Below are 55,538 nucleotides of genomic sequence, written 5' to 3'. Positions count from 1 at the left end.
AAGCCAACGCGGTCAAGAAGTCTTTGGAAGAGATTCGTGACACCATCCCGGACGGCCTTTCGGCTACCGACGTCCAGCAATGGTGGAACGGTTTGACCCCGGCCGAGCAGTTCGATCTGCAGCGCGCGTGCCCTACGGAACTGATGGGGCTCGATGGCATCCCCAACAGCGTCAAGCAGCAAATCGATCGCCCCGAACTCGGCTACAGTTCTTCGGGCGCAGTGAATTACGCCAAACAGAATGCCAACAATTCGAGTCTCGACTGGGACCCGGAGGACAATTGCACGAACTTCGTTTCAGACACGCTCAAGTACGGCGGCGGCATGCCGACGAAAGACAGTGACACCTGGCCCGTCAACCACTGGGATCACGACGGGTGGAGTGACGGCGGCCTCGGCGGAGACAACGCCCTCCCACCGCAAGTTCCGGGTTACTCGCCGAGTTGGGGTGCGGCGCAGAACAATCACGATTTCTTTCTCAACCACGGCGGTTCAGTGGTGACCGATCCCAGCCAGGTTCGACCCGGGGACGTCGTCTATTGGCAGATGGCTGACTCTGGGGAAGTTCACCACGCCGCGGTGGTCACCGGCGTATTGCCGGACGGCGAAGTCCTCTACACCCAACACAGTGACCAGGCGCTGAACTACGCACTGAACGGCCGCCTGCCGGAGTTCGAGCACAGCTACGGCCAGCAGAACATTCAGATCGTTCAACCACGGGTGACGTGGTGAAGAGTCTGCGTTGGAGCGCGCTGCCCGCGATGCTGATCGCCGTCATCGTCCTGGCGCTGATAATGCGAATCGACATCGTGATGCGCCGTTCGACAGCTTGGCAAGGGGACGGCTGTGTCGCAGGACCCTACGACCCCAGCGAACGTACCTACTTGTGGGTGATCACCATCACGGCGGGGTTGGCCCTCGTCGTCGCGGCATTGATCGGGCTGACCGCCAAGACGGCCCGCCTTCGAGTTGCCATGGCGATCTTCGCGATCCCGGTCCTCCTGTTCTCGACCGGCTACCTGTTTTCGGTGTGGACGGGCAGTGAAACGACCAACCGTCCGGATGCCATCTCGCATTGCCACTTCGGATGACGGTGAGGACGATGTGACACGAACCGATCAGGCACAACGGCAACCACGTTCGGTGGCGTCAATCCTGCCGTCGGCGTGCCTGCTGACCGTGCCCATGCTCGGCTGGATGGCATCGGCCTTCTGGTGGCGTGAATGGGGATTCAACTCGGTGCTGTACGGGCTGAGCGCTTTCGGCGGCCTCTCGCTGGTGCTGTATCCGATCATCTATCTCTCCGGACTGTACTTCTACGGCAAGCGTCTACGGTCCTTGCTTGCCGGAATAGCCGAGGACAAAAGAGAGATTGCCCCGAATGTGGTCTGGCTTGTGCTGGCCGTGCCACTGAATTTTGCAGGCACCTTCTACGTCATCGGTGGCATCACACGGAGCCTGCGGTCCGATGCCAGGGTGGCGCCCGCCGTCGTGCGCCGCTGGTCAGCTGTCGGACTCGGTTGGGCGGCCCTCCAAGTGATCGCCCTCTTCCCCAACATGGCAATCAGCTTCATCGCAACACTGTTCGCCTATGCCTTGTGGGCGATCCACTGGTTCGATTCCGTGCGCCTCGACGAACTGCTGCGAGGGGCAGCACATGAGTGACGACGACCTGCACATCGAGCCTTCCGCGGTCGCCGCGAGTGGGCAGCGACTGTCCGAACTCGCCGGTGCCGCCAAGGCGAGAAACGCCACCTTTTTCACCTCACAGAACCCTGCGACACAAGGCAATCCGGGATTCGCTTCAGGCCCCGCTCTGACATCCTTCGCCGATGTGCTGCACAAGCAGATGGATACCTTCGTCGACGACCTCACCCACAATTCCGAGGAGATCATCGCGTCTGCACGCGCAGTGAAACAGGTGGATGGGGATACCGCCGACGGATTCAACCGCGAACTCGCGGCGTTGAACGGCCTGTCCCGGCAACCCAAACCGGGTCGCTAGAACCGCGCCCCCGACTCGGTGATGGCCTCGGATCCCGACGTGTCCGAGGCAACGTACTCGGACGCAGCCAAACGCAGCGCCATCGCCTCATCAGCCAACCCCGCGATGATGTGCCGAAACCCGTCGGTCCACGCTTGCCATGCCGACGCGCATGCCTCCGCACCCGAACCCCGCCAGCCGGACTCGAGCAGTTCCGCCATATGTCCGGCCAGAAGCTGCTGTCGGTCGATCAACGCATCACTGACGCGTTCTGCGAATTCGGCAACCTGTCCGAGCGCTTGCGCATCGACTCGCAACGGATCGCTCATGAAAAGCGCGCCCTGTTGGCCTCGATGATCGTCCGGTAGTCATCGTGCGCCGCGGCGGACACAGCGCGTAACCGAGCGACGCCATCGGCAAGGTTCTGAGCGCCCTTCTGCCATTCAGCGTGAGCCTCAGCGTGTTTCGCCGCCGCCTCTCCGCGCCAGCCGGTATGGAGTGCAGCGACCCTGCCCTCGAGTTCGGCAAGCTGTTGCGCAATCGCCTGGTCGAAAGCTTGAATTTCTTCTATCGCGCCGTTCAGTCGCGCGAGGTCGACCTTGATATGTCCGTCTGCCATCCCGCCCCTCCCATCCCCCGCTCGAACCTACCTCGACGTCCGGAGTCCACGACAGATGGCCGCCCCGGGCGTCTCGGCCTAGGTGCTCAGAACCGTCACCTATGTCCTGCGACATCACGCTCCAACTTGTCACCCTGTCGGCGTAATATTGCACATATGTTCGAATCGTCGCCGATCAATCCGCGCACCCCCGAGGCAGTGCTGCGGGACCGCATCGCCGAACTCGAATGCCAGAAGGCCGCAGCGGCAGCCGAGCAAGCCCGCCTGACCGTCGAATGGGAGAAGCTGCGCCGCACCGCGGAGGCCGCGGCCGGAGTGCCCCTGGCCAAACGCGGTCGCGGGCTGTCCGCCGAGGTGGGCTTGGCCCGCCATGATTCGCCGAAGAAGGGATCCCAGCATCTCGGCTTCGCCAAGGCCCTCGTCCACGAAATGCCGCACACACTGGCGCTTTTGGAAGCTGGGTTGCTCTCCGAATGGCGAGCCACATTGATAGTCCGGGAATCGGCGTGTCTGACGGTCGAGGACCGTCGACGACTGGACAAGGAACTCTGCGCCGACCCGAACGCCTTGGAAGGCTTCGGAGATGCCCGGATCGCCGCCGAAGCCAAGACGATCGCCTACCGGCTCGACCCGCAGGCCGTGGTCGACCACGCAGCCAAAGCGCCCGAGGAACGCTACGTCTCCGTCCGGCCCGCCCCGGATGCGATGGCGTATGTGACCGCGCTGGTACCGATGCCCCAAGGTGTCGCGGTGTTCGCCACCCTCGACAGAGCCGCGAAAACCTGCGCCGACGACCGCAGCCGCGGGCAGGTCATGGCCGATACGTTCGTCGAACGCCTCACCGGACGTCCCGCCGAAGTACCCGTGCCCGTCACTGTGAACGTGGTGCTCCCCGATGACGCGCTACTCGCCGGCAGCAGCGAACCGGCCTCCGTCGAAGGCTACGGGCCGATCCCTGCTCAGAGCGCCCGGGATCTGATCACTGACTCACTCGACAAGGACGGCGAGATTGCCCTGCGCCGCCTCTACGCAAACCCCGCCAGCGGCGCACTGGTCGCCATGGAATCGAAATCCCGCGCCTTCCCCAAAGGACTGGCCCAGTTCATCCGGTTCCGCGACACCACCTGCCGCACCCCGTACTGCAACGCACCGATCCGGCACATCGACCACGCCTGCCCAGACCGCGAGGGTGGACCCACAGCCGCCGTCAACGGCCAAGGCCTGTGCGAACAATGCAACTACGCCAAAGAACAAGCCGGCTGGGCGGTCCGCGTCGTACCCGGCGATTCCGGACGGCACACCACCGAATACACCACACCCACCGGGGCGGTCTACCGATCGACCGCGCCACCCATCGCCGGCGGCCTGCGGGTATTGACCCGCGACATCCACATCGTCATCCCGCGCAAGGCGGCGTGACTCACCTGCTCAGCACTGCCACGCATTCCACGTGATGGGTCAGCGGGAACGCGTCGAACACCCGGAGTTGCTCCACGGTATAGCCGTTGCGTAGGTACTCCCCCACGTCGCGGGCGAATGACGCTGCCTCACAACCGATATGGATCACCCGTGGCACTCCGGCGATCAAGTCGATGATCTCGCGCCCGGCACCGGTGCGCGGCGGGTCGAGCACCGCGACGTCGGCGCGGTCGCGACGACCCGTCAGCGCCCGGCGCACCGAATCCGTCACCACCGACACCCACGGCATATCGTCCAGCGCGGCACGCGCCGATCGCGCCGAGCCGCGGGAGGTGTCCACCGTCAGCACCTGACCGGTCTCGCCGACGCCCTCCGCCAACGCCGCTGCGAAAACCCCTGCGCCACCGTAAAGATCCCACGCGGTCATCCCGGGCTCCAACCTCGCGGCATCGCGGATCAGCGCACTGTAAACCTCTGGCGCATCCCGGTGCGCCTGCCAGAATGCCGTCACCGGCACCTGCCACTCCCGCCCGCCGATGCGCTGCAGCGCCTCGTACTGGCCTTCGACCACCTGGGTCAGTGCTTTCTTGCCCGGACCGGTCTGCACGATGTGGCGCACCCCGTCGTCGTCGACGGCGATGTGCAGTTGCGCGCCCGGCGGCCAACGTGATCCGTCGAGACCGTCGAGCATTCCCGGGCGAAGCTGGCCGCAATTCAGCCCGGGATACAGCTCGGTGCTGTGGTATCGGTGAAATCCGGCGTGTCCCGTCGCGGAGACATCGAGACGGACCCGGGTGCGCCAGCCGGTCGCACCGGCCTCGCCCACTTCTTCGGCATCCCCTGACCACTCGTAGCCACCGAGCCGGCCCAGCTGGTTGGCCACCACCTCACCCTTGAGCCGGCGGGCGGCCGGCGGCGCCGCGAAGGCCAGGTCGCAACATCCCGCGCCGTCCACCCCGGCGATCGCACACTGCGAATCCACGCGGTCCGGCGACGCTTCGAGCACCTCGACAACGTCTGCGTGCCAATAAGATCCGCGTTCGGCCCGAACCTGCACCCGCACCGTCTCGCCGGGCAGGGCGTACCGCACGAACACCACACGGCCGTCGTGGCGCGCCACGCAGCTGCCACCGTTTGCCGCGGGCCCGGTGGTCAGGGTCAACTCGCTCAATCCAGGAATCCTCTACGCGCATCGCCGGGCGCCGACTGCGGCTCCAGCTTTTTCAGCCGCTCAGACGAATTCAGCTGCCAGGGCACCGATGTCACCATCACATTCGGTTCGAACAAGAGCCGGCCCTTGAGCCGCAGCGCGCTCTGGTTGTGCAGCACCTGCTCCCACCAATGTCCCACCACGTATTCGGGGATGAACACCGTCACCACCGTGCGCGGCGACTCCTTGGTGACGCGCTTGACGTAATCCAGCACCGGCCTGGTGATTTCCCGGTAGGGCGAGGCGATGACCTTGAGCGGGACGCTGACATCGCTGTCCTCCCACTCATGCACCAGCTGCCGCGTCTCCGCGTCGTCGACGCTGACGGTGATGGCCTCCAGCACATCGGGCCGGGTGGCCCTGGCGTAGGCGAGCGCGCGACGGGTCGGCAGGTGCAGCTTCGACACCAGCACCACGGCGTGGTTGCGGCTGGGCAGGACGATATCGCCCTCGGATTCCTCCTGCGCCACCAGCTCACGAGCCACCGTCTCGTAGTGCTTGTGGATGAGCTTCATGATGACGAACAGGATGCCCATGGCCAGGATCGCAATCCAGGCCCCCGCAAGGAATTTCGTGAAGACGACGACCACCAGCACGGTGCCCGTACAGATCAGGCCGATGGTGTTGATCACCCTGGAACGCATCATCCGCCGGCGCACGGCCGAATCGGTCTCGATCCGCAGCAACCGGGTCCAGTGCCGCACCATGCCGATCTGGCTCAGGGTGAAGGACACGAACACGCCGACGATGTACAGCTGGATCAGCGCGGTCGTCTCGGCCCGGAACGCGATCACGAAGGCGATCGCCGCGAAGGCCAGGAACAGGATGCCGTTGGAGAACGCCAGCCGGTCACCGCGGGTGTGCAGCTGACGGGGCAGGAACCGGTCCTGGGCGAGGATCGAGCCCAGCACCGGAAATCCGTTGAACGCCGTATTCGCGGCCAGCACCAAGATCAGCGCCGTAACGAGGGCGATGATGAACAGGCCAGGCCCGAAGTTGTGGAAGACGGCGTCGGCGAGCTGCGCGATCAATGTCTTCTGGTGGTAGTTCTCCGGCGCGCCGATCAGCTGCTCGTTCGGCCGCTCGGCCATCTGCACGCCGGTTTCCTTGGCCAGCATGATCATTCCGATGAGCAGGGTCACCGAGATGAGCCCGAGCAGAAGCAGCGTCGTCGCCGCATTGCGCGACTTCGGCTTCTGGAAGGCGGGCACACCATTGCTGATCGCCTCGACTCCGGTCAGCGCCGCCGAACCCGACGAGAACGCCCGCGCCACCAGGAACACCAGCGCGAATCCGAGCACTTCGCCGTGTTCGGAACGCATCTGGAAGCCGGCGGATTCCGCCTGCAGATGATGGCCGAGCACGAAGATCTGGAAGAAGCCCCAGCCGAGCATGATGAACATGCCGACCATGAACGCGTACGTGGGAATGGCGAAGGCGGTACCGGATTCGCGGATACCGCGCAGGTTCAGCGAGGCCAGAATCAGGATGGCCGCAACGGCGAACAGCACCTTGTGCTGCGCGATGAACGGCACCGCCGAACCGATGTTGGACATCGCCGAAGACATCGACACCGCCACCGTCAGCACGTAATCCACCAGCAGCGCGCTGGCGACCGTGAGGCCGGCCGTCCCACCCAGGTTGGTCGTCACCACCTCGTAGTCGCCGCCGCCGGACGGATACGCGTGCACGTTCTGCCGATAACTCGCGATCACGATGAGCATCACGCCGGCGACGGCCAGCCCGATCCAGGGAGCCACCGAGTAGGCGGTCACGCCGGCCACCGACAGCACCAGGAACACTTCTTCCGGGGCATAGGCAACCGAGGACAACGCATCAGAGGCGAACACAGGGAGGGCGATCCGCTTCGGCAGCAGCGTGTGCGCGAGCTTGTCGCTGCGGAACGGCCTTCCCAGCACCAGCCGCCGCGCGGCGGTTGAAAGCTTGGACACGAGTGCCAACACTAAGCCCACCGGCGATTGGCTGTAGCGTTCCGGGTGCGCTGGTTGAATGAGGAACATATTCCTGGCAGACGGCCGAGAGGACCCAGGGTGCGGGTAGTGGTGATGGGATGCGGCCGGGTCGGCGCATCATTGGCGGACGGTTTGTCCCGGATCGGCCATGAGGTAGCTGTGATCGACCGTGACAGCACGGCGTTCAACCGACTCAGCCCCGAGTTCACCGGCGAACGCGTGCTCGGAATGGGTTTCGACCGCGATGTGTTGCTTCGGGCCGGGATCGAGGAGGCGGGTGCCTTCGCGGCGGTGTCCTCCGGCGACAACTCGAACATCATCTCCGCCCGCGTGGCCAGGGAGACATTCCGCGTGGAGCGCGTCGTCGCGCGCATCTACGACGCCAAGCGGGCCGCCGTGTACGAGCGGCTGGGCATCCCGACGGTGGCGACCGTGCCGTGGACCACCGACCGGTTGCTCAACGTGCTGACCCGGGAGACCGAAACCACCAAGTGGCGCGACCCTTCCGGCAACGTCGGCGTGGCCGAACTGCCGCTGCACGAGGAATGGGCCGGCCGTGCCATGACCGAGCTGGAAGCCGCCACCGGTGGCCGGGTGGCCTTCCTGCTGCGACTGGGCACCGGACTGCTGCCCGACGCCAAGACCGTCATCCAGGCCGGCGACCACGTCTTCATGGCCGCCATCTCCGGGCACATCGCCGAAGCCATGGCGATCTCCGCACTGCCGCCGAGCGAGGACGAGAACTGATGAAGGTTGCCATCGCCGGGGCCGGCGCCGTCGGCCGCTCGATCGCCCGTGAACTCGTCGACAGCCACGACGTCACCTTGTTGGAGCGCGACCCGCAACACATCGACGTCGACGCCATCCCTGCCGCGCAGTGGCGGCTCGGCGATGCGTGCGAACTGTCCCTGCTGGAGTCGGTGAAGCTCGAGGAGTTCGACGTCGTCATCGCCGCGACCGGCGACGACAAGGCCAACGTCGTGCTCAGCCTGCTGGCCAAGACCGAGTTCGCGGTGCCGCGCGTGGTGGCCAGGGTGAACGACCCGCGCAACGAGTGGCTCTTCGACGACAACTGGGGCGTCGACGTCGCGGTGTCCACCCCCCGCATGCTGGCCTCGCTCGTGGAAGAGGCCGTCGCCGTCGGCGATCTGGTGCGGTTGATGAGTTTCCGCACGGGACAGGCGAATCTGGTCGAGATCACGCTGCCCGACGACACCCCGTGGGGTGGCAAGGCCGTCAAGCGCCTCCAATTGCCGCGTGACGCCTCGCTGGTGACGATTCTGCGCGGGTCGCGGGTGATCGTGCCGGAGGGCGACGAACCGCTGGAGGGCGGCGATGAGCTGATCTTCGTGGCGATCGCCGAGGTCGAAGACGAATTGCGCGAGCTGCTGCTGCACCCCGCGAAGGCTTAGCTTTCCGCGACTTCGTTCTGCTCGGCGTGCTGTGCGTGCACCGCGCGCTGCGCGGACCGGATGGCGAAATAGGTGATGATCGCCGCGACGCCGGTCAGTGGCCAGCCCATCGCGATGCGGGCGACCCCCAGCAAGCCGACCTCGTCGGTGTCGTATAGATGGTTCTGCACGACGTAGCGGGACGCGAACACGGCCACCCAGGCCAGCGTCGCCCCGTCGAACACCAGGAGCGCCTTGCGCACACCGCGCCAGTCGCTGCCGTGCCCGTTGAGCCACCCCCACGCGTAGCCGACCACCGGCCGGCGAATCAGGATGGACAACGCGAAAATGCCTGCGTAGAACAGGTTTGCGTAGATGCCGTACAGGAAGAAGCCCTTGGACTCGCCCAGGTACCAGGCGATCAGCGCGCTGATCCCGACGCCCATGAAACCGGATACCGCGGGCTGCAAGGATTCCCGGCGGACCAGCCGCCAGATCAGCACGAGGGCCGCGACACCGAGTGCGGCGAAGATGGCGGGCATCAGCCCTGCCGTGGTCGAAACCGGGACGAAGACGAGAACCGGCAGCGACGAGTAGATCAGGCCGCTGATGCCGCCCATCTGGTCGAGAACCGCGCGCGCATTGTTTTTCTCAGTCCCCTGTTCGGGGTCAGTCACTTCTGAATCTCGTAGTGCGGGTTGTAAATCGCCTTGGATCCGTTCTCCAGCTTGCCGAGGCGACCGTGTACCCGCAGGGTCAGGCCGGACTCGATACCGGCGATCCGGCGCTGCCCGAGCCAGACCAGCATCACCGAGTCGGTGCCGTCGAACAGTTCGGCACGGACGCCGCTGCCGCAGCCCTTGGCGTTGGTCTCGACACACCGCAGGGTGCCGACCATCGTGACCTCTTGACCGCGACGACAGTCGATTGCGCGTTGCGCACCGGTACTGGCCGCGTCGCCGCTGAGCTCCTCGACGTCGAGCTGCTCCGGGTCCTCTGTGAGCCGCCGAGTGAGCCGGCGCAGATACCCTTCGGCCGTAGCCATGGCCTCTCCCTTGCCGTAAATCCAACGCGGATTTACTTTCCTGACTTTCGCCACGGTAGACCTCTTGAGTCCGAATCGCCACGTGGTGTCGGGCGCGCCGCGCCGATGGGTGCACCATCGAGACATGGCAGTGAATTTGCGTGGCGTGACGACAGTCCTGCTGGCCGGCACCGGATCCGATGATGACTATGTGTACCGGGCTTTTTCGGCCCCATTGCACCAGGTTGGAGCCGTTGTGGTGACCCCGGCGCCGCAACCGCGCAAGCTCATCGCCGGATATCTGGCGGCATTGGACGAGGCGGCCCGAGGTGACGAACGCAACACCATCGCCGTCGGCGGCGTGTCGATCGGCGCCGCCGTCGCCACCGCCTGGGCGCTGGCTCATCCCGCGCACACCGTCGCCGTGCTGGCGGCCCTGCCTGCGTGGACGGGGCAGCCGGACAACGCGCCGGCGGCCCTCTCGGCCCGGCACACCGCGCAGGTGCTGCGCAACGACGGCTTGGCCGCGACGGTGGCCACCATGCGGGCCTCCACCCCGCCCTGGCTGGGCGAGGAACTCACCCGGTCGTGGTTGGCGCAGTGGCCCGACCTGCCCGACGCCATGGACGCGGCGGCCGGGCACGTGTCGCCGACGAGTGAGCAGCTGGCCACCCTGACCGTCCCGATGGGTGTCGCGGCCGCAACCGACGATCCGATCCACCCGGTGGACGTGGCGCTGGAATGGGTGGCCGCGGCGCCGCATGCGGCACTGCGCACGGTCACCCTCGACGAGATGGGCGCCGACCCGGCCGTGCTGGGCGCGGCCTGCGTCGGGGCCCTACTGGACCTCTAGCCGCCGGTGATCGTGCTGCGTAGCTGCTGCATCGCCGACATCGCGGTACGGCGCGCATCCGGAGTCGGCGGCGCCGGCGGCGCGGCCGCCTGCGCCTGCTCCTGCGCGGCACGCAGTTGTTCGGCCATCGGATCCGGCAGCTGCACCGTCAGCGGGGTCCGAACCGGCAGTGGTGTATCGCCACGCCGAACCACGGTGTCCGCCAAGGCTTCCCGCGCCTCGGCGGCAAGTCCGTCGATGCTTTCGGGCGCGCCGTTCACCACGCAGCGGATCATCCAGCGGTAGCCGTCGATCCCGATGAAGCGCACCACGCCCGGGGTCTGGCCCTCCGGCGCAACGGCGCTCACGCCGACGACCTCGCGGCCCCAGCGGCCGTCCTCGATCCGGACCTTCGCGCCGTCCTTGCGCAGCGAATCGGCCAGCTCGCCGGCCACCTCACGCCACAGCCCGGCGGACTTGGGGGCCGCGTAGGCCGCGATGGTGAACCGGCCGCTGGGCGTCACCACCCACACCGAACTTGGCACGCCCTGCTCGGTCAACTCGACCTGCACCTGCCCGGCCTCGGGCATCGGGATCAGCACCGAGCCGAGATCCAGGCGCGCCACCGCGGCCGCCTCCGGATCGTCGAAGTCCTCGATGTCGAAGGGGCCGTCGAAATCCTCGTCCGACTCGTTGTCGATTTCCACGTCTTTAGCCATCACAAACTCGCATGTCCGCCGGAGGAACCGTGACCGCCATCGCCACGGGAGGTGTCAGCCAGTCCGGCCTCGTCGAACGACGAGACCTCGACCAGCTCGGGAAGTTCGACCCGCTGCACCAGCAGCTGGGCGATGCGGTCGCCACGCCGGATCGCAATCGGCTGCTCAGGGTCGAGATTGATCAGCGCCACCTTGATCTCGCCACGGTACCCGGCGTCCACGGTGCCGGGACTGTTCACGATCGAAAGCCCCACGCGCGTAGCCAAACCCGAACGGGGATGGATCAATCCGACCATCCCGTGCGGAATGGCCACGGCGATGCCGGTCGGCACGAGGGAGCGGTGTCCGGGCGCGAGATCCACATCCACGGCGCTGAACAGGTCCACGCCTGCATCGCCGTCGTGGGCCCGGCTGGGCAACGGTAGATCGCGGTCCAGACGCACGACCGCCAGAGAAGTGGGCACGACGCGAGAGATTACCCTTGGGCACGTGTCAGACACGCGCGCAACCACCCAATCGGTGCGTTATCGAGAGCGCCTCCGGGTGCCGTGGTGGTTCTGGCCGCCCGCCCTCGGGCTGGCCGCACTGATCGCGACCGAGGTGAACATGGGCGTGGCCGCACTTCCGGACTGGGTGCCGTTCGCGGTCCTGCTTCCGGTGGCCGCCGCCGCGATGATCTGGATGAGCCGCATGGAGGTCCGGGTCGTCGACGGAGCCACGGGCGGCGAACTGTGGGCCGGCCCGGCACACCTGCCGGTCAGCGTCATCTCCCGGTCGGCCGAGGTGCCGAAGTCGGCCAAGTCGGCGGCGCTGGGGCGCCAGCTCGACCCCGCCGCCTATGTCCTGCACCGGGCCTGGGTCGGCCCCATGGTGTTGGTCGTGCTCGACGATCCCGACGACCCGACCCCGTACTGGTTGGTGAGCTGCCGGCACCCGGATCGGGTGCTGGCAGCCCTTCGCTCGTAGATCAGGCCGCGCAATCGGTGCAGATCATCATGCCGTTCTTCTCGCTTGCCAGCCGACTCCTGTGGTGCACCAGAAAACAGCTGGAGCACGTGAACTCGTCGGCCTGCTTCGGAATGACACGCACCGAGAGCTCTTCCCCCGACAGGTCCGCGCCGGGTAGTTCGAACGATTCCGCGGACTCGGATTCATCGACGTCGACGACGGCCGATTGGGCCTCGTTACGTCGTGCTTTGAGCTCCTCCAGCGAATCCTCAGACACGTCATCGGTCTCTGATCGCCGCGGAGCGTCGTAGTCGGTAGCCATCTCATCCCCTCCGTTACCTTGCAGCAGAGCTTTGTACCAGCGTCGAACGCCTACACCAAATGATTCGTGCCCTGAATAGCCCCTGGAGGGGTGTGATTTATATCACAGCACGAATCTGCAGCTGGCGACGGGTGCCGGTTTCAGCCCTTAAGGTGCATGGGTGGTCGCACTCATCACCGACGGCACGGCGTTCGACAAGCACGGTCGCCCGTTCCGCAGACGGAACCATGTGCCCGTCCTGTGCCTGTTCCTCGCGCTGGCAATACTGACCGGCGTGGTGTGGGTGATCGCCCTGAACCGGCCCACCGACGTCCACGAGGCGGTCGTCTGCAACGCTCCCCCGGCGCCCACCGACCCGAATCAGCCCACCCTGGGCCAGCAGGTGTCGCGGGAAACCATGTCCGAGGTGGTGCCCGCCAAGCTCGCCGACACCAAGACCAAGGTGCTCAACGCCAGCGGCCAGGGCGGCCAGGCCGCGGAGGTGTCCGGCACCCTGCGCGACCTGGGCTTCGCCCAGCCGACCGCGTCCAACGACGCCGTCTACGCGGGAACCCGGCTGGAGTGCCAGGGCCAGATCCGGTTCGGCCCGTCCGGTCGGGCCGCCGCCGCCGCCGTCTGGCTGGTGGCGCCGTGCACCGAACTGTTCCAGGACCAGCGCCCCGACGACTCCGTCGACCTCGCCATCGGCACCGAGTTCAGCGAATTCAGCCACAACGACGACATCGATGCGATGCTCGCCAGCCTGCGCCCGGACGCCACGCAGCCGCCGGATCCGGCGCTCCTACGCACCATCCACAGCGCCGCCTGCTGACCCGCTAGCGGGCACCCAGCCCGCGCAGCGCGTCCCCGAGCGCGGTGGCCACGCCCGGTGCGGCCGCACAGAGCAGGTCCGGGTCCGGCAGGCCGACGACGGCACCGGCTTCGGTCGCGATGAGCACCCCGGCCGCCCAATCCCACACATGCACGTCGTCCTCGAAATAGGCATCGAGCTGCCCCGCCGCCACCATGCACAGATCCAGGGCGCACGAACCGATCCTGCGGACGTCCCGGATCGCGGGCAGCAACCCGGCCAGCACCTGCGCCTGGGTGGCCCTGCGCTGCGATTCGTACGAGAATCCGGTACCGACCAGGGCCAGCGACAGATCGTCGATGTCGTTGCACCGCAACACCGTTGACCGTCCGTCGCGCGTCACCGTCGCGCCGTGCCCCCGCGCCGCCGAATACAGCTCGCCCGTCGGCACGTTGGCCACCGCGCCCGCCACCGACCGGCCGTCGATCTGCACCCCGACCGAGACCGCGTAGTCGGCGATCCCGTAGACGAAGTTGACCGTGCCGTCGATGGGATCGATCACCCAGACCGGCCGGCCCGGCTCGACGTCGGCCGAACCGCCCTCCTCCTCGCCGAGCACCTCATCGCCCGGTCGCAGTACCGCGAGCCGGTCCCGGATCAGTCGTTCCGTCTCGGTGTCCACCACGGTCACCGGATCGGTCGGCGTGCTCTTGGAACGCACGGATGCGGCGGTGGAGGCCGCGCTGGCGAAGGCCTCCCCACGGCGGCGCCGCACGAAAGCGGCCGCCTCGGTGGCCAATTGCTCGGCCACGGCACGCAAAGTCAGCGGATCACAGTTGTCGGTTTCCACCCCACCATCGCAGCACAGCCGAAGTCCGGGCACTAATGTGTGTGACGCGTCGCATCCGCCGGACCTTGCATGAGGAGCGTTCTATGACCGCCACTGAAGCCAGCACCCAGCGCCGCGGATTCGGCGTCGACGTCGGCGGTAGCGGCATCAAGGGCGGGATCGTCGATCTGGACACCGGCGCGCTCATCGGCGACCGCTACAAGCTTCTGACGCCCCAGCCCTCGACCCCGGACGCCGTGGCCAAGACGGTGGCCGCCGTGGTCCGCGAATTCGGTTGGACCGGACCGCTCGGGGTCACCTATCCCGGCGTGGTGACCGACGGCATCGTGCGGACCGCCGCCAACGTCGACAAGGGCTGGATCGGCACCAACGCCGCCGAGATCATCGGCAACGAACTGGGCGGACAACCCGTCTCGGTGCTCAACGACGCCGACGCGGCCGGGCTCGCCGAGGAGCGGTTCGGCGCGGGCAAGGACAACACCGGCGTCATCGTGCTGCTGACCTTCGGCACCGGCATCGGCTCGGCCGTGATCCACAACGGCGTGCTGCTGCCCAACACGGAGTTCGGCCACCTGGAGGTCGGCGGCAAAGAGGCCGAGCACCGGGCCGCGTCGTCGGTCAAGGAGCGCAAGGAGTGGAGCTACGAGCGCTGGAGCGAAGAGGTCACCAAGGTGCTGGTGGCCGTCGAGAACGCGATCTGGCCCGACCTGTTCATCGCGGGCGGCGGCATCAGCCGCAAGGCCGAGAAGTGGATTCCGCTGCTGAAGAACCGCACCCCGGTGGTGGCCGCGGCCCTGCAGAACGAGGCCGGCATCGTCGGCGCCGCACTCGCCGCCGACACGGCCCACGGCTCCGCCTGACACGACGCGCGCGAAAGCGCAAATTTGGCGCACGGCGCAGCCTTATCTCACACTGTCGTTACAATGGTCAACGGCGGCCGCCTACCGAAATAGCGGCGGGTTTCCGAGCAGAGATCATCGCCAATATTCAACACAGCCGCTTTTCGGTGTTGCATGCGTGCGCACCGGAATCCGCAAGACCGAAAGGGTGTACGTGGCAGCGACAAAAGCAAGCCCGGCAACCGACGAGCCGGTGAAGCGCACCGCCGCCAAGACTCCTGCGAAGAAGGCTCCCGCCAAGGCCGCAGCCGCCAAGGCTCCCGTCAAACGTGCCACCAAGGCTCCCGCCAAGAAAGCCGCCTCGAAGGTGGCAGGCAAGGCCGACGGCGACGCCGAGGCCGTAGACCTCGGCGAGGACCTGGAGAACGACGAACTCGAGGCTGAGCCGGGCGACGATCTCGAGGAAGTCGAGATCGACGACGACCTGGAGACCGACGACGCCGAGGAGAGCACCGACGACGGCGACGACGCCGAGTCCGACGGTGAGTCCGAGACCGCTGAAGGCGCCGAAGTCGCCGTGGTGGTGGTGCCCGGCGCCAAGCCCGCGAAGGCCGAAGAAGATCTCCCCGAGCCGTCCGAGAAGGACAAGGCGTCCGGCGACTTCGTCTGGGACGAGGAGGAATCCGAGGCCCTGCGCCAGGCCCGTAAGGACGCCGAGCTCACGGCATCGGCCGACTCGGTGCGCGCCTACCTCAAGCAGATCGGCAAGGTCGCGCTGCTCAACGCCGAGGAAGAGGTCGAGCTCGCCAAGCGCATCGAGGCCGGGCTGTACTGCACTCAGCTGATGGTCGAGTTCGTCGAGAAGGGCGAGAAGCTCACCACCGCGCAGCGCCGCGACTACCAGTGGATCTGCCGTGACGGCGACCGTGCCAAGAACCACCTGCTGGAGGCCAACCTGCGTCTGGTGGTGTCGCTGGCCAAGCGCTACACCGGCCGCGGCATGGCCTTCCTGGACCTGATCCAGGAGGGCAACCTGGGCCTGATCCGCGCGGTCGAGAAGTTCGACTACACCAAGGGCTACAAGTTCTCCACGTACGCCACCTGGTGGATCCGGCAGGCCATCACCCGCGCCATGGCCGACCAGGCCCGCACCATCCGTATCCCGGTGCACATGGTCGAGGTCATCAACAAGCTCGGCCGTATCCAGCGCGAACTGCTCCAGGACCTGGGCCGCGAGCCCACTCCCGAAGAGCTCGCCAAGGAAATGGACATCACGCCGGAGAAGGTGCTGGAGATCCAGCAGTACGCGCGTGAACCCATCTCGCTGGACCAGACCATCGGCGACGAGGGCGACAGCCAGCTCGGCGACTTCATCGAGGATTCCGAGGCCGTGGTGGCCGTGGACGCGGTGAGCTTCACCTTGCTGCAGGATCAGCTGCAGTCGGTGCTGGAGACGCTCTCCGAGCGTGAAGCCGGCGTGGTCCGGCTGCGCTTCGGCCTGACCGACGGTCAGCCCCGCACCCTCGACGAGATCGGCCAGGTCTACGGCGTGACGCGTGAGCGGATCCGTCAGATCGAGAGCAAGACCATGAGCAAGCTGCGCCACCCGTCGCGCTCGCAGGTGCTGCGCGACTACCTGGACTAGGCACGTCGTGACGAGCGTCGATCGTCAGCAGCCCCTTGGCGAGGCGCTGCTGACGATCTCGTCCGAATGCTTCACCGCGATGGCCGACATCCTCACGGTGCTCGGCGATGACCTCGCCAACCGCCGGCCAGATCTCCCGGGAGCGAACAGTTGCTACGCGGTGGTGAACCACTGCATCGGGGTGGTGGACTATTGGGCGGGTTCTTTCATTGCGGGGCAGCGGATTCCGCGTGACCGTGACGCCGAGTTCACCGCTGCCGGGCCGGTCGAGGAGCTACTGGCCCGCCTGACCACGCTGCAGCAGCGACTCCCCGCGTGGGTGCAGGTGGGGCTCACCGAAGGCATCCGCGATCGCGATCTCGCCGACGGGGTGCGCGGGGGGACCACCCGGGCATCCGTGCTGGGCACCGCGACGCCCGAATGGACGCTGCTGCACATACTCCGCGACATCGCCCAACACGTCGGGCACATGGAGATCACCCGGGACCTGTTGCTCAAGGACTCGTGAGTCAGAAGTCGAAAACCGTCTGACCGACCGGACCGATGGCAGAGATGTAGATCGGTCCCAGGGCGAAGGGCACGTATCCGGTGTTCATGTAGTCGTCCGACGTGACCGTCGGCCGGTTGGTGTAGGACGTCTTGTAGGCGTAGAGCAACGTCAGCCCGTCACCCGTGTAGACCCGGATCACCGTGCCGGCCGGCACACTGGACGCACCCCCCACCAACGACGACGGAATGGTCCCGTAGACACCACCGGAGTCGATCGCGGCGGTGACCGTCGTGCGGGCGCCGTTGCCGACCTGCACCTGCAGGGTGGTCCAGGGCGCCCCCGCGATCGTCGTCACGGCAGTCAGCGGGTTGGGCCCGAATTCCAGCAGACCGTGCTGCTCGTCGATCAGCACCCCGTAGTTCAGATAACCGGGCAGTGCGGTGATCACCGAACTGGGCCCCGGCCCATAGGAATTCGGCCCGATGCCGAGAATCCCGACCACCCCGTTGCGTGACGCGAACGAGGCGAACGCCGACTGCGAGGCGGCACTGACGATGTCGACCGACGTGGGCCCCGAGACGACGCCGTTACCGAAATCGACTGTGGTCGTGTAGGTGTCGAAGGTGTAGCTCAACCCGCCGGAATAGCCACTGGCACCCGAACCCGTCGATGTACCCAGATCCTGTTGTGTGCCCACGTATTTGGACGTGATGACCAGACCTTCGGAACCGGTGTCGACCAGCACCGGCACCCGCTTCCCGCCGTTGATGGAGACGTAGACCACCGGCTCGGTGCCGTAGACCATCTTCAGCGCGACAGAGACGTTGACCTCACCCGAGACCGGCACCGTCACCGTCTGTGGCGTCGCCGCGAGGCCGTTGGTGGCGACGACGGTGAAGGTGTCGGTGGTATCGGTATACCCGGCGGCCAGGCGGGCGGCGATACCCGGGGTGTAGGTGAACGTACCCTTCGACGTGACCGTCACAGTGCCGTCGTCGGGTGCGGTGATCACCTTGTACGTCAAGGCTTTTCCGGAAGGATCGGTATAGGTGAGCGATCCGGTGACCACGCCCGTCGTCTCATCGGGCAGACCGACGGTCACGTCGCCCGCGACGGGCGTGTCGACACCGCTGGTGACCGTCACCACCGACACCGCGTCGGCGCCGTCGGAGACGTACAGAGTGGGGCCGGGGCCGGCCACGAGCGCGTCGACCGTCACCCCCAGCTTGGTGGTGATCACACTGTTGTCGGCCATCGAGATCACCGACAAGGAACCACTGCCGGCATCGCTGACGTACAGGGCGCTGCCGTCCGGACTGAACGCCAACCCGACGGGCGTGCCGCCCACCTTGATGGTCTTCGTGACGGCCCGGGTCGACGGGTTGATGATGCTCACCGTGTTCGAACCCGCGTTCGCGACGAACAGCCTGCTGCCGTCGAGTTTGAACGCCAGCGCCGACGGCGCACTACCCACCTTGATGGTCTTGGTCACCAGGCCGGTGGCGGTGTCCACCACCGACACCGTGTTCGAGCCCGCGTTGGCGACGTAGAGCCTGGTGCCGTCGGAGCTGACCAGCAGTGCCGCAGGATTGCTTCCGACAGTAATGGTTCCGGTGACCGTGTTGCTCGTGGTGTCGATGACCGACACCACGTTGCCCGCACTGTCGGCCACGTACACCGTGGCGCCACTCGCGTTCATCACCACGGCACCCGGGGCACCGCCGACGGCGATCGTCGTGGTCGCCGCGCCGGTGACCGCCGAGACGGTGCCCGCGCCGGAGTCGGTGACGTACACGGTCTGACCGTCGGGGCTGACCGCACCGGTCAATGCCAGTGGGGCGCTGCCGGAGTCGACCGAACCGGTGACCGCGAGCACGGCCGGCGCCACCGTCACGGTGACGGTCTCGCTGGTGGAGGTGATCGAGTTGGTCGCGGTGACGACGAACGTGTCCGTGATCGGTTTGATCGAGACGCCCGCGGCCMGGCGCGCCGCCGCGGTCGGGGTGTAGGTGAACTGGCCGGAGGCCGCGTCGAGGGTGAGCGTGCCCTTGGTGGTGGCCGTGCTGACCGTGTAGGTGAGTGGCAACTGCGGGTACGGCTCGGTGAATTGCACTGCGCCGGTGACGGTTCCGGCAGCATCTGCGGCGTTCACGGTCGGGGTTCCCGAAACCGGCTTGTCCCCCAGCGGCGACACCGAGAGGGTGACGATCTTGGTGGTGATGCCGCCGTGCCCGTCGTCGACGGCGATGCTGAAGGTGTCGCTCTTGTCGGCGGTGGGGGCACCCCTGGCGGCCGCGGCCAGCCGGGCGTCGACGGTCGGTGTGTAGGTGTAGGCACCGGTGCTCGCGTCGAAGGTCAGCGTCCCCTTCGCGGTGGTGGTCGTCACGCTGTAGGCGAGGACATCCTTGTCGGCGTCGGTAGCAGTGATCGCGCCCGCCACCACGCCCGTCGTCGAGTTCGGTTTGCCAACGGTGGCAGAGACTTTCGGCGCGCCGTCCTTGGGGGCGACGGTCACCTCGACGGCGGTGGACGCGGTGCCGCCATGGCCGTCGGAGACCGTGACGGTGACCGTGTCGGACCTGTCGTCGTCGACGGCGGTGCCGGAGGCGGCAGCGTGGCGGGCCGCGGCCGACGGGGTGTAGGTGAACGCCCCGGTGCTGGTGTTGATGCTGACGGTGCCCTTTGCGGCGGTGGCACTGTAGGTGAGTTTGTCGTTGTCGACGTCGGTGGCGGTGACCTTGCCGGTGACCACCCCGGTGGAGACGTTGGGACCGCTCACCGTCGACCCGGCGCCGAATACGGGTGCGGTGTCGGCCGGGGCGATCGTCATCGTCACCTTGGTGGCCACCGCACCCCCGTACCCGTCGGACACGGTGACGGTGAAGGTATCGGTCTTCACCGAGGACGATGCCCCGGTGGCCGCCGCGGCATGCTGGGCGGCCGCGCTCGGCGTGTAGGTGAACGCGCCGGCCGAGGTGAAGGCGATGGTGCCCTTCGCGGGCGTCGCGCTGTAACTCAGGGCATCGCCGTCGGCATCGGTGGCGGTGACGCTGCCTGCCACCTGACTGGCCGCCAGTACCGGCGCGCTGTTGAACGGGGCGACCTTCACGGTCACCGTCTGAGATGTGTTGCCGCCGTTGCCATCCGAGGCCGTGACGAGGAACGTGTCCGTGGTGGCCGCCGTCGCCCCGACTGCTGCGGCGGCGTGCCGGGCCTGCGCGGTCGGGGTGTAGGTGAAGGTTCCGGTGGTCGCGTCGAGCACCACCGCGCTGCCGCCGGCACTCTGCCCCGCCGCATAGGTCACCGCGTCGTTGTCGGCGTCGGTCGCGGCTACCTTCCCGGTGACCGCCCCGGTGCCGGCGTTGGGCTTACCCACCGTCGGCGTCCTGAACACCGGTGCGGCGTTGGTGGTCTCGGCCGACAAGGCACTGACGGCCAGCGTGCTGACGGTCTCGCGGCGCGCCACCGCGGCGAGCACCCACACCGCGGGCGACTCCACGGGCGCTCCGTTGCCGGTGCCGCTGGCCGTCCACGGCGAAATCAGGGCACGCACCACGGCGCCGAACGTCCGCGTGGCACCGGTGACGACCTTCGGGGCCACCGGCTTCACCGGCGCCAGGGCCACGTCCGCCGCAGCGGCGGACGGTACCGGCCGTGCGGGCGCCGCTGCAGCGGACTCGGTGGCGGGCCTAGTGGAGGCTTTGGTGGCGCGAGCGCGCGGGGCGGACTGCTTGTCGCCGTCGTTCGCGGGCGCTTCCGCGGCCTTCGCCTTCGGCGCCACGGCCTTCGGTGGGGCCGAGCGGTGCGGTTTCTTCGGTACCGCCGGTTTCGGCAGATGCTCTACGTGGGCGGGTTTGGTCGGCTCCGTCGCTTCGGGCTTGGTCTCCGACGTGGCCTCGGAGCCGGCCGTGGTGGACGTGGTCGACGAAGTGGTGTCATCGGCATAGGCGACCGCCGGACCACCGGCCAGGGCCGCACCCATCCCCAACGTGACAGCACCGGCGCCCAGCCAGGCAAACGGCTCAAGGCGACGTCCGGTGCGGGACTGGTGCCGTGCTCGACGCGACATCGGATCCTCTTCAAGCCGTAACGACTTGGGAGGAGGACCCAAATCTGCGGTTGTGACTGGCAAATTATCAGAGATGGGTTACGACGGCGGATAGTCCGCGAGCAACGCTCACAGGGAACTGACAGAAAAGCGGACAGTCAGTGCCTGCGGGGCCGCAGCTTGTAGGACGCGGGCCACGACTCGCGGGATTCGTCGCCGGTCAGCGGCACTCCGAGGCTGCCGATCTTGACGTCGTACGCCTCCATGTCGGCGCCGGCTTCGCGATCGGCCTTCTCCCGCGCCAGGTAGTACAGCTGATCGATCTCCAGTTCCTTGAAGGCCACGAACGTTGTCCGCCGCACAGTGTGCGGGCTGGTGGCCTCGGCGACCATGTGCTCGGTGAGCACGCGTGACGCGAGCGCGGCGGTGCCGAGGGCGAACGCGGGCACCAGCCAGTACCCGATGTAGGCCAGTGCCGAACCGGCGTCGAAGGCGGCCGGGATGGCCGCCGACACCGTCATCACGGCGAACGCACCGACCCAGATCCAGGTGACGGTCGCGGTGACCGGGCCGAACAGATCGCTCTTGATCACGTCGGGCGCGTGATCGGCGGCGGCGAACTCACGCACGAACGGTTTGCCCGCGGCGACACCGGCCAGGACCACGATGAGGGCGCTCGCGAAGCTCAGCACGAGCAGCCAACGGTCGAGGAACTCCCGGCTCCCGGTGAACGTCAGCAGCGTCAGCACCGCGAAGGCCACCACCGCACCGCTCTCCAACAGCCGTACCGCAGTCCCGCCGACCCGGCTGATGATCGTCACGGCGACAGCGACAAGGAGGGCGACCACGACGGCGATCCCGATGGGGACGTTCCCGATCAGAACCCAGTACACGATCCACGGCGCGAAACCGGACAGTATGGCCATGGTCGGTCAGTTTACAAAATGGCGCATCAACGTAACACGACGGTACTTGGTTCCCTTGGCGCGCCGAGCATTTCGCGGTGCGACGGTGGCTTTCTGCCGCCTTCGTCGGTGATGCCGTACCGCTGGGCCAACTCGGCGCCGATCACGGTCTGCCCACTGAGGGCCGACAGTTCCGGGTCGCGGTACAGCGCGTCGATCAGGTGGCCGGTGAACTCCGGGGTCTCGGCGTGCGCGGCGGTCTGCGCCAGCGCGTCGGGGTGACCGGCGAACGCGGCCCGCAACCGCTCGGTCAGCAGAATGCCCATCCAGATCGAGATGCACGCGACCGTGGTGTCGCGGAAATCCACGGCCATATCGGCGGCCATCTTGTCGATCCCGGCCTTCTGAGCGCCGTAGGCGGGGCCGTGCATGTAACAGACGGATCCGGGCGATGAGGTGAACGCGATCAGCCCGCGGGGCCGCCGCACCAGCAGGGGTGCGGCGTGCCAGGACGCGACGTACGCCGAGCGCAGGCCCACGTCGAGTACGTCACCCAACCCGATCGACTTCTCCCAGAACGGTTTCGGGTCGGTCAGCTGCTCGTGCACGACGGCGGCGTTGTTGACGAGCAGATCCAGCCCACCCTCGTCGGCGCCCACCCGTTCGAACAGCGCGGCTACCGCGTCGTCATCGGCGTGATCCACAGGCACGGCGACACCGCCGGGTGGGGGCTCGGTGATCGTCCGGCCCGTCGCATACACCCGCCACCCCTGCGCGCTCAGCGCCGCCGCGATCCCGCGGCCGGCGCCCCGGCTCGCCCCGGTCACCACCGCGACGGGAGTCATCGTGGCGACCACTCAGCAAATCGCCCCTCACCGTCGGGCAGGTAGCGGGTGACGCTCGTCACAGCAGCGGCGGGCAACGGGCCGTACAGGTGTGGGAAGCGCATCGACTCCGGATCGGTCGGCACCCCTGGTTCCCAGCGCACCGGATCGGTCAGTGCGGCGGGCTCGATGCCCAGCAACACCAGATCGGTTCGCCCGGCGTACAACCGGTTGGCGGGCAGATGGACCTGCTCAGGGGCCGAAAGGTGGATGAAGCCGACCTCGGCCAGCGAGGCCGGGCGGTGCTCCCCGGCCCGCTGCGCAGCACTCCAGTCGTCTTCCGCACACAGGTGGACGAACAGTTCAGGGTCGCAAATCATGCGCTCAGCCTGCCTGCCCTGCAACGCGAGTCGCCAGTGAGACACGACACACCGGTAAACCCCAAGGGAACAAGGCCGGAACCTCATACGTCTGACACAGTAGAACCACGCAACAAGCAGAACGGAGGACATGCCGTGAACGCCAACGCAATCCTGACCAGTCCGGAGCTGACCCGGGCCGATCGCTGCGACCGCTGCGGTGCCGCTGCGCAAGTACGCGCAACGCTTCCGTCGGGCGCCGAGCTTCTGTTCTGCCAGCATCACGCCAATGAGCACGAAGCGAAGTTGATCGAGCAGGCGGCGGTGCTGGAGGTCAAGCCGGTCGACGCGTAGGGAATGCTGGACTGGTCATGAGCGACCAGCCCCCCGCAAGACCGACGCGTCACCACATCTGGCCGATCACCCGGCGCACCCTTTCGAAAGCATGGGACGACTCGATCTTCTCCGAGGCGGCTCAAGCGGCTTTCTGGTGTGCGTTGTCCCTACCGCCGCTGTTGCTCGGCATGCTGGGCAGCCTGGCTTACCTGGCACCACTGTTCGGGCCGGACACCCTGCCGACCATCGAGGCGCAGCTGATCAGCACCTCGGGCCGGTTCTTCTCCCAGAACGTCGTCAACGAGATCATCGCGCCGACCATCTACGACATCGTGCGTGGAGCCCGCGGCGAGGTGGTCTCGTTGGGCTTCGTCATCTCGTTGTGGGCCGGGTCGTCGGCGATCTCCGCGTTCGTCGACTCGGTGGTCGAGGCGCACGATCAGACCGAACTGCGTCATCCCGTGCGGCAGCGCTTCTTCGCCCTCGGGCTGTACGTGGTGATGCTGATGTGCGCCGTGCTGACCGCGCCGTTCGTGGCGCTGGGCCCACGCAAGATCTCGCAGTCCATCCCGGAGAGCTGGGACAACGTGCTGCAGTACGGGTACTACCCGGTGCTGGTGGTGGTGCTCGTGGTCGCGGTGACCGTGCTGTACCGGGTGTCACTGCCCTCGCCGCTGCCGACGCACCGGCTGGTGGTTGGCGCGGTGCTGGCGACGGCGGTGTTCCTCATCGCGACGGTGGGCCTGCGCATCTATCTGACCTGGATCACCGCGACCGGCTACACCTACGGGGCGCTGGCCACGCCGATCGCGTTCCTGTTGTTCGCATTCCTGCTCGGCTTCGCGATCATGATCGGCGCCGAACTGAACGCGGCGGTCCAGGAGGAGTGGCCGGCCCCGGACACCCATGCGCGCCGCCTGCGGGAGTGGATCGAGGAGCGCTCCGATACCCGCAACGGCACGGGACGTCCTACTTCTTGAGCTGCTCGTAGATCCGCTTGCAGTCCGCGCACACCGGCGAGCCCGGCTTGGCCGCCTTGGTCACCGGGAAGACCTCGCCGCACAGAGCCACGACATGCGTGCCCATCACGGCACTTTCGGTGATTTTTTCCTTCTTGACGTAGTGAAAGACCTTGGGGGCATCGTCATCGGTGCCGTCGTCGACCTGTTCATCGGTGTCCGGGCGTTCGATCGTCTGCGTCTGCATCCACTCATTGTGCCCGGCCCGTGCAGCACTCCAAAGATGTGGGACAGTGGAACTTATGAAACAAGGCCCGGAGCTGAGTTTCGACGACGACGGTCGACCGATCCTGATCACCCGCGCCGCCCTGCCCTATGAAGAGCAGCACCGCGCCAGGATGCGCAAGTACTTCACCTTGATGGCGTTTCGCATCCCGGCCCTGGTGCTGGCGGCCGTCGCGTACGGGGTCTGGCACAACGGTCTCATCTCCCTGGGCATCATCCTGCTGTCCGTTCCGCTGCCGTGGATGGCCGTGCTGATCGCCAATGACCGCCCGCCGCGCAAGGCGACCGAACCGCGCCGGTACGAGTCCGCCGGCCCGCACCGCACTCCCCTGTTCCCCACCGCCGAGCGCCCCGCGCTGCACCACGCGCCGCGCACCGACCGGGACCCGGAAACCGACCCTTCCTGACGAGGTAGTTCCCACCTGAGCGTGCTTCTTGTGCACTTCTCAGGACATTCTCAGGTCGTCGCGAAAAAACCGCAGGTCAATAGGTGTGACATCGGGAGCGAGCGGGAACTCTGAGCCCTGTACGGACGTTGAACGCAGTGAAAGTTCCAGCCGATCAGGAGGGCGTAAATGGCGATCGCCAGCATAAGCCGTGTCGACAGCGATCTGGACGCTCAGAGCCCAGCCGCCGATCTAGTCCGTGTGTATCTCAACGGCATCGGTAAGACCGCGCTGTTGACCGCAGCAGACGAAGTCGAGTTGGCCAAGCGCATCGAAGCGGGCCTGTACGCCCAGCACGTGCTGGATACGCGCAAGCGTCTCGGGGAAGCCCGCAAGAAGGACCTTGCCGCCGTCGTGCGCGACGGTGACGCCGCCCGCCGGCACCTGCTTGAGGCCAACCTGCGCCTCGTGGTGTCGCTGGCCAAGCGCTACACCGGACGCGGCATGCCGCTGCTGGATCTGATCCAGGAGGGCAACCTCGGACTGATCCGCGCGATGGAGAAGTTCGACTACACAAAGGGATTCAAGTTCTCCACCTACGCGACGTGGTGGATCCGGCAGGCCATCACCCGCGGCATGGCCGACCAGAGCCGCACCATCCGGCTCCCCGTCCACCTCGTCGAGCAGGTCAACAAGCTGGCCCGGATCAAGCGCGAGATGCACCAGAACCTCGGCCGCGAAGCCACCGACGAGGAACTCGCCGAGGAGTCCGGCATCCCGGTGGAGAAGATCAACGACCTCCTCGAGCACAGCCGCGACCCGGTGAGCCTGGACATGCCGGTCGGTACCGATGAGGAGGCCCCGCTGGGCGACTTCATCGAGGACTCCGAGGCGATGTCGGCGGAGAACGCAGTCATCTCCGAGCTGCTGCACACCGACATCCGGTACGTGCTGGCCACCCTGGACGAGCGTGAGCAGCAGGTCATCCGGCTGCGCTTCGGCCTCGACGACGGCCAGCCGCGCACCCTCGACCAGATCGGCAAGCTGTTCGGGCTGTCCCGCGAGCGGGTCCGCCAGATCGAGCGTGAGGTCATGGCCAAGCTGCGCAACGGCGAGCGCGCCGAACGACTGCGGTCCTACGCCAGCTAGGCGAGCCTGCCAGGACCTTTCCCCGGTGATGCCCGTCGCGTTCGCGCGGCGGGCATCACACTGTCGGGTGGGGGATGTTGCACCCCTGTTCAGACGGTCAGACCGGTAGACTCGGCGGTTGACGGAGGGCCTGGAAGGTAGCGCATGAATGATCTGATCGACACCACCGAGATGTACCTGCGGACCATCTACGACCTCGAGGAAGAGGGCGTGGTGCCCTTGCGTGCCCGGATCGCCGAACGTCTCGAGCAGAGCGGGCCGACCGTCAGCCAGACCGTCTCCAGGATGGAACGCGACGGGCTGCTGCATGTCGCGGGTGACCGCCATCTCGAACTCACCGAGAAGGGCCGCTACCTGGCCGTCTCGGTGATGCGCAAGCACCGCCTCGCCGAACGTCTGCTCGTCGACGTCATCGGGCTGCCCTGGGAAGAAGTGCACGCCGAGGCCTGCCGCTGGGAACACGTCATGAGCGAGGACGTCGAGCGTCGCCTCCTTCAGGTCCTCAAGAACCCCACCACCTCCCCGTTCGGCAACCCCATCCCCGGGCTGTCCGAGCTGGGCTACGGCGACGGCGCCGGACGCGAAGACGCAAACCTGGTGCGGCTCACCGAACTACCGGCTGGATCCCCGGTCGCGGTGGTCGTGCGCCAACTCACCGAACACGTCCAGGGCGACGTCGAGCTGATCAGCAAGCTCAAGGATGCCGGCGTGGTGCCCAACGCCAGGGTCACCGTGCAGGTGAGCGACGAGCCGGGCGGGCAGGGCGGCGTACTGATCCTGATTCCCGGGCATCAGGAAGTCGAGCTGCCGCACCACATGGCCCACGCCGTCAAGGTCGAGAAGGCCTAGCGGCCGCGCTGCCCGAACGCCAGCCGGGCGGGCAGCCGCACACCGAGCTGCGCAGCCGTCCGGTAGCCGGTGAGTGCGAGCTCGCGGATCTGCCGGGGATGCATCCCCGCCTGCAGAGCCTGGTCGAGCATGCCCGCCATCCGGTGCGTGGACTGACACTTCAGCGCCGCCTCCAACGAGATCCCGGCCAGCGGACCGTCACCACGCGCGTAGGCCGAGAAGGCCACCAGCACCAGCGCCTCGGCCCGCCAGGGCTCCGGCAGGATTCGCGCCAGCCGCGTCCACAACGATTCGGCTTCGCCGGCCCGCTCCCCGACCGCCAGCGCGTAGAGCGTGTCCCGGACCAGCGGATCGGTGAGCGCGCGCGCCAGCGTGGCGACGTCCGCGTCGTCGAGTTCCGTATCGTCGCGCACCTGCGCGGCCATCTGCAGGGCCAGCCGCACCCCCGCCGCGGCCGCATCCTTGTCACCGGTTGGGGCGCAACGGTTTATCGCCTCCCGCAGACGGGCGCCACGTTCCGCGTCGACGACGCCGACGACCTGCTGCAACTCCTCGCGCCTGCCGTAGAGCCTGCGCCCGTCGAGCACCGCGGCCGCGGCCATCGGCGAGGCTTCGGGATCGTCGATCACCCCGCCTGCGCCGCACCCGTCGACGCAGAACCACCGGCCGCCCGGAGCCAGCCGGTCCACCACCAGCGCGGCCAGCAGGACGATCCCGTAGTCGTCCAGCGACATGGCCAGCTCGTCGGCGAGTTCGAAATGCTCAGCCGCCTCCTCGTCGACGATCACGGCGATCGCCGAGTCCGGGCTCGACGACGCCACCACCGACGCGAAATGCTCGGTGCCCGACGTGAGTGCGGTGCTCAGATCCACCCGCAGCACGGGACCCATGTCACCACGATCGATGGTGATGAGGACCAGCGACTGGACGGGGACGAAGCCGAGTACCGCGGGCAGCGCAGCGATCAGGGCGGCCGGACGGTCGAGATCGGTGAGACGAGGTTGTGAGGTCATATCAAGACCGTCACAGGCGGCACCGTCACCCAGAGCGCGAAACGGGGCGTGGTGGCGCCAACTGTGGATGAATCGGCAACTGTGGATTGATCGACTGTTGTTCACCCGCAATTAGACGGCGTCGGCGTGCGAGATGACCGGAACGGGCGTAGGACTGCACACATGGGTTCCATGCAGGAGTACGACCTCGTCGTCATCGGGTCCGGCCCGGGTGGTCAGCGCGCGGCCATCGCCGCGGCCAAACTCGGCAAGTCGGTCGCAGTCATCGAGCGCGGCATGATGCTCGGCGGAGTCTGCGTCAACACGGGCACCATCCCGTCGAAGACGTTGCGCGAGGCCGTCGTCTACCTCACCGGGATGAGTCAGCGCGAGCTGTACGGCGCCAGCTACCGGGTCAAGGACAAGATCACCCCGGCCGATCTGCTGGCGCGCACCCAGCACGTGATCAGCAAGGAGATCGACGTGGTGCGCTCACAGCTGATGCGTAACCGTGTCGAGCTCTACGTCGGGCTCGGCCGGTTCGTCGACGAGCACACCGTCCTGATCGACGATCCGGGCCGCGCCGAGCGGATCACCGTCCGCGGCGCGAACATCGTCATCGCGACCGGCACCAAGCCCGCCCGCCCCGCCGGCGTCGAGTTCGACGAGAACCGGGTGCTGGACTCCGACGGCATCCTGGACCTCAAATCCATCCCGACCTCGATGGTGGTGGTCGGCGCGGGCGTGATCGGCATCGAGTACGCCTCGATGTTCGCCGCGCTGGGCACCAAGGTGACCGTCGTGGAGAAGCGCGACACGATGCTGGAGTTCTGTGATCCCGAGATCGTCGAGGCGCTCCGGTTCCACCTGCGCGACCTGGCGGTCACCTTCCGGTTCGGTGAGGAGGTCACGGCGGTCGACGTCGGCTCCGCGGGCACCGTCACCACATTGGCCAGCGGCAAGCAGATCCCGGCCGAGACCGTGATGTATTCGGCGGGGCGCCAGGGTCAGACCGACCATCTGGACCTGGTCAACGCCGGCCTGGAGGCCGACGCCCGCGGCCGCATCTTCGTCGACGACAACTTCGCGACGAAGGTCGACCACATCTACGCCGTCGGTGACGTGATCGGCTTCCCAGCCCTGGCCGCGACCTCGATGGAGCAGGGCCGCCTCGCCGCGTGTCACGCGTTCGGCGAGCCCACCAAGGGGATGATGGATCTGCAGCCGATCGGCATCTACTCCATCCCCGAGGTGTCCTATGTGGGCGCGACCGAGGTGGATCTGACCAAGGACTCGATCCCCTACGAGGTCGGTGTCTCCCGCTACCGCGAACTGGCCCGCGGGCAGATCGCCGGCGACTCCTACGGAATGCTCAAACTGTTGGTGTCGACCGAGGACCTGCGGATCCTCGGGGTGCACATCTTCGGCACCGCCGCCACCGAACTGGTGCACATCGGCCAGGCGGTGATGGGCTGCGGCGGCACCGTCGAGTATCTGGTGGACGCGGTGTTCAACTACCCCACCTTCTCCGAGGCCTACAAGGTGGCCGCGCTGGACGTGATGAACAAGCTGCGGGCGCTGAGCCAGTTCAAGCGCTAACAGTCCCCCACCGACGAGTCCGGGGTCTGATCGCCCGGGCCCTGCGCCTCCGCGCGGGTCAGCAGATCTTCCGCCGCCTGGTCGAAAGGTGGTGAATAGGAAAGGTTTTCGGCACACCCGCCGCCGTCGAGGCCACCGGTCAGTCCGGTGATGGTGGACCCGACCAGCCAGGGTGAGCCACTGGTGCCGTCCACCAGCCCACCGCAGCGCAACAACGGGAACCCGGCCTTGGTGGTGCCGGTCGGGGCGTGACAGCCGATCGGGCCGCCCCCGACGCCCATCGGATAGCCGGTGACCGCCACATCGGTGCCCGGCGCCGGTTCGCTTCCCAGCCGCAGCCCACCCCCGACCGATGCGGCCAACGATCCGGCGCCGGCCCTGCTGACCCGAGCGATGGCGAAATCGGCGCGCGGGTTCTGATTCGCGCTCCACCGCGGGTCCAGGTACACGGTGTCGACATGCCACAGATCGTCGTCAGCTGCCGCACCGGCGAATCCGGCCGCGAAGTTCGCGTCCGCGCCGCCGTCCAGGCAATGCGCCGCGGTGAGGATCAGGTCTCCGCCCGGCGAATCCAGCACGGCCGCCGTGCAGGCGTGCAGGTCACCGCCGCCGACGAACAGCGCGCCTATGCGCCGGTCGGGCGTGACGGGCCCCGCCTCCGGAGTGCCCGACTGGACGACGGAACTCCGTCGAACCTGGGGTGCGGCGGCGCAGCCGGCGAGCAACGCGCCCGCCAGCGCCACCACCGTTACCCTCACCCTCATTCGCACGAGATGATCCTGCCCGAGAAACCTGTTGAAGGTGCTGGGAGCGCATAGCCGGGGGCCGCACGCGGTCCAGGCGACAAAATGCGAGACACTAGGTGAAGAGGAGGTGACGCGCATGGACGATCAACCAGACCATCCGGAACCGCACTACCAGCCCGAACAGACCGGCATGTACGAGCTGGAGTTTCCGGCCCCCCAGTTGTCCTCGTCAGACGGCCGGGGTCCGGTGTTGATCCACGCGCTCGAGGGATTCTCGGACGCGGGTCACGCCGTCAAACTGGCGACCCAGCATCTGAAGGACACGCTGGACATCGAGTTGGTGGCGTCGTTCGCCGTCGATGAGCTGCTGGACTACCGGTCCCGGCGACCACTGATGACCTTCAAGACCGATCACTTCACCGGCTACGAGCAGCCCGAACTGAACCTTTACGCGCTGCGCGACACCGTGGGAACACCGTTCCTGCTGCTCGCCGGCCTGGAGCCGGATCTGCGCTGGGAGCGTTTCATCACCGCGGTGCGCCTGCTGTCCGAGCGCCTCGGCGTCCGCCAGGTGATCGGGCTGGGCACCATCCCGATGGCGGTGCCGCACACCCGGCCCGTCACGCTCACCGCACACTCGACCAACAAGGACCTCATCACGGAGTACACGCCGTGGGTGGGCGAGGTGCAGGTGCCGGCCAGCGTGTCGAACCTCCTGGAGTTCCGGATGGGCCAGCACGGTCACGACGCGATGGGCTTCACCGTGCACGTGCCGCACTACCTGGCACAGACACCGTTCCCGCCGGCGGCGGAGACGCTGTTGGCCGAGGTGTCACGTTCGGCGGCCCTGCAGATTCCGCTGACCGCACTCGGGGAAGCCGCCGCCGAGGTGCACACCAAGATCAACGAGCAGGTGTCGGCGAGTGCCGAGGTCGCTCAGGTGGTGACGGCACTGGAGCAACAGTACGATGCATTCGTCGCCGCCCAGGAAAACCGCTCGTTGTTGGCCCACGACGAGAATCTGCCCAGCGGCGACGAATTGGGCGCAGAGTTCGAGCGGTTCCTGGCGCAGCAAGCTGACGACAACAACGGGGATGACACATCTAGCTGATTGGCGGAGATGACCGAACGGAAACCCAAGCTGCGCCGCGTGCGGGAGAGCACGCCGACTCTGCAGTTCCGCACGATCCACGGATATCGCCGCGCGTTCCGGATCTGCGGGTCCGGCCCGGCGATCCTGCTCATCCACGGCATCGGCGACAACTCGACGACCTGGCATACCGTGCAGACCGCGCTGGCCCAGCGATTCACCGTGATCGCCCCCGACCTGCTCGGCCACGGCCAGTCGGACAAGCCCCGCGCGGACTACTCGGTCGCCGCGTACGCCAACGGGATGCGTGACCTGCTGTCGGTTCTGGACATCGATCATGTGACGGTGGTCGGCCATTCACTGGGCGGCGGGGTCGCCATGCAGTTCGCCTACCAGTTCCCGCAGCTGGTCGACCGGTTGGTGCTGGTCGGTTCCGGCGGGGTCACCAAGGATGTGAACATCGCGCTGCGGATCGCCTCGATGCCGATGGGCAGCGAGGCACTGGCGCTGTTGCGGTTGCCCTTGGTGCTGCCCGCCCTTCAGGTCGCGGGGCGGATCGGCGGGGCGCTGTTCGGTTCCACCGGCGTCGGGCGCGATCTGCCCGACGTGCTGCGGGTGCTCAATGACCTGCCGGAGCCCACGGCGTCGTCGGCCTTCGCCAGGACCCTGCGCGCCGTCGTCGACTGGCGCGGCCAGGTGGTCACCATGCTGGATCGATGTTATTTGACGGAATCGGTTCCCGTTCAGCTAGTTTGGGGCCGGAAGGACTCCGTCATCCCGGTCAGCCATGCCCACCTCGCGCACTCGGCCATGCCGGGATCGGAGTTGGAGATCTTCGACGGCTCCGGGCATTTCCCCTTCCACGACGATCCCGACCGCTTCGTCGCGATCGTGGAACGTTTCGTCGACTCGACCCAGCCGGCACCGTACGACCAGGACCTGCTGCGCGACCTATTGCGTTCTGGCATCAGCGAAAAGGCGATCAGCGGCCCGCTGGACACCAGGGTTGCGGTGCTCGATGCGATCGGTGGGGACGAGCGAAGCGCCACCTGATGGCCGAGCTCGACCGAGCGAGGATCAGCCGGTGCTCGTCACGCGGCGATGGGCGCGCAGCGCCTCGATCTCGCGCTCGAAATCCGCTGCGGAACTGAATGACCGGTACACGGATGCAAATCTGAGGTAAGCCACCTCATCGAGGTCGCGCAGGGGCCCGAGGATGGCCAACCCGACCTCGTGGCTGGGGATCTCCGGCGAGCCCGCGGCCCGGACCGCGTCCTCGACCTGCTGCGCCAGCAGATTGAGCGCATCGTCGTCGACCTGGCGGCCCTGGCAGGCTCGGCGGACGCCTTTGATGACCTTCTCGCGACTGAACGGTTCGGTGACCCCGCTGCGCTTCACCACGGCGAGCACGGCGGTCTCCACAGTGGTGAACCGTCGCCCGCACTCCGGGCATGAGCGGCGCCGCCGGATGGCCTGGCCCTCGTCGGCCTCACGGGAATCGACGACCCGAGAGTCGGGGTGGCGGCAGAACGGACAGTGCATCACCGCTCCTTCGCCGCACCGTATGTCGACCACTTCGAACGACTCCGAGCGTACCTGCACGAGCCGGAGCCGTCGTTGGCCGCTCACGACTCAGCCGATCGGGGCGATGAGGGTCCGGCCGGCCGCCACTGCCGCCGTGTCGAGCTTGTTGAGTTCCCGGATCCGGTCCACCACCGAGTCGACGGGGGCGTCGGGTGCCACCCGCTGCGCCACATGCTGCAGTGTCTCTCCCGCCTGGACCTGAACGACCGACAGTCGGGTGGGCACCTGCACCGACGTCTCGGTGACGCTGCCGCCCACATTCGCGACCAGACCCAGCCAGACGGTGATCGCCGCGGCGATCAGCGCCAGCACGACAGTGGTGGCCGGGGTGATCGGGCGCCTGCGATGCGATGCCCGCGACATCAACACCCCGGTGCCCCGGTAACCCAGCGGGGCACCCGCGGGCCGGCGCACCTGGGGGCGGCGACGGCGTACGACCACATCGCGCGGCAGCGGCCACACCTCGGCCGCGGACGGCCGCCGGACGGCCACCTGAGCGTGGACGGGGGCGCCGGCGGCGAAGCGTGATTCGAACTCTTCATCGAAGTCATCGAACTTCCGGTCGAATGCGTGATCGAACTGGGAGTCGAATCGGGTCTCCATGATGGTCATTTTGTCTGCCTTTCGCCGGATCGTTCGCTCTTGTGTTCGAAGATAGTCGATCATGTGTTCGATGACTAGAACACGTGATCGAACTGTTGCAAACGATAAAGGCACCCACCGACAAGTGACGCCCGGCCGCGACACACCTCGAACACATGTTTGATTAATGACGCGGGGGCGACTACATTCGGCGGCATGAGCGAGCACACCGACACCCCTGAGGCGCGTTCGGTCCTCACCGAGCGGCAGCGCACCATTCTCGAGGTCATCCGCGCGTCGGTCACCACTCGCGGATATCCGCCGAGCATCCGTGAGATCGGTGATGCCGTCGGCCTGACCTCGACGTCATCGGTCGCGCATCAGCTCCGCACCCTGGAGAAGAAGGGTTACCTGCGCCGGGACCCCAACCGCCCTCGCGCGGTGGACGTCCGTGGGGCGGACGACGCACTCGCGCCCATCGTCGGCACCGACGTCGCGGGCTCGGATGCCCTACCGGAGCCGACTTTCGTGCCCGTGCTGGGCCGGATCGCCGCCGGTGGCCCCATCCTGGCCGAGGAGGCTGTCGAGGACGTCTTCCCGCTGCCTCGCGAACTCGTCGGCGAAGGATCGCTGTTCCTGTTGAAGGTGGTCGGCGAATCCATGATCGACGCGGCGATCTGCGACGGCGACTGGGTGGTCATCCGTCAGCAGAACGTCGCGGACAACGGCGATATCGTCGCCGCCATGATCGACGGCGAGGCCACGGTCAAGACCTTCAAGCGCACCCGGGGACAGGTGTGGCTGATGCCGCACAACCCGGTGTTCGACCCGATCCCGGGTAACGACGCCGTCGTGCTCGGCAAGGTCGTGACCGTCATCCGCAAGATCTGACGGTTTCAGTACGCGCGGACGAACCCGTTCGTAACCGCGAATTCCTCACTGACAAACCAGATCTCGGCCGGCGCTTCGTCATAGCCCGGCGTGTCCGGTGTCCAGAACTGACCCGTGCCGGTGTCGGCCTTCACCAGGTAGCCGTCAGGGGCCTGGAACGGATCGCTACCGGCCAGACGCATCGAGGTGAGCGCGGGGTCCGGCTCCTCGATCTGGATCGCCGCGTGACGCCCGCTCGGGAAGTCGGGTTCGTAGGTCGAACGCGGGGTCGGTGGCAGTCCCTGCACCAGGGGTACCGCGGTGGTCGGCGGCTCGACGTCGTCATCGAGCTCCTCGGCACGCGCCTCAACGAACTCCGGCTCGACGACCTCTTCGTCGGGCTCGTCGGACTGGATGCGCGTCGGCGCCGTATCGACGGAGTCGGCGTCTGCGTCGAACCCGAGCGATTCGTGCTCGTCGGGTTCGGCCAGTTCCTCGGCGCCGTTGTGAGCGTCGGCCTCGGGGTCGGCGTCGAACTCGCCGGCCCGCAACCCTGACAGCGCCCAGGGACTCTGCGGTGAATAACCACCCGGCTCCTGGCCGAATGCGGCCGGCCCACCCTCGTACTCGTCGGGATGATGCGACTCGGCGCCGCCATCCAAACTGGGGTCGTAGTCCCCGTAGTGCTCACCGTCGTCATCGAAGTGGTCGTCGCGCGAACGCCGGTTGCGCAGCACCGCCACCACGATCAGTCCGATCAGCGCGAGCAGCGGAATCAGGCCGAGCAGCCACCACCAACTCCACGTGTACCACTTGCCGTCGTCGCTGCCGGCGGGCTCGGCGGCAGGCGCTTTCGGCGCGTCGGCACCCGGCACCTCGAGACCGGCCAGCGCGGACTGCAGGTTCGGGGGCTCGGTCGTGAACTTGTGCGTCGACTGATCCCAGGAGATGCTGCCGCCGTTGAACTGCTGGGTGATGACCTCACCGTTCTGGCTCTGATCACCCTTCGGCGCGCCCAGGTCGCCGGTGGCGCCCCCGAGTTTGTCCCACGCGGCGTTCATGGCGCCGCGCACGATGACCGCACCGAAGTCCGGGGTCCAGAAGATGACGGGCTTGTCGGCGGCCGCGAAGGGCACGAATCGGCTGGCCGGGGCCAGCCCGCCGTCGGACTCACTTGCCGTGGGGAAGCCGAGATCGCCGGTGGGTCCACCCACGCTCTCGTACTTGGCCAGCACCTGACCGGTGACGACGTCGGCGCCGGTGGCCGGGTTGTAGAAGATCTTGCCGCCGGCGAAGTTCTGGCCGACACCGTCGGAGCCGATGGCGTACTGGCCGCCGTCCGCGGCACCCAGGGGGCCGAGCGCGCCACCCGCGGCGCGACGGGCCGCCGCGATCTCCGAGGTCACGTCGGACGGCACCTGCAGCCCGGCGAGCTGGTCGGCGAGCTCGGGAGGTGTCGTCGTGAATTCTTTGGACTTGCGGTTCCACGACACCTCACCGCCGGTGAACTGCTGGGAGATCACGTCCCCGCGTGAGGTTTCGTCGCCGGTGGGCACCCCGAGCACCGCGGCGGAACCGCCGAGCTTGTCCCACGCGGCGTTGATCGCCCCGCGGACCACCCTGGCCCCGTTGTCCGGCGTCCAGAAGATGACGGGGTTGTCCGCGGCGCTGAACGTGGTGTTGCGGCTGTCGGGCGCCCGGCCCGCCCCCTCGTCGATGGTGGGGAAACCCAGATCGCTGTCGGCGGGACCGCCGAGGGACTGGTACTTGTCCAGGATCGCGCCCGCCATGATGTGGGCGCCCGTCTCCGGGGTGAAGAAGATCTTGCCGCCGGCGAAGTTCTGGCCGAACCCGGCACCGGTGGCGTACACGCCGCCGTCCTTGGCTCCCAACGGTCCGGTGTCGCCACCGGCACCGTCCCATGCCGCGCTGATCGCCGCATCGGCGTCGCTGTCCGGGGTGGCGTACGCCGGGGCCGCGAGCACCATGGTCGCGAACACCGAGGCCGCCACCACCATCGGTGCCGCCAGCCCCAGCAACGCACGCCCGGCGGCGGTGCGCAGCCGGGTTCGCTGCCTGGTCATCAGTCCTCCCGAACTCGTGCAAAGCATGAGAAAAGTACCGCTTTTCGTCAACTTTGCGTCAGCCGGGCGCCATCTCGTGGGATATCGCGACCTGTACTGAACGCGTGTCGGGCCTCAGACCCCCAGGCCGCGGCCGATGATCTCCTTCATTATCTCGGTGGTTCCGCCGTAGATGGTCTGGATGCGGGAGTCCAGGAAAGCCCTGGCGATCGGGTACTCGCGCATGTAGCCGTAGCCGCCGTGCAGCTGCAGGCAGCGGTCGACCAGTCGCACCTGGGCCTCGGTGGAGTACCACTTGGCCATCGCCGCCTGGTCGACGGTCAGCTTGCGGTCGAGGTGCAGGGCGATGAACGCATCGACCATGATCCGCACCGCGGTGGCCTCGGTGGCCAGTTCGGCGAGCACGAACCGGCTGTTCTGGAAGCTGCCGATCGGCTTGCCGAAGGCCTTGCGTTCCTTCGTGTACTGCAGGGTCGCCTCCAGCGTCGACTCCATCGCGGCGGCGGCCATGATGGCGATGCTGATGCGCTCCTGCGGCAGGTTCTGCATGAGGTAGATGAAGCCCAGGCCCTCCTGGCCGAGCAGGTTCTCGGCGGGCACCTTCACGTCGGTGAACGACAGCTCGGCGGTGTCCTGCGCCTCCAGCCCGATCTTGTCCAGATGGCGGCCGCGCTCGAAGCCCTCCATGCCGCGTTCGACGACCAGCAGGCTGAAGCCCTGGGCGCCCTTCTCCGGGTCCGTGCAGGCGACCACGATCACGAGATCGGCGTGGATACCGTTGGTGATGAACGTCTTCGAGCCGTTGAGCACGTAGTGATCGCCGTGTTTGACCGCGCGTGTCTTGATGCCCTGCAGGTCGCTGCCGGTGCCCGGCTCGGTCATTGCGATCGCCGCGATCAATTCACCGCTGCAGAAGCCGGGCAGCCAGCGCTTCTTCTGCTCCTCGTCGGCGAGCTCGAGGAAGTACGGCGCGATGACGTCATTCTGCAGCGTGAAGCCCAGCCCGCTGTGCCGTCCCGCGGTGGTCTCCTCGGTGACGACGACGTTGTAGCGGAAGTCCGGATTGCCACCGCCGCCGTATTCCTCCGGCACGGCCATCCCCAGGAAGCCCTGCTTACCGGCCTCACGCCAGACCTCCCGGTCGACGATCTTGGCCTTCTCCCATTCCTCCTGGAACGGTGTCGCGTGCCGGTCGAGGAACGCGCGGTAGGACTCGCGGAACAGGTCGTGCTCGGGCTCGAACAGGGTGCGCTCGAACTTGACTACGCCCATGGTGGACCTCCGGTACTAGGTATTGGGGTGTGGCGCCCAACATATACCAACCAGATGGTTGGTCGAGGGGGGTGCCGCGCACCCTAGGATTGGTGCGTGTCTCGCGCCAGCCTCGCCCACTGGGGTGCCTTCACCGCCCAGGTTCACGCCGGCGACATCTCGGCGGTGACGCCGATGGCCGGCGATACCGACCCGTCGCCACTGCTGGCCAACCTGCCCGGTTCGCTGCGGCACCAGGCCCGGGTGACGGGGCCCGCCGTGCGCCGCGGCTGGCTGCGGGACGGCGCGGGAGCCAGCGATGCGCGCGGCGCTGACGAGTTCGTCTCGGTCTCCTGGGACGAGCTCACCGAACTCCTCGCGGACGAACTGTGCCGCGTCATCGACACCCACGGCAACGAGGCCATCTACGGCGGCTCCTACGGCTGGGCCAGCGCCGGACGTTTCCATCACGCGCAGAGCCAGGTACACCGGTTCCTCAAACTGCTCGGCGGGTACACCTCGTCGCGGCATTCCTACAGCCTGGGAGCCACCGGGGCCATCATGCCGCGGGTCGTCGGCACTCATGACGACCTCTTCAAGCGCTCCACCCAGTGGGACGTCATCGTCGAGCACACCGATCTCCTGGTCTGCTTCGGTGGCATCGCCCTGAAGAACACCGGCATCAATCACGGTGGCACCACGGCACATCCGGCGCGCGACGCGCTACGCAGGTTCCGCGAGCGCGGCGGTCAGATCGTGTCCTTCTCGCCGCTGCGGGACGATGTCGAGGGCGAACACGAATGGCACGCACCGATTCCCGGCACCGACGTGGCGATCATGCTGGCCCTGGCCCATGTGCTGGCCACCGAGGATCTGGCCGATCGCGAATTCCTGGACACCTACTGCGTCGGCTACGACCGCTTCGAGCGCTATCTGCTGGGCAGCGACGACGGGGTGCCGAAGTCGCCGGCGTGGGCGTCGGCCATCAGCGGACTGCCCGCAGACGACATCAGCGCGCTGGCCAGACGGATGGCCGACGCCCGCACCCTGGTCACGATCAGCTGGTCGCTGCAGCGCGTCCGGCACGGCGAGCAGGCCCCCTGGATGGGCCTGACCCTGGCGGCGATGCTCGGCCAGATCGGCCTGCCCGGCGGTGGATTCGGGCATGGGTACGGGTCGATGAACGAGCCGGGTCTGGCGCCCCTGCGGGTCCGGCTGCCCGTGCTGCCGCAGGGCCCCAATCCGGTGTCGACGTTCATCCCGGTGGCCGCCGTCAGCGACATGCTGCTGCACCCTGGCCGGGAGTACGACTACAACGGGTTACGGCTGACGTTTCCCGACATCCGGCTGGTGTACTGGGCGGGCGGGAACCCGTTCCACCACCACCAGAACATCCCTCGGTTGCGCCGGGCCCTGGCCCGGCCCGACACGATCGTCGTGCACGACCCGTACTGGACCGCGATGGCCAAGCACGCCGACATCGTCGTCCCCTCGACCACCGCCTATGAGCGCGAAGACTATTCGGGATCCCGCAACGATCCCCTGCTGGTCGCGATGCCCGCCCTGGCAGCGCCGCACGCGCAATCCCGCGACGACTACGACACCTTCGCCGCCCTGGCCGAACGTCTCGGCGTGGGAGACCGATTCACCGAGGGCCGCACCGCGCGGCAGTGGCTGGTGCACATGTACGAGAAATGGTCGGCCGGCGTCGATTTCGCGGTGCCGAACTTTGATCAGTTCTGGGCCGACGGGCAGCTGAGGCTGCCGACCGAGCCCGGGCTGACGCTGCTGTCGGATTTCCGCGCCGACCCGTACGCGCACCGGCTGAACACCCCGAGCGGCCGCATCGAGATCTTCTCCGCCGATATCGACGGTTTCGGATATCCCGACTGTGTCGGACACCCGGCCTGGTTCGAACCGTCCGAATGGCTCGGCGGCGAACGCGCCCGCGGCTATCCGTTGCACTTGCTGGCCAACCAGCCCGCGTCCCGGCTGCACAGCCAGCTCGATACCGGCGCGCTGAGCCAGAGGTCGAAAGTGGCAGGGCGCGAACCGATCCGGATGCATCCGCGGGACGCCGCCGAACGCGGCCTGGCCGACGGTGACGTCGTGCGGGTCTACAACGACCGGGGCGCGTGCCTGGCCGGCGTGGTGACCGACGACGGCCTGCGCCCCGCGGTGGTGCAACTGTCGACGGGAGCCTGGTTCGATCCGCTGGACCCCGCCGATCCCGATTCGATGTGTGTGCACGGCAATCCGAATGTGCTGACCGACGACGTCGGAACGTCCTCGCTGGCGCGCGGGTGCACCGGCGCACACGTGCTGGTCCAGGTGGAGAAATTCATCGGCGAGCTACCGCCGGTGCGGGCGCATCAGCCGCCGGTGTTCTCCGAACGCTGATCCTCGGGTAGTCGGGGCACCACCAGGTCGATGAACGAATCGGCCACCCGGTAGGCATCGCCGATCGGGTAGCCGCCCATGATCGCACCGGACAGCATGGTGCTGATGATGCCCCACAACATGATTGCGGTGTCGAACGATTCCTGGTGACCCAACGAGGCGAAGTCCGCCGCCAGCGTCCGCTGGGCCGTCTCGGCGAACCGCTGCATCAACGGCTGGGCGTTGGCATCGGTGGTGTTCTGCAGCAGCATGCACACCTTGAAGAACGCCGGCCGGCGCTCGAAGCTGGTGATGATGCCGCGCACCTTCTCCCGCACCCGGCGCTCGGCGGGGCGATCGTCCTCGGTGGCGTCGTCGAACACCGGCTGCGCCCACTCCATCAGCACGGCGGCGTAGACGTGTTCCTTGGAGCTGAAGTAGCGGTACAGCGTGCCCAGCGCGACATCGGCCGCGACGGCGACATCCCGCATCTGGATGTGCTCGTAGTCATGCACCTTGAGCGCCGCCAGCGCCGCCGTCACGATCTGCGACCGGCGGGCCTGTTTGTAGCCGGGCAGGTCGGTGCTCGCGGTCATCTTCAGGCTCAATTCCTCGGCAGTCCCAGGATCATCGTCGCGATGATATTCAGCTGGATCTCGATGGTGCCACCCCCGATGACCTCCGCGGGCATCATCAGGCTCTGGGCCACGGCTGATTGCTCACCGCCGCCCACCATCGCCGCGCGTCCGCTGAAGGCCAGCGCGTCCGCGGTGACCCGCCGCACGATCTGCGCGGTGGCCACCTTGCCGACGCTCGACGCCGGACCGGGCCCGTGTCCCGCCAGCCGGTTGAGGGTGTCCCGAACCGCCAGCGCCCCAATGGCATTGGATCCGGCCCGCACTTCGCCCAGGGCTGCGCGCACGGCTCTCACATCGGCCACCGGGTCGCCGGCCAACGTGCGCAATTCGCTTTCCTTGTCCAGCTTGATATAGGCGCCGATGGCCACCCGTTCGTTGGCCATCGTCGCGAGTGCGTGCGACCAGCCGGCGGTCGGCTCCCCCACCAGCATGTCGTCGGGGACGAACACGTCGTCGAAGAACACCTCGTTGAAATGCTCGTCACCGCTGGCGGTGCGCAGTGGGCGCACCCGGATGCCCGGCGTGGTCATGTCGACCAGGAAGTAACCGATGCCTTTGTGTTTCTTGGCCTCCGGGTCGGTGCGGGCCAGCAGCGCCCCCCAGTCGGCGCGCTGCGCCGACGACGTCCAGACCTTCTGCCCGTTGACCAGCCAGCCGCCATCCACCTTGGTGGCACGCGTCGACAACGCCGCCAGATCCGACCCGGCGCCCGGCTCGGAGAACAGCTGGCACCAGCCGATCTCACCGCGCAGCGTCGGCTCGGCGAACCGCGCGCGCTGCGCGTCCGAACCGGCCGCCAGCACCGTGGGCAGGATCCACTGCGCAATGCCCAGCGACGGGCGGACCAGCGCCGGCCGCTTCTCGAACTCCTCGTCGATGATGAGCTGCTGCGCCGGGGTGGCGTCCAGTCCCCACGGCGTGGGCAGGTAGGGCGCGATCAGCCCGGCCGCGGCCAGGGCGGTGCGCTGCGGCCCCGTCCAGTACTCAGCGTATTCGGGGTTCTGCCGGCCCGGCTTCTCGTTGCGCAGCTGCGCGGCGCGATCGAGCGTCGCGGCGACGGCGGCCCGGAAGTCGGGCTCCACGTCGGCGATCTCGATGGTGAAATCCCTTCCCGGCCACGCCGGGTCGCCCAGGGTGTGAGCCCATTCGGCGCGCGATCCGACGGCAGCTGCCAGGCTGATCGCGCGCTTCCAGTACAGATGCAGGTCGTGTTCCCAGGTGTAGCCGATGGCACCGAACATGGTCAGCGCGTCGACCACCAGCTCGGGCAGCCGGCCGACGGCCACGATGGCCGCGCCCGCCGCCGCGATGTGATGCTGGGACGTGGACTGGTTGGCCGCGCGGACCGCGTCCCACGCCGACGCGGCGGCCAGCTCGCTGTTGATGAACAGTGTCGCGGCCTTGTGCTGCAAGGCCTGGAACGATCCGATGGGCCTGCCGAACTGTTCCCGGACCTTCAGGTAGGCCACCACGTTGTCCACACACCATCGGGCGATACCGGCGGCTTCGGCGGCGAGCAAGCTGACGGCGATGCAGCGAGCCCGCACCTCATCGAGTCCGGTCAGCACATCGTCGGCGCCGATGCGCACCCCGTCGACCCGCAGCACGCCGACGTCGCGGGTGAGGTCGGTGGGCGTCTGCGGGACCACCTGCACGCCTGCGGCGCCGGTGTCCAGCACGACCCAGAACCCCTCGCCCGCACTGACGAGGATCCGTTCTGCCCCGCACAGACCGAGCTCGGGACCCACCGACCCGGACAGCGACCAACCGCCGTCTGAGGACGACGCGTGCAACCGGCCGGCCTGCGGCAGGATCAGCGCCGCCGTCCGTCCTGCGACGATGTCGTCGAGCAACCGTTCGGTGGCGGTGCCCGGTTCGGCGGTCGCGGCCACTGCACCGGCGATGACGGTCGGCAGCAGCGGTCCGGGCAGCAACCCATAGCCGGCGGCGTCGATCACACACGCCGCCTCGGCCAAGCCGCCGCCCTGTCCCCCGATACGTTCCGGGAGGTGCACCGCGTGCAGGCCTTGATCCGCCAGGGCACCCCAGAATCCCGGGCGCCGGCCGGTCGCGAGTTCGTCGAACTGGGAGCGGGTGAGTTCCAGTCCGCCGTGCCGGGCCGCGAAACCGGCCATCGCGTCGGTGATCTGGACCTGTTCGTCGGTCAGCGCCAATGCCACGGTGTCGGCCTCCTCAGCCTGCGGTGTAGTGCAAGAGTGTCACCCCGGAGTCGGGCAGATCGGTGAACACCGGGGTGACCGGCATACCCACCCGCAGGTCGCCGGCGTCGACACCGACGAACTCGGTGGCGAACCGCGGACCCTGCTGCCACTGCACCACGCCGAGCAGGTGCGGTACCGCGTCGGCGAACTGCGGCGCGACGGGGCGTTGCGCGACGGCGAAGCTGACCAGCGTTCCGGCGCCCGAGATCTGCCGCCACTCCAGGTCGTCGGCCAATGTGCCGGGTGCCAGCACCCGCGGGTAGAACACGTAGGCGTCCGAGGACGGCGAGAACTGGATCCAGATCTCGTGACGGCGCAAGCCGTCCCAGAACGGTGCGGAGGTCGGCGTGGCCAGCGGGAGCGGCCGACTCAAGGGGATCGTCATCTAATCGCCTTCCAGGACGAGTGCTTCTTGCTCACTGAGCACACCGCCGTTGCCCGAGACGAAAGCGCGATGGCAGTCGGGCACCTGGGTCTGTTCGGCGCGGCCCATCAATTGCCGGGTGGCGTCGCAGACATGGTGCATGCCACCGGCATTGCCCGGTTGGCCGTACCCCAGTTGCCCTCCGGCAGTGTTCATCGGGAAGTCGCCGCGGAACGTCAGATCGTGGTCGGTGACGAATCCCATCCCCTTGCCCTTCTCGCAGAAGCCGGCGTCTTCAAGGGTGAGCAGGGCGGTGATCGTGTAGCAGTCGTAGATCGACACCATGTCCATATCGGCGGGAGCCATCCCGGCCATCTCGAACGCCGACCCGGCGACCTTGACCATCGGGGTCTGCAGCGGTTCGGCGGCGTAGACGGGCGACTTGTAGGGCACCCGCTCGCCGAAGCCTTTGATCCACACCGGCCGGTTACGGCTCTTGCGGGCCAGGTCGGCATTGGTGATCAGCACGGCCGAACCGCCCATGCACGGCATGACGATCTCGAGCATGTGCAGTGGCGAGGCGATGACGGGGCTGTTGAGTACGTCGGCGACGGTCAGCGTCTTGTCCCTGAACACCGCACCGGGCGTTTGGTTGGCGTTGACCCGTTGGTCGACGACGATCTTGGCCATCGCCGCTTCGTCGTAACCGTATGCGGCGGCGTACATCTGGGCCACCTGGGCGTAGGGGCCGTTCTGGCCCAGGTAGCCGTAGGGGATCTCGAATTCGGCCTGTGGGGACCCGTAGCGGAAGCTGGAAGCGCCGAAGTACAGCGCGTCACCCGGATCGTAGGGCCGGTGCTCCGACATCGGGGTCAGGTAGTTGGCGGGGATGGCACAGAGCACCGCCTGGCAGATGCCCAGTTCGATGGCCGCCGCGGCCCGCCACACCATGGCGGCTCCGGAGGCGCCACCCAGGTCGACGATCTCGGCGAAATTGACTTGGATGCCCAGGTACTCGGCGACGGTCGATGGGACGAAGAGTTGTGACTCCATCACCCCGCACGTCACCAGACCGTCGACCTGGTCGGCCGACAGCCCCGCGTCGGCAATCGCGGCGGCGGCCAGTCGCGCCCACTGCTCAATGATGAACTCCGGCGTTCCGGCCGGCTTTCGGGTGGCCGGTAATTCATGAAAGCCGACGATCGCGGCCTCGCCCCGCAGCCCCATGCGGCGCTCCCTTCTCCAGATCCATCGACAATATTAGAATCAGATTCTACTTTCAATTCGGTGTTATTTTCACGGCGGGCAAATTCCCGGTTTGCCTGTCCGGCGCGGCTGTGCGGTGCGACGATCGGCTGCAAGGACCGCTGGCGAACCACGGGGTGGGCACATGCGAATCGCAAAACAATTCACACTGACCGTGCTGGCGCTGCTGACGGCGGTCTTCGTCGCCATCGGTTCGGCGATGAGCATGGCCGTCGCGCTGGCGGCGACGGTGCTCCTGGTCCCTGGTACCGGTGTGCCCGACGCCACGAAGGTCTCCGACTACATCGGCCACGCACTGGACTACTACGTCGCGCCCTACACGCCGTCCTGCACGAGCACGGCAAGCAGTCCCGCCTGCGCCGTCAAACCCATCGATTACCCGGCCCAGTTCTGGCCCATCCCGCTACCGGGATGGGGCGGCCTCACCGGCGCCAAGTGGGATGTGTCGACCGGCAAGGGACTGGCCACCCTGCAAACCACGCTCGACGACACGCTGCACCCGGAGGTCGGCTCGCCGAACGAACCGGTCGTCATCTTCGGGTACTCCCAGGGCGGCAACATCGTCAGCCGCGAGAAGCGCGCCATCGGCAACCTCGGCGCCAATCCGGACAACATCTCGTTCGTCATGATCGGGAACACCAACCGGCCCAACGGCGGGCTGTTCGAGCGACTCGCCTTACTCGGCCACGTCCCCATCCTGGACGCCACCTTCGGGCTGCCCGCTCCGACGAAAACGTGTACCAACCGCTGCGCCACCGACATCGCGTTCGAGTACGACGGGGTGGCCGACTTCCCGCTGTATCCGCTCAACGTGCTGGCGACGCTGAACGCCCTGGCCGGCTTCTGGTACATCCACGGCACCTATCTGTCGCCCGACGGCAGGAGCGACCCGAGCGAACTACCGGACGGCTACACCGAACCCGAGTTGGAAGCCGAACTGAACAAAGAGGCCAACTGGAGCGACTACGGCGACACCCGCTACATCACCATCCCCACGAAAACCCTGCCGCTGGTGCGGCCTTTCCTGGAGTTCGGTGGCTTCACCCACACCAGTTTCATCGTCAAGCCGATCGTGGACCTGTTCGAGCCGGTGCTGCGCGTGCTCATAGACACGGGCTATGACCGCAGCCTGAGCCCGGGCGTTCCGGCGCCGTTCCGCCTCATCCCGCTCAACATCAATCCGATCAAACTGGCCGGCGACGTGGTCAAGGCGCTCGGCCAAGGCGTCAAGGCGGCCCTCGGCGACATCGGCATCAAAGCCCCCGCCCCCACCCCGGTGTCCACGACCAGCCTCACCGCGGCGAACAATGACAACAAGACCGATACCAAGGCCACCAACCTCGTCGCCGCCAAGACCGCGGCCGAGGACACCCCGAAAACGTTGGCGGACAACAAGAATATCGAGGACACCGCCAAGGTCACCAACGGCAAGGCCACCGACACGCCTCGGCCCAAGGTGCGCGGCCCGATCGGCTCGGGGCCGCTGGCTCAGCTGGTCCGGCAGTTCCACGACGTGGTGACGGGCAAGCGTGGCGCAAAGTCCGGCGACACCACCAAGACGGGCACCGAACCCGAGACGAAGCCGGTCACCACACCGGAGGCCAATACCGAAAGCCCGGGCGCCACAGGTGAATCCACGAAGTCCGAAGTCCCGAAAGAGAATGAGCCCAGCGCGAAGGCGGCGGCCTGACCCGCGCCGCTATGCGCTGCCGTAGTCGCGCAGGTTGGCGGCGAGCGGAATCGGCACCCGGGCGGTGATCCTGGTGCCGTCGGCGGTGTGCTCGGTCGTGTCGATGCGCCCCTCGGAGTGCACCCGGGCCACCAGGTCGCCGCGGTCATACGGGATGGTCACGTCGACGAAGGCGTCGGTCGGCGGAACCAGGGCGGTGATCCGCTGCTGCAGCAGTTCGAGTCCCTCGCCGGTGTGGGCGGAGACGAACACGGCGTCAGGCAGCGCGCGGCGCAGTTGCGCCATGGCCAGGTCGCCCGCGGCGTCGATCTTGTTGACCACCAGGAGTTCCGGCACCGCGGCCCGCTCATGGTCGGCGTACACGTCGCGCACGACCTGACGCACCGCGCTGATCTGGGCCATCGGATTCACATCGGACCCGTCGACCACATGCACCAACAGGTCGGCGTCGACGACCTCCTCCAGCGTGGAGCGGAACGCCTCGACCAACTGGGTGGGCAGGTGCCGGACGAATCCGACGGTGTCGGTGAGCACGAACCCGCGCCCGTCCTGAAGCTGACCGCGCCGCGTGGTGGGTTCCAGCGTGGCGAACAGCGCGTTCTCGACCAGCACCCCGGCCCCGGTCAGCGCGTTGAGCAGGCTGGATTTGCCCGCATTCGTGTAACCGACGATCGCCACCGCAGGCATGTCGGCCGAGCGCCGCTTACCGCGCTGGGTATCGCGGATCTTCTTCATGTCGCGAATCTCGCGGCGCAGCTTGGACATTCGTTCGCGGATGCGGCGACGGTCGGTCTCGATCTTGGTCTCACCGGGACCGCGCGTGCCCACGCCGCCGCTACTACCGCCGGCACCGCCGCCCTGGCGCGACATCGATTCACCCCAGCCACGCAGCCGCGGCAGCATGTATTCCATCTGCGCGAAAGCGACCTGAGCCTTGCCCTCCGCTGATGTCGCGTGCTGGGCGAAGATGTCGAGGATCAGCGCCGTGCGGTCGATGACCTTGACCTTGACGACCTTTTCCAGCGAGTTCAGCTGCGCGGGCGACAATTCACCGTCGCAGATGACGGTGTCGGCGCCACTGGCCAACACCAGCTCGCGCAGTTCCTGCGCCTTGCCGGAGCCGATATACGTCGAGGGATCCGGCTTGTCGCGGCGCTGGATCAGACCTTCGAGTACCTCGGAGCCCGCGGTCTCGGCGAGGGCGGCCAGTTCGGCCAGGCTCGCATCGGCATCCGCGGCGCTGCCGTCGGTCCACACCCCGACCAGCACCACCCGTTCCAGGCGCAGCTGGCGGTATTCGACCTCGGTGACGTCGGCGAGTTCGGTCGAGAGGCCGGCCACCCGGCGCAGCGCGGCGCGGTCTTCCAGGGCGAGTTCGCCGACGGTGGGATCGCGATAGGGAGATTCAGTCATGAGCTGTATCGATGGTGACACGCCCGGCTACCGGTTGGCGAATGTATTTCGGCGGGGCCGACGGTGTGGCGGGGGTCAAACCTGCGCGCCCCACCACGTGTCGGCGAGTTCGCCGTTCGCGACGAGCACGGACGGCCCGCGCAGATAGCTGGTGGCCTCGGTGACGGTGACGGTGACCTCGCCGCCCGGGATACGGACCAGCAAGGAGCCGGTGCTCTCCCCCGCATGCTGTAGGGCGGCAACCACCGCCGCCACGGTTCCCGTTCCGCAGGAACGGGTTTCGCCGACTCCGCGTTCGTGTACACGCATCGAGATGGCGCCGTCGACCGGGGACGTCAGCACCTCGACGTTGACGCCGTCGGGGAACTGCGCGGCGTCGAACGACACCGGTTCGGCGACGTCGAGCACGGCCAGCGCCGCGGCACTCAGTTCGGTGACGCAGGCCAGATGCGGATTGCCGACATCGACGGCCAGCCCGTCGAAACTGCGCCCGGCCACCACCGCGGATCCGGTACCGAGCACGTTCGCCTTGCCCATGTCGACGGTGACCTCGGCGTCGACGCCGTCGCTGTGATGCACCACGACCGGGCGCGGCCCGGCCAGCGAACCCACCACGAACTCATCGCGCTGTTCGAGCCCGGAGGCGCGCAGGTAGTGGGTGAACACCCGCACCCCGTTGCCGCACATCTGGGCGATCGAACCGTCGGCGTTGCGGTAGTCCATGAACCAGTCGCGTGCGTCCACCCCTTCGGGCAGCGCGGGGAAGACGCCGGCGGCCAGTGCGGCCCCGGCGGTGGTGACCCGCAGGATCCCGTCGGCCCCGAGCCCGCGGCGGCGGTCGCACAGCGCGGCCACCGCGCCGGGCGTCAGATCCAGGGCGGCGTCGAGGTCGGGCAGCAGCACGAAATCGTTCTGCGTGCCGTGACCCTTCGAGAACTTCACTTGTCCAGGATACGCAGCGCAGCGGCCGCCAGATCCGTCGCCGAACCGTCGAGCCAGTTCACCCGGTGATCGCGGCGGAACCAGGACCGTTGCCTGCGCACGTAACGACGGGTGCCGATGAAGGTGGGTTCCCGCGCGGCCGATCCGTCGCCACCGGCATCCAGGTCGGCCAGCACCTGCGCATAGCCCAGGGCCCGCGACGCCGTCACTCCGGTGCGCAGCCCCGCTGCTGCCAGCGTGGTGACCTCCGCGACCAGTCCCTCGTCGAACATCGCATCGGTGCGCTGCTGCAGCCGCTCATCCAGAATGCCGGTGTCCCAATCCAATCCGATGATCGTGGTGTCCCAGCGCGGGGTGCCGATCCGGGGCGCCGACGCGGCGAACGGCTGGCCGGTGAGTTCCACGACCTCCAGGGCACGGACGATGCGCCTGCCGTCGCTGTCCAGGATCGACGCGCCGGCCTGCGGATCCACGCGGGTGAGTTCGGCGTGCAGCGCAGCGACCCCCACCTCGGCCAGTCGAGCCTCCCAACGGGCCCGCACCGCCGGATCGGTGGCCGGGAACGACCATTGATCCAGCAACGACTGGATGTAGAGCATCGACCCACCGACGATCAGCGGTACGGCGTCGCGGGCCATGATCGCCTCGATGTCGGCGGCGGCACGTTCCTGGTAGCGCGCGACGGACGCGTTCACGGTGACGTCGATGACGTCGAGCTGGTGATGCGGGATGCCGCGGCGCTGGTCGACGGGCAGCTTGGCCGTCCCGATGTCCATGCCCCGGTACAGCTGCATCGCGTCGGCGTTGACGATCTCGCCGCCGAGGCGTTCGGCCAGGTCCAGTGCCAGGGCGGACTTCCCGGTGCCGGTCGGCCCGATGACCGCGACGGGCCTCATGGTGCCCACACCCCCACGAAATATCCGACCCCGTACGGGGCGCCGCGGTACAGCTCGTGTGCGCGGGCGGGCCGGCCCAGTCCGGCCAGCACCTGGTAGGCCACCCGGCCCACCGCCCCCGGCCCGAGCAGGCTCAGCGCGGCGGTGTCCCCGGCGGCCAGCGCGTCGTCGAGCATCTGCTGGACCGCGGGCGAGTCGGGGTCGTGTCCACCGGGTGCGGACGGGGTCAGGGTGTGTGCACCGTCGGCGACGACGAGCACACCGATCGCGTCGTCGTCAGCGTCGATCGTGTCGCGCAGCGCCCTCCCGGCGGCCACCGCGGTATCGGCGTCCAGGTCATCGGCGTAGACCCGCACCTCGGCGGCCGCGTCGGGCGCCACCTCGGCGCGCACCCACCCGGCGATCAGCGCGCACAGCGGCAGCTCGGCCACCGGGCCGACCGTCCCGGGCGACAGTCGCACCCGCAGATCGACCCCGTACCCGGCGAAGGTGCCCACGGCGCCGGGCCCGATCACGGTGGTGGCGGGGCCCGTCCCCACGACGATCCATCGGGACGGCAGGCCGGCGGCCGCCGTCATGACGGCGGTTCGCGGCACGGCGAGTTCGGCGGCGGCAGCGCCGCCCAGTTCGGGCACCAACGCAGGAGCCGACGGGATCACTGCGATGGCGGCCAACACGGAGAGACACGTTATCCCTAGGTGCGCGCGGGCTCCTGCGCCCAACCCGCCTCGCCACGGGCCAGCGCCCCGGTCGCGACCACCATGACCAGCAGCGCAGCGCACAACGTGATCCAGCCCGCAGCGCCGGGCCGTAGCGTCTCCCCCAACACGACGACACCGAGAATCGACGCCACCATCGGTTCGGCGACCGTCATCGTGGGCAGTGACGCGGTGAGCGTCCCGGCCTGGAAGGCGGCCTGCTGCGCCACCGTGCCTGCGACGCCGACCAGCGCCCACGCGTACAGCTCGGGGGCGCTGAGCACCGCGAACAGACCGTGTTCCAGCCGGCCCACCACGCCCTTGGTCAGCACCGCGAACAAACCCCACATCGCCCCGGACACGCAGGCCAGCAGGATCGCCCCCGCCGCCCCGCCGGCAACCCGCGCGCCGACCACGCACAGCACCACCGCGGGCCCGAGGACCGCACCGACAGCCAGCCACGTCTCGGCCGACGCGCGGGACTGACCCGCCGTCGGATTGCCCACGGTCACGATCACCACCACCGAGATCGCCAGCAGCGCAGCCCACCACCACTCGAACCGCGTCACCCGACGATGGGTCAGGCGCGCGTTGATCGGAAGCGCGAACAGCAGCGAGGTGACCAACAGCGCCTGCACCAGCAGCACCGAACCCAGACCCAGCGCGGCAGCCTGCAACCCGAAGCCGACGCCTGCCACCAGGCTGCCCACCCACCACCGGCGGTCGCGCAGCAGCTGGGCGAACAGCCGCAGGTGACCGACCGATTCGTCGGTCACCCGCTGCGCGGACCGCTGATGGATCACATTGCCCACGGCGATGAAAAACGCGGCGCCGAGCGCCAGTACAGCGGCGATATCGGCTCGGTCCATCGGGTCGACTCCCACCTCTCGTTCGGGCCGAGCGTGCCGTCAAATCGACCGATCCCGCAACCGCGACACGGGCACGCATCGCGAAGGCGTACGCATGTCCGTCGGTGACCTGCTTCAATAGCGAGCGGAAGCTATTGGGCGCCGCGTCGCGCGGCAGTGCGCGGTTCACACCGCGCGGAGGTGTGAGGAACTGTGATGACGACCAACGATTCGAATACCCCCAAGCCGGCGCCACGTCCGGGCCCCCGGCCAGGCCCGCGGCCCGGCCCCCATGCGCACGCCGCCTCCGCGGCAGCGCCTGCCGCGCCCACGACCCCGGCCGTCGATCCGCACCGGTTCGGCCGCGTCGATGCCGACGGCACCGTCGTGCTGATCACGTCGGGCGGCGAGCGGGTGATCGGCTCCTGGCAGGCCGGTGACGCCGAAGCCGCATTCGCCCACTTCGGGCGTCGTTACGACGACCTGCACACCGAGGTCGCGCTGCTCGAGACGCGACTCGCGTCGGGCAGCGGTGACGCCCGCAAGATCAAGACCGCCGCGGCAGGCCTGTTGGACGGGCTGCCCACCGCCGCGGTACTCGGCGACGTGGACGCCGTGCAGGCCCGGCTGACCGCCATCATCGAGCACGCCGGCGACGCCGCGGCCGCCGAGCGCGCGCGCCGCGACGAGCACCGCACCACGCAGACGGCCCGCAAGGAAGCCCTGGCCGTCGAGGCCGAGGAGCTGGCGTCGACGTCCAGCCAGTGGAAGGCCGCCGGCGACCGACTGCGCGAGATCCTCGACGAGTGGCGCACCATCACCGGGCTGGACCGCAAGACCGACGACGCGCTGTGGAAGCGGTACTCGGCCGCGCGGGAAGGCTTCAACCGTCGTCGCGGTTCGCACTTCGCCGAACTCGACCGCGAACGCGTCGGGGTCCGTCAGGCCAAGGAAGCCCTGTGCGAGCGGGCCGAGGGGCTCAGCGATTCGACCGATTGGGCCGCCACCGCCTCGACCTTCCGCGATCTGCTCGCCCAGTGGAAGGCCGCGGGCAGGGCTGCCAAGGATGTCGACGACGCCCTGTGGGCCCGGTTCAAGGCCGCCCAGGACACCTTCTTCGCCGCACGCAACGCCATCAACGCCGAGCGAGACGCGGAGTTCGGGGCGAACGCCACGGCCAAGGAGGCCTTGCTGGTCGAGGCCGAAGCCCTCGACATCAGCGATGCCGACGCCGCCCGGGCGGCATTCCGCACGATCGGCGACAAATGGGACGCCATCGGCAAGGTGCCGCGTGAGCGGTCCACCGACCTGGAACGCCGGTTGCGCGCGGTCGAGAAGAAGGTCCGTGACGCCAGCGCGGTGAATCATGTCGACGCCGAGGCGCAAGCCCGCGCCAACCAGTTCCGCGAGCGCGCCGAGCAGTTCGAGAAGCAGGCCGAGAAGGCCGAAGCGGCCGGCAAGACCAAGGACGCCGAGAAGGCCCGGGCCAGTGCCGCGCAGTGGCACGAGTGGGCCGGAACCGCGGCCGAGGCCGTCCAGAAGAAGCGGTAGCCGCGCGGTCTCAGTCGGGCTTGGCGGCCGGCGGATCGCCACCGAAATCGTCGAGCAGACCCCTACTTTGACGTTGCGCCACCGCGCGCCGGCGTTGTTCCTCGGCGGCCAATTGCACCGCGGTGCGCGACCACACCACCCGCGCCCAGTTGAACGCCAGCAGGATCACCGCGATCCACCCGATGATCAGTCCGATGCCGGGCCCGGGATGTCCGTGTGCCGCCGTCTGGCGTGACCACACGGCCAGCATGCCCGCCGGGCACGCGACCGCGGTGCCGGCCAGCGCGATCCACGCCAGCACCCAGCGCCGGGTGAGCAGCGCCAGGATCGAGAATCCGACGCCGAACACGAGTGCCAGCCAGACGAACACCCGCGAGGGCAACGCCACGCCGTCATTGATGGCGGTCTGATCGCCGGCCAGCACATCGAGCCCGCGGGTGGCCCCCATGTGCGGCAGCACGAACGACAGCGCCACCACGAACACGAGGACGGCGACGACGACCGCCCGGACGCCGGGATCGATCTCGGCGGCGACACGGCGTTCGGCCGCCTCGATATCGTCCTTGTACGCCTCGAATTCCTTGTCACTCATAGCGAGCAGCCAGACGCCGCAGGGACCGCCGGCGGTACCCCGATGCTCGGCATGCCCAAGCCGACGCCGGTGACCGGACGCTGTCCCGCCGCATGCGCGTCGCCGGCGCGGGTCCGGCGGTGACTCAGGACGGTACCGTCGGCCACCAGGTGATGGGGCGCGGCCCGGGTGATCACGGTGGTGACGACGTCACCCGGCCGGATCTCGGCCGCGCCGGGCGCGAAGTGCACCAGCCGCCCGTCGCGGGAGCGGCCTGACATGCGTGCGGTGGCGGCGTCCTTGCGCCCCTCACCGGCGGCCACCAGCAGCTCGACCGTGGTACCGATCTGCGCCGTGTTCTCCCGCCAGGAGATCTCTTCCTGCAGTTCGATCAGACGCTGATAGCGCTCCGTGACAACGGCTTTGGGCAACTGGTCGGGCAGCTCGGCGGCCGGGGTACCGGGCCGCTTGGAGTACTGGAAGGTGTAGGCCGAGGCGAACCGCGCCTGGCGTACCACCTCTAGGGTGGCCGCAAAGTCCTCTTCGGTCTCACCCGGGAATCCGACGATGATGTCGGTGGTGATGGCGGCGTGCGGGATCGCGGCCCGGACCCGGTCGATGATCCCGAGGTAGCGCTCGGCCCGGTAGGACCGGCGCATCGCCTTGAGCACCCGGTCGGAGCCTGACTGCAGCGGCATGTGCAGGGTCGGGCAGACGTTCGGGGTGGCCGCCATGGCCTCGATGACGTCGTCGGTGAATTCGGCCGGGTGCGGCGAGGTGAAGCGCACCCGCTCCAGGCCGTCGATACGTCCGCACGCACGCAACAGGTCCGCGAAGGAGCCGCGGTCGCGCGGGACATCCGGGTCGGCGAACGACACGCCGTAGGCATTGACGTTCTGGCCCAGCAGGGTGATCTCCAGCACGCCCTGGTCCACCAATGTCTGCACCTCGGCCAGGATGTCGCCGGGCCTGCGGTCGACCTCTTTGCCACGCAACGCCGGGACGATGCAGAACGTGCAGGTGTTGTTGCAGCCCACCGAAATGGAAACCCATGCCGCATAAGCCGACTCACGAGAAGCCGGCAGCGCGGACGGGAATTCCTGCAGGGTTTCGGCGATCTCGACCTGCGCCGCACGCTGGTGGCGGGCGCGCTCCAGCAGAACCGGCAGGGATCCGATGTTGTGGGTGCCGAACACGACGTCGACCCATGGGGCCTTCGTGAGCACCGCGTCGCGGTCCTTCTGCGCCAGGCAGCCGCCGACGGCGATCTGCATGTCGGGGTCGGCGATGCGCCGGGGCGCGAGGTGGCTGAGGTTGCCGTAGAGCTTGTTGTCGGCGTTCTCGCGCACCGCGCACGTGTTGAACACGACGATGTCGGCGTCGGTGCCCTCGGCGGCGCGCTGATAGCCCGCGGCGTCGAGCAGGCCGGCCAGCCGCTCGGAGTCGTGCACGTTCATCTGACAGCCGTACGTGCGCACCTGGTAGGTGCGTGGGGTCGAATCGGCGCCTGCGGGCGCCTTGCCCTCGCGCGCCACCATGGAAGTCACGACAATCATGTTACGGGGGTGTCGATACGCCCCAAGCTGAGCATTCCCTGGGTAGGGTCACAACTCATGACCACCGCGACCTCGGTCCCGATGATCTCGATACAGGGGGTCGACAAGCATTTCGGCTCCCTGCATGTCCTGAAGGACATCAACCTCGATGTGCCCCGTGGCCAGGTGGTTGTGATCCTCGGACCGTCGGGTTCTGGCAAGTCGACACTGTGCCGCACCGTCAACCGTCTGGAGCCCGTCGATTCGGGCACCATCTCGATCGACGGAGTGGTGCTGCCCGACGAGGGGCGCAAGCTCGCGCAGCTGCGCTCCGACGTCGGCATGGTGTTCCAGTCGTTCAACCTGTTCGCGCACAAGACGATTCTGGAGAACGTCGCCCTGGCGCCGATCAAGGTGCGCAAGACAGGCAAGGAGAAGGCCCGCACCGAGGCGAAGGCGCTGCTGGAGCGGGTCGGGATAGCCAACCAGGCCGACAAGTACCCGGCCCAGCTCTCGGGCGGGCAGCAGCAGCGGGTGGCCATCGCCCGGTCGCTGGCGATGCATCCCAAGGTG

General features: G+C 67.9%; 58 protein-coding genes (2 of these 58 cut by a window edge). 26 read left to right on the top strand and 32 right to left on the bottom strand.

Annotated elements, in window-relative coordinates:
• The 4 genes in view from AC1DY7_RS10525 to AC1DY7_RS10510 are tightly spaced (at most 13 nt apart) and all read left to right on the top strand, a layout consistent with a single transcriptional unit that may run on beyond the window.
• Positions 1-731: the 3' portion of an amidase domain-containing protein gene (locus AC1DY7_RS10525; protein ID WP_477493623.1), read on the top strand. The gene continues 535 nt to the left of window position 1, outside the view; 731 of the gene's 1,266 nt are visible here — the last part of the coding sequence; its start codon lies beyond the left edge, outside the window; its stop codon occupies positions 729-731.
• Positions 725-1,090 carry a hypothetical protein gene (locus tag AC1DY7_RS10520; RefSeq protein WP_477493622.1) on the top strand — a complete coding sequence of 122 codons (366 nt, stop codon included), beginning with the start codon at positions 725-727 and terminating at the stop codon, positions 1,088-1,090. Before AC1DY7_RS10525 ends, AC1DY7_RS10520 begins: the two co-directional genes overlap by 7 nt.
• 13 nt (positions 1,091-1,103) lie before the next feature.
• Entirely contained in the window at positions 1,104-1,664 is a 561-nt protein-coding gene (locus AC1DY7_RS10515) for a hypothetical protein (protein WP_477493621.1), read from the top strand.
• Positions 1,657-2,004 carry a hypothetical protein gene (locus tag AC1DY7_RS10510; protein WP_477493620.1) on the top strand — a complete coding sequence of 116 codons (348 nt, stop codon included), beginning with the start codon at positions 1,657-1,659 and terminating at the stop codon, positions 2,002-2,004. Before AC1DY7_RS10515 ends, AC1DY7_RS10510 begins: the two co-directional genes overlap by 8 nt.
• On the opposite strand, the gene AC1DY7_RS10505 is transcribed toward AC1DY7_RS10510, so the two are convergent.
• Positions 2,001-2,312, bottom strand: coding sequence for a WXG100 family type VII secretion target (locus AC1DY7_RS10505; RefSeq protein WP_477493619.1), 312 nt, complete (start codon positions 2,310-2,312; stop codon positions 2,001-2,003). The genes AC1DY7_RS10510 and AC1DY7_RS10505 overlap by 4 nt on opposite strands.
• On the bottom strand, positions 2,309-2,602 hold the full coding sequence (locus AC1DY7_RS10500) for a WXG100 family type VII secretion target (RefSeq protein WP_477493618.1): 294 nt from the start codon (positions 2,600-2,602) through the stop codon (positions 2,309-2,311). Before AC1DY7_RS10500 ends, AC1DY7_RS10505 begins: the two co-directional genes overlap by 4 nt.
• Before the next feature lie 156 nt (positions 2,603-2,758).
• Here AC1DY7_RS10500 and AC1DY7_RS10495 point away from each other — a divergent pair, with 156 nt between their 5' ends.
• Complete coding sequence (locus tag AC1DY7_RS10495) at positions 2,759-4,021, top strand: HNH endonuclease signature motif containing protein (RefSeq protein WP_477493617.1); 1,263 nt, start codon at positions 2,759-2,761, stop codon at positions 4,019-4,021.
• A gap of 1 nt (position 4,022) precedes the next feature.
• On the opposite strand, the gene AC1DY7_RS10490 is transcribed toward AC1DY7_RS10495, so the two are convergent.
• Complete coding sequence (locus AC1DY7_RS10490; RefSeq protein ID WP_477493616.1) at positions 4,023-5,192, bottom strand: class I SAM-dependent RNA methyltransferase; 1,170 nt, start codon at positions 5,190-5,192, stop codon at positions 4,023-4,025.
• Positions 5,189-7,183, bottom strand: a complete 1,995-nt coding sequence (locus AC1DY7_RS10485; RefSeq protein WP_477493615.1) for an APC family permease — start codon at positions 7,181-7,183, stop codon at positions 5,189-5,191. The genes AC1DY7_RS10490 and AC1DY7_RS10485 overlap by 4 nt, the downstream gene beginning before the upstream one ends.
• Before the next feature lie 99 nt (positions 7,184-7,282).
• Here AC1DY7_RS10485 and AC1DY7_RS10480 point away from each other — a divergent pair, with 99 nt between their 5' ends.
• Both AC1DY7_RS10480 and AC1DY7_RS10475 read left to right on the top strand, forming a co-directional pair.
• Positions 7,283-7,951, top strand: coding sequence for a potassium channel family protein (locus AC1DY7_RS10480; RefSeq protein WP_477493614.1), 669 nt, complete (start codon positions 7,283-7,285; stop codon positions 7,949-7,951).
• Positions 7,951-8,616 carry a potassium channel family protein gene (locus AC1DY7_RS10475; RefSeq protein ID WP_477493613.1) on the top strand — a complete coding sequence of 222 codons (666 nt, stop codon included), beginning with the start codon at positions 7,951-7,953 and terminating at the stop codon, positions 8,614-8,616. The genes AC1DY7_RS10480 and AC1DY7_RS10475 overlap by 1 nt, the downstream gene beginning before the upstream one ends.
• Here the strand turns inward: AC1DY7_RS10475 and AC1DY7_RS10470 are convergent.
• A complete protein-coding gene (locus AC1DY7_RS10470; protein WP_477493806.1) occupies positions 8,613-9,215 on the bottom strand; it encodes a DUF3159 domain-containing protein in 603 nt (200 codons plus the stop codon). The two genes, AC1DY7_RS10475 and AC1DY7_RS10470, sit on opposite strands and share 4 nt — an antisense overlap.
• 53 nt (positions 9,216-9,268) lie before the next feature.
• Entirely contained in the window at positions 9,269-9,640 is a 372-nt protein-coding gene (locus AC1DY7_RS10465; RefSeq protein WP_477493612.1) for an OB-fold nucleic acid binding domain-containing protein, read from the bottom strand.
• 124 nt (positions 9,641-9,764) lie between these two features.
• On the opposite strand from AC1DY7_RS10465, the gene AC1DY7_RS10460 reads away from it, so the two are divergent.
• Positions 9,765-10,472: a serine aminopeptidase domain-containing protein gene (locus AC1DY7_RS10460; protein WP_477493611.1), complete on the top strand. Its 708-nt coding sequence runs from the start codon at positions 9,765-9,767 to the stop codon at positions 10,470-10,472.
• On the opposite strand, the gene AC1DY7_RS10455 is transcribed toward AC1DY7_RS10460, so the two are convergent.
• Complete coding sequence (locus tag AC1DY7_RS10455) at positions 10,469-11,170, bottom strand: DUF3710 domain-containing protein (protein ID WP_477493610.1); 702 nt, start codon at positions 11,168-11,170, stop codon at positions 10,469-10,471. The two genes, AC1DY7_RS10460 and AC1DY7_RS10455, sit on opposite strands and share 4 nt — an antisense overlap.
• The gene (gene dut / locus AC1DY7_RS10450; RefSeq protein ID WP_477493609.1) at positions 11,170-11,634 is read right to left on the bottom strand and encodes a dUTP diphosphatase; all 465 of its coding nucleotides are present in this window, start codon (positions 11,632-11,634) and stop codon (positions 11,170-11,172) included. Before dut ends, AC1DY7_RS10455 begins: the two co-directional genes overlap by 1 nt.
• 25 nt (positions 11,635-11,659) lie before the next feature.
• Here dut and AC1DY7_RS10445 point away from each other — a divergent pair, with 25 nt between their 5' ends.
• Entirely contained in the window at positions 11,660-12,136 is a 477-nt protein-coding gene (locus AC1DY7_RS10445; RefSeq protein WP_477493608.1) for a DUF3093 domain-containing protein, read from the top strand.
• 1 nt (position 12,137) lies between these two features.
• Here AC1DY7_RS10445 and AC1DY7_RS10440 read toward each other — a convergent pair whose 3' ends face one another.
• Positions 12,138-12,440: a DUF4193 domain-containing protein gene (locus AC1DY7_RS10440; RefSeq protein WP_477493607.1), complete on the bottom strand. Its 303-nt coding sequence runs from the start codon at positions 12,438-12,440 to the stop codon at positions 12,138-12,140.
• A gap of 160 nt (positions 12,441-12,600) precedes the next feature.
• Between AC1DY7_RS10440 and cei the strand changes: the two genes are divergently transcribed.
• The gene (gene cei / locus AC1DY7_RS10435; RefSeq protein ID WP_477493606.1) at positions 12,601-13,251 is read left to right on the top strand and encodes an envelope integrity protein Cei; all 651 of its coding nucleotides are present in this window, start codon (positions 12,601-12,603) and stop codon (positions 13,249-13,251) included.
• A 4-nt stretch (positions 13,252-13,255) separates the two neighbouring features.
• Here cei and AC1DY7_RS10430 read toward each other — a convergent pair whose 3' ends face one another.
• The gene (locus AC1DY7_RS10430; RefSeq protein ID WP_477493605.1) at positions 13,256-14,080 is read right to left on the bottom strand and encodes an inositol monophosphatase family protein; all 825 of its coding nucleotides are present in this window, start codon (positions 14,078-14,080) and stop codon (positions 13,256-13,258) included.
• A gap of 83 nt (positions 14,081-14,163) precedes the next feature.
• On the opposite strand from AC1DY7_RS10430, the gene ppgK reads away from it, so the two are divergent.
• The 3 genes from ppgK to AC1DY7_RS10415 all read left to right on the top strand — a co-directional run bounded on the left by ppgK (position 14,164) and on the right by AC1DY7_RS10415 (position 17,072).
• A complete protein-coding gene (gene ppgK, locus AC1DY7_RS10425; RefSeq protein ID WP_477493604.1) occupies positions 14,164-14,940 on the top strand; it encodes a polyphosphate--glucose phosphotransferase in 777 nt (258 codons plus the stop codon).
• A 193-nt stretch (positions 14,941-15,133) separates the two neighbouring features.
• Positions 15,134-16,564 (top strand): RNA polymerase sigma factor, encoded by a 1,431-nt coding sequence (locus tag AC1DY7_RS10420; RefSeq protein WP_477493805.1) that lies wholly within the window; start codon positions 15,134-15,136, stop codon positions 16,562-16,564.
• Positions 16,565-16,571: 7 nt separating this feature from the next.
• Entirely contained in the window at positions 16,572-17,072 is a 501-nt protein-coding gene (locus AC1DY7_RS10415; protein WP_477493603.1) for a mycothiol transferase, read from the top strand.
• A gap of 1 nt (position 17,073) precedes the next feature.
• Here AC1DY7_RS10415 and AC1DY7_RS10410 read toward each other — a convergent pair whose 3' ends face one another.
• From AC1DY7_RS10410 to AC1DY7_RS10395, 4 genes are all read right to left on the bottom strand, one after another.
• The gene (locus AC1DY7_RS10410; protein ID WP_477493602.1) at positions 17,074-21,123 is read right to left on the bottom strand and encodes a PecA family PE domain-processing aspartic protease; all 4,050 of its coding nucleotides are present in this window, start codon (positions 21,121-21,123) and stop codon (positions 17,074-17,076) included.
• A gap of 137 nt (positions 21,124-21,260) precedes the next feature.
• Positions 21,261-22,028, bottom strand: a complete 768-nt coding sequence (locus AC1DY7_RS10405) for a hypothetical protein (protein WP_477493601.1) — start codon at positions 22,026-22,028, stop codon at positions 21,261-21,263.
• Between the two features lie 26 nt (positions 22,029-22,054).
• Positions 22,055-22,852 (bottom strand): SDR family NAD(P)-dependent oxidoreductase, encoded by a 798-nt coding sequence (locus AC1DY7_RS10400; protein ID WP_477493600.1) that lies wholly within the window; start codon positions 22,850-22,852, stop codon positions 22,055-22,057.
• A complete protein-coding gene (locus tag AC1DY7_RS10395; protein WP_477493599.1) occupies positions 22,849-23,211 on the bottom strand; it encodes a DUF952 domain-containing protein in 363 nt (120 codons plus the stop codon). The genes AC1DY7_RS10400 and AC1DY7_RS10395 overlap by 4 nt, the downstream gene beginning before the upstream one ends.
• Positions 23,212-23,346: 135 nt before the next feature.
• Between AC1DY7_RS10395 and AC1DY7_RS10390 the strand changes: the two genes are divergently transcribed.
• Together AC1DY7_RS10390 and AC1DY7_RS10385 are read left to right on the top strand one after the other, a co-directional pair.
• On the top strand, positions 23,347-23,544 hold the full coding sequence (locus AC1DY7_RS10390) for a DUF7455 domain-containing protein (protein WP_477493598.1): 198 nt from the start codon (positions 23,347-23,349) through the stop codon (positions 23,542-23,544).
• A gap of 17 nt (positions 23,545-23,561) precedes the next feature.
• Positions 23,562-24,506, top strand: coding sequence for a YihY/virulence factor BrkB family protein (locus tag AC1DY7_RS10385; protein WP_477493597.1), 945 nt, complete (start codon positions 23,562-23,564; stop codon positions 24,504-24,506).
• On the opposite strand, the gene AC1DY7_RS10380 is transcribed toward AC1DY7_RS10385, so the two are convergent.
• Positions 24,496-24,732 carry a DUF3039 domain-containing protein gene (locus AC1DY7_RS10380; protein WP_477493596.1) on the bottom strand — a complete coding sequence of 79 codons (237 nt, stop codon included), beginning with the start codon at positions 24,730-24,732 and terminating at the stop codon, positions 24,496-24,498. The two genes, AC1DY7_RS10385 and AC1DY7_RS10380, sit on opposite strands and share 11 nt — an antisense overlap.
• Before the next feature lie 55 nt (positions 24,733-24,787).
• Between AC1DY7_RS10380 and AC1DY7_RS10375 the strand changes: the two genes are divergently transcribed.
• From AC1DY7_RS10375 to AC1DY7_RS10365, 3 genes are all read left to right on the top strand, one after another.
• A complete protein-coding gene (locus AC1DY7_RS10375) occupies positions 24,788-25,177 on the top strand; it encodes a DUF3099 domain-containing protein (RefSeq protein WP_477493595.1) in 390 nt (129 codons plus the stop codon).
• A gap of 168 nt (positions 25,178-25,345) precedes the next feature.
• The gene (locus AC1DY7_RS10370) at positions 25,346-26,305 is read left to right on the top strand and encodes a sigma-70 family RNA polymerase sigma factor (RefSeq protein WP_477493594.1); all 960 of its coding nucleotides are present in this window, start codon (positions 25,346-25,348) and stop codon (positions 26,303-26,305) included.
• Between the two features lie 144 nt (positions 26,306-26,449).
• Positions 26,450-27,154, top strand: coding sequence for an iron-dependent transcriptional repressor DtxR (locus tag AC1DY7_RS10365; RefSeq protein ID WP_477493593.1), 705 nt, complete (start codon positions 26,450-26,452; stop codon positions 27,152-27,154).
• Here the strand turns inward: AC1DY7_RS10365 and AC1DY7_RS10360 are convergent.
• Positions 27,151-28,167: a DUF4192 domain-containing protein gene (locus AC1DY7_RS10360; protein WP_477493592.1), complete on the bottom strand. Its 1,017-nt coding sequence runs from the start codon at positions 28,165-28,167 to the stop codon at positions 27,151-27,153. The two genes, AC1DY7_RS10365 and AC1DY7_RS10360, sit on opposite strands and share 4 nt — an antisense overlap.
• Positions 28,168-28,338: 171 nt before the next feature.
• On the opposite strand from AC1DY7_RS10360, the gene sthA reads away from it, so the two are divergent.
• A complete protein-coding gene (gene sthA / locus AC1DY7_RS10355; protein ID WP_477493804.1) occupies positions 28,339-29,745 on the top strand; it encodes a Si-specific NAD(P)(+) transhydrogenase in 1,407 nt (468 codons plus the stop codon).
• On the opposite strand, the gene AC1DY7_RS10350 is transcribed toward sthA, so the two are convergent.
• The gene (locus tag AC1DY7_RS10350; protein WP_477493591.1) at positions 29,742-30,509 is read right to left on the bottom strand and encodes a trypsin-like serine peptidase; all 768 of its coding nucleotides are present in this window, start codon (positions 30,507-30,509) and stop codon (positions 29,742-29,744) included. The two genes, sthA and AC1DY7_RS10350, sit on opposite strands and share 4 nt — an antisense overlap.
• A gap of 118 nt (positions 30,510-30,627) precedes the next feature.
• On the opposite strand from AC1DY7_RS10350, the gene AC1DY7_RS10345 reads away from it, so the two are divergent.
• On the top strand, positions 30,628-31,602 hold the full coding sequence (locus AC1DY7_RS10345) for a proteasome assembly chaperone family protein (protein ID WP_477493590.1): 975 nt from the start codon (positions 30,628-30,630) through the stop codon (positions 31,600-31,602).
• A gap of 9 nt (positions 31,603-31,611) precedes the next feature.
• Positions 31,612-32,634, top strand: a complete 1,023-nt coding sequence (locus AC1DY7_RS10340; RefSeq protein ID WP_477493589.1) for an alpha/beta fold hydrolase — start codon at positions 31,612-31,614, stop codon at positions 32,632-32,634.
• A 24-nt stretch (positions 32,635-32,658) separates the two neighbouring features.
• Here AC1DY7_RS10340 and nrdR read toward each other — a convergent pair whose 3' ends face one another.
• Positions 32,659-33,123 carry a transcriptional regulator NrdR gene (nrdR, locus tag AC1DY7_RS10335; RefSeq protein ID WP_477493588.1) on the bottom strand — a complete coding sequence of 155 codons (465 nt, stop codon included), beginning with the start codon at positions 33,121-33,123 and terminating at the stop codon, positions 32,659-32,661.
• Positions 33,124-33,213: 90 nt separating this feature from the next.
• Positions 33,214-33,777, bottom strand: coding sequence for a LysM peptidoglycan-binding domain-containing protein (locus AC1DY7_RS10330; protein ID WP_477493587.1), 564 nt, complete (start codon positions 33,775-33,777; stop codon positions 33,214-33,216).
• Positions 33,778-33,963: 186 nt separating this feature from the next.
• Between AC1DY7_RS10330 and lexA the strand changes: the two genes are divergently transcribed.
• Positions 33,964-34,638: a transcriptional repressor LexA gene (lexA, locus tag AC1DY7_RS10325; protein ID WP_477493586.1), complete on the top strand. Its 675-nt coding sequence runs from the start codon at positions 33,964-33,966 to the stop codon at positions 34,636-34,638.
• 5 nt (positions 34,639-34,643) lie between these two features.
• Here lexA and AC1DY7_RS10320 read toward each other — a convergent pair whose 3' ends face one another.
• Together AC1DY7_RS10320 and AC1DY7_RS10315 are read right to left on the bottom strand one after the other, a co-directional pair.
• Positions 34,644-36,701 (bottom strand): LGFP repeat-containing protein, encoded by a 2,058-nt coding sequence (locus tag AC1DY7_RS10320; RefSeq protein WP_477493585.1) that lies wholly within the window; start codon positions 36,699-36,701, stop codon positions 34,644-34,646.
• A 114-nt stretch (positions 36,702-36,815) separates the two neighbouring features.
• The gene (locus tag AC1DY7_RS10315) at positions 36,816-37,973 is read right to left on the bottom strand and encodes an acyl-CoA dehydrogenase family protein (RefSeq protein WP_477493584.1); all 1,158 of its coding nucleotides are present in this window, start codon (positions 37,971-37,973) and stop codon (positions 36,816-36,818) included.
• A 96-nt stretch (positions 37,974-38,069) separates the two neighbouring features.
• On the opposite strand from AC1DY7_RS10315, the gene AC1DY7_RS10310 reads away from it, so the two are divergent.
• On the top strand, positions 38,070-40,352 hold the full coding sequence (locus AC1DY7_RS10310; protein WP_477493583.1) for a molybdopterin guanine dinucleotide-containing S/N-oxide reductase: 2,283 nt from the start codon (positions 38,070-38,072) through the stop codon (positions 40,350-40,352).
• Here AC1DY7_RS10310 and AC1DY7_RS10305 read toward each other — a convergent pair.
• Genes AC1DY7_RS10305 through AC1DY7_RS10290 form a run of 4 tightly spaced genes read right to left on the bottom strand, consistent with a single transcriptional unit; the run spans position 40,325 to position 44,782 of the window.
• Positions 40,325-40,927 carry a TetR/AcrR family transcriptional regulator gene (locus AC1DY7_RS10305; protein ID WP_477493582.1) on the bottom strand — a complete coding sequence of 201 codons (603 nt, stop codon included), beginning with the start codon at positions 40,925-40,927 and terminating at the stop codon, positions 40,325-40,327. The genes AC1DY7_RS10310 and AC1DY7_RS10305 overlap by 28 nt on opposite strands.
• 8 nt (positions 40,928-40,935) lie before the next feature.
• The gene (locus tag AC1DY7_RS10300) at positions 40,936-43,149 is read right to left on the bottom strand and encodes an acyl-CoA dehydrogenase (protein WP_477493581.1); all 2,214 of its coding nucleotides are present in this window, start codon (positions 43,147-43,149) and stop codon (positions 40,936-40,938) included.
• Between the two features lie 13 nt (positions 43,150-43,162).
• Positions 43,163-43,576: a Zn-ribbon domain-containing OB-fold protein gene (locus AC1DY7_RS10295; protein ID WP_477493580.1), complete on the bottom strand. Its 414-nt coding sequence runs from the start codon at positions 43,574-43,576 to the stop codon at positions 43,163-43,165.
• Positions 43,577-44,782: a thiolase family protein gene (locus tag AC1DY7_RS10290; RefSeq protein ID WP_477493579.1), complete on the bottom strand. Its 1,206-nt coding sequence runs from the start codon at positions 44,780-44,782 to the stop codon at positions 43,577-43,579.
• Between the two features lie 163 nt (positions 44,783-44,945).
• Between AC1DY7_RS10290 and AC1DY7_RS10285 the strand changes: the two genes are divergently transcribed.
• The gene (locus AC1DY7_RS10285) at positions 44,946-46,511 is read left to right on the top strand and encodes a PE-PPE domain-containing protein (RefSeq protein ID WP_477493578.1); all 1,566 of its coding nucleotides are present in this window, start codon (positions 44,946-44,948) and stop codon (positions 46,509-46,511) included.
• 9 nt (positions 46,512-46,520) lie between these two features.
• On the opposite strand, the gene hflX is transcribed toward AC1DY7_RS10285, so the two are convergent.
• The 5 genes from hflX to AC1DY7_RS10260 all read right to left on the bottom strand — a co-directional run bounded on the left by hflX (position 46,521) and on the right by AC1DY7_RS10260 (position 51,329).
• Positions 46,521-47,924, bottom strand: a complete 1,404-nt coding sequence (gene hflX / locus AC1DY7_RS10280; protein ID WP_477493577.1) for a GTPase HflX — start codon at positions 47,922-47,924, stop codon at positions 46,521-46,523.
• Positions 47,925-47,999: 75 nt separating this feature from the next.
• The gene (gene dapF, locus AC1DY7_RS10275) at positions 48,000-48,866 is read right to left on the bottom strand and encodes a diaminopimelate epimerase (RefSeq protein ID WP_477493576.1); all 867 of its coding nucleotides are present in this window, start codon (positions 48,864-48,866) and stop codon (positions 48,000-48,002) included.
• Complete coding sequence (gene miaA / locus AC1DY7_RS10270) at positions 48,863-49,762, bottom strand: tRNA (adenosine(37)-N6)-dimethylallyltransferase MiaA (RefSeq protein WP_477493575.1); 900 nt, start codon at positions 49,760-49,762, stop codon at positions 48,863-48,865. Before miaA ends, dapF begins: the two co-directional genes overlap by 4 nt.
• The gene (locus AC1DY7_RS10265; protein WP_477493574.1) at positions 49,759-50,439 is read right to left on the bottom strand and encodes a class III extradiol ring-cleavage dioxygenase family protein; all 681 of its coding nucleotides are present in this window, start codon (positions 50,437-50,439) and stop codon (positions 49,759-49,761) included. The genes miaA and AC1DY7_RS10265 overlap by 4 nt, the downstream gene beginning before the upstream one ends.
• Positions 50,440-50,456: 17 nt before the next feature.
• Entirely contained in the window at positions 50,457-51,329 is an 873-nt protein-coding gene (locus tag AC1DY7_RS10260; RefSeq protein WP_477493573.1) for a DMT family transporter, read from the bottom strand.
• 195 nt (positions 51,330-51,524) lie between these two features.
• Between AC1DY7_RS10260 and AC1DY7_RS10255 the strand changes: the two genes are divergently transcribed.
• Positions 51,525-52,859, top strand: coding sequence for a DUF349 domain-containing protein (locus AC1DY7_RS10255; RefSeq protein WP_477493572.1), 1,335 nt, complete (start codon positions 51,525-51,527; stop codon positions 52,857-52,859).
• A gap of 10 nt (positions 52,860-52,869) precedes the next feature.
• On the opposite strand, the gene AC1DY7_RS10250 is transcribed toward AC1DY7_RS10255, so the two are convergent.
• Entirely contained in the window at positions 52,870-53,451 is a 582-nt protein-coding gene (locus AC1DY7_RS10250) for an Rv2732c family membrane protein (protein WP_477493571.1), read from the bottom strand.
• Complete coding sequence (gene miaB, locus AC1DY7_RS10245) at positions 53,448-54,986, bottom strand: tRNA (N6-isopentenyl adenosine(37)-C2)-methylthiotransferase MiaB (protein ID WP_477493570.1); 1,539 nt, start codon at positions 54,984-54,986, stop codon at positions 53,448-53,450. The genes AC1DY7_RS10250 and miaB overlap by 4 nt, the downstream gene beginning before the upstream one ends.
• Before the next feature lie 81 nt (positions 54,987-55,067).
• Here miaB and AC1DY7_RS10240 point away from each other — a divergent pair, with 81 nt between their 5' ends.
• A protein-coding gene (locus AC1DY7_RS10240) for an amino acid ABC transporter ATP-binding protein (protein ID WP_477493803.1) crosses the window boundary here: on the top strand, positions 55,068-55,538 show its 5' portion. The gene runs 258 nt beyond the window's last position; the window shows 471 of its 729 coding nt (coding positions 1-471); it begins with the start codon at positions 55,068-55,070; its stop codon lies off the right edge, out of view.

This window comes from Mycobacterium sp. P2_H7 (genome assembly GCF_056403275.1).
The sequence above is the reverse complement of the archived record's forward strand: the minus strand, read 5'-3'. Positions and strand labels throughout refer to the sequence as shown.

Coding starts and splice junctions, on each gene's coding strand:
- AC1DY7_RS10315 (WP_477493584.1), bottom strand. CDS start 37,973: ATGGGCGTAGTCAAGTTCGAGCGCACCCTGTTCGAGCCCGAGCACGAC.
- nrdR (WP_477493588.1), bottom strand. CDS start 33,123: ATGCACTGTCCGTTCTGCCGCCACCCCGACTCTCGGGTCGTCGATTCC.
- sthA (WP_477493804.1), top strand. CDS start 28,339: ATGCAGGAGTACGACCTCGTCGTCATCGGGTCCGGCCCGGGTGGTCAG.
- AC1DY7_RS10305 (WP_477493582.1), bottom strand. CDS start 40,927: ATGACCGCGAGCACCGACCTGCCCGGCTACAAACAGGCCCGCCGGTCG.
- AC1DY7_RS10260 (WP_477493573.1), bottom strand. CDS start 51,329: ATGGACCGAGCCGATATCGCCGCTGTACTGGCGCTCGGCGCCGCGTTT.
- AC1DY7_RS10495 (WP_477493617.1), top strand. CDS start 2,759: ATGTTCGAATCGTCGCCGATCAATCCGCGCACCCCCGAGGCAGTGCTG.
- AC1DY7_RS10385 (WP_477493597.1), top strand. CDS start 23,562: ATGAGCGACCAGCCCCCCGCAAGACCGACGCGTCACCACATCTGGCCG.
- AC1DY7_RS10350 (WP_477493591.1), bottom strand. CDS start 30,509: ATGAGGGTGAGGGTAACGGTGGTGGCGCTGGCGGGCGCGTTGCTCGCC.
- AC1DY7_RS10405 (WP_477493601.1), bottom strand. CDS start 22,028: ATGGCCATACTGTCCGGTTTCGCGCCGTGGATCGTGTACTGGGTTCTG.
- AC1DY7_RS10470 (WP_477493806.1), bottom strand. CDS start 9,215: ATGGGCGGCATCAGCGGCCTGATCTACTCGTCGCTGCCGGTTCTCGTC.
- AC1DY7_RS10400 (WP_477493600.1), bottom strand. CDS start 22,852: ATGACTCCCGTCGCGGTGGTGACCGGGGCGAGCCGGGGCGCCGGCCGC.
- miaA (WP_477493575.1), bottom strand. CDS start 49,762: ATGAGGCCCGTCGCGGTCATCGGGCCGACCGGCACCGGGAAGTCCGCC.
- AC1DY7_RS10380 (WP_477493596.1), bottom strand. CDS start 24,732: ATGCAGACGCAGACGATCGAACGCCCGGACACCGATGAACAGGTCGAC.
- AC1DY7_RS10370 (WP_477493594.1), top strand. CDS start 25,346: ATGGCGATCGCCAGCATAAGCCGTGTCGACAGCGATCTGGACGCTCAG.
- AC1DY7_RS10290 (WP_477493579.1), bottom strand. CDS start 44,782: ATGGGGCTGCGGGGCGAGGCCGCGATCGTCGGCTTTCATGAATTACCG.
- AC1DY7_RS10440 (WP_477493607.1), bottom strand. CDS start 12,440: ATGGCTACCGACTACGACGCTCCGCGGCGATCAGAGACCGATGACGTG.
- hflX (WP_477493577.1), bottom strand. CDS start 47,924: ATGACTGAATCTCCCTATCGCGATCCCACCGTCGGCGAACTCGCCCTG.
- AC1DY7_RS10320 (WP_477493585.1), bottom strand. CDS start 36,701: ATGACCAGGCAGCGAACCCGGCTGCGCACCGCCGCCGGGCGTGCGTTG.
- AC1DY7_RS10250 (WP_477493571.1), bottom strand. CDS start 53,451: ATGAGTGACAAGGAATTCGAGGCGTACAAGGACGATATCGAGGCGGCC.
- miaB (WP_477493570.1), bottom strand. CDS start 54,986: ATGATTGTCGTGACTTCCATGGTGGCGCGCGAGGGCAAGGCGCCCGCA.
- AC1DY7_RS10460 (WP_477493611.1), top strand. CDS start 9,765: ATGGCAGTGAATTTGCGTGGCGTGACGACAGTCCTGCTGGCCGGCACC.
- lexA (WP_477493586.1), top strand. CDS start 33,964: ATGAGCGAGCACACCGACACCCCTGAGGCGCGTTCGGTCCTCACCGAG.
- AC1DY7_RS10345 (WP_477493590.1), top strand. CDS start 30,628: ATGGACGATCAACCAGACCATCCGGAACCGCACTACCAGCCCGAACAG.
- AC1DY7_RS10255 (WP_477493572.1), top strand. CDS start 51,525: ATGACGACCAACGATTCGAATACCCCCAAGCCGGCGCCACGTCCGGGC.
- ppgK (WP_477493604.1), top strand. CDS start 14,164: ATGACCGCCACTGAAGCCAGCACCCAGCGCCGCGGATTCGGCGTCGAC.
- AC1DY7_RS10360 (WP_477493592.1), bottom strand. CDS start 28,167: ATGACCTCACAACCTCGTCTCACCGATCTCGACCGTCCGGCCGCCCTG.
- AC1DY7_RS10455 (WP_477493610.1), bottom strand. CDS start 11,170: ATGGCTAAAGACGTGGAAATCGACAACGAGTCGGACGAGGATTTCGAC.
- AC1DY7_RS10295 (WP_477493580.1), bottom strand. CDS start 43,576: ATGACGATCCCCTTGAGTCGGCCGCTCCCGCTGGCCACGCCGACCTCC.
- AC1DY7_RS10340 (WP_477493589.1), top strand. CDS start 31,612: ATGACCGAACGGAAACCCAAGCTGCGCCGCGTGCGGGAGAGCACGCCG.
- AC1DY7_RS10330 (WP_477493587.1), bottom strand. CDS start 33,777: ATGACCATCATGGAGACCCGATTCGACTCCCAGTTCGATCACGCATTC.
- AC1DY7_RS10365 (WP_477493593.1), top strand. CDS start 26,450: ATGAATGATCTGATCGACACCACCGAGATGTACCTGCGGACCATCTAC.
- AC1DY7_RS10475 (WP_477493613.1), top strand. CDS start 7,951: ATGAAGGTTGCCATCGCCGGGGCCGGCGCCGTCGGCCGCTCGATCGCC.
- AC1DY7_RS10465 (WP_477493612.1), bottom strand. CDS start 9,640: ATGGCTACGGCCGAAGGGTATCTGCGCCGGCTCACTCGGCGGCTCACA.
- AC1DY7_RS10375 (WP_477493595.1), top strand. CDS start 24,788: ATGAAACAAGGCCCGGAGCTGAGTTTCGACGACGACGGTCGACCGATC.
- AC1DY7_RS10510 (WP_477493620.1), top strand. CDS start 1,657: ATGAGTGACGACGACCTGCACATCGAGCCTTCCGCGGTCGCCGCGAGT.
- AC1DY7_RS10505 (WP_477493619.1), bottom strand. CDS start 2,312: ATGAGCGATCCGTTGCGAGTCGATGCGCAAGCGCTCGGACAGGTTGCC.
- AC1DY7_RS10500 (WP_477493618.1), bottom strand. CDS start 2,602: ATGGCAGACGGACATATCAAGGTCGACCTCGCGCGACTGAACGGCGCG.
- AC1DY7_RS10395 (WP_477493599.1), bottom strand. CDS start 23,211: ATGATTTGCGACCCTGAACTGTTCGTCCACCTGTGTGCGGAAGACGAC.
- AC1DY7_RS10285 (WP_477493578.1), top strand. CDS start 44,946: ATGCGAATCGCAAAACAATTCACACTGACCGTGCTGGCGCTGCTGACG.